We start from the raw sequence: 57,671 nt of genomic DNA on the forward strand, positions 1-57,671 counted from the left end.
TTGCCAATCTGTTCCATCAACGTGTTTACATTACTGCCGAACTTAGCCGAGATTGGTACGATCTCCGCGAAATCATAAAGCTTGCGGTACGTCTCGATCAACGGAAGCAGCGCTTCCGGCTCGATCAGGTCAATCTTGTTCATAATCAGGAATACCGGGGTTTTGATCCGTTCGAGCTGCTCGATGATGTAGCGATCTCCACCGCCAATTCCTTCGGACGCATCAATCAAAAATAGAGCCGCTTCCACTTCACCCAATGTATTCAACGCCGTGTTATTCATGAAATCGCCCAATTTGGACTGCCTTTTGTGAATACCCGGTGTATCCAGGAAAACAATCTGCTTCCCTTCCCCCGTGTACACCCCATGAATTTTGTTGCGCGTAGTTTGCGGTTTGTCGGACATGATCGCAATTTTTTGTCCGATAATTTGGTTCATCAATGTCGACTTGCCAACATTCGGCCGACCGACGATAGCTACGAACCCGGATTTGAAGCCTTTTCTGCTCTCCATCTTATTCCTCCTCTTGATGTTATGATTCCGTTCTTCCGTTACACCACTTATTTATCCAGATTCCAGGGACCGAACGCATCCGGCAGCAGCTCGCCGATCGTCGTTTCACGGATTTCGCCCTTCATATTGCCCAGCACAACCGGCATATCAGGTTTGCAGAGCTCTACAAGCACCTGACGGCAGACGCCGCACGGTGCGATTGGCCCGTCCGTTTCACCGACAACAGCCAACATAGCAAAACTGCCCGGGCGATGACCGTCCGCCACTGCGCGGAAAAGTGCTGTACGCTCTGCGCAGTTGGAAGGCCCGTACGCTGCATTTTCAACGTTGCATCCATGATGCACATGTCCGTCCTCGCTCAGCAGCGCCGCTCCTACCTTAAAGCCTGAGTAAGGCACGTAGGCCTGTGCACGGGCTTTGATCGCTTCCTGAATCAGTACTGATGCATCCATTATTTCTTTTCCCCTCTCCGTATGACCTATCTTTCGGGTGCTTTCTATTGTACATCTGCTTTGCGTTTACAGCCAGCCCCAGTCTTTTGCCAAACGAAGCAGAGGAGGTATGAAAACGATCAGACCAATGACAGCGGCAAAAAGCGCGGAGGCCAGTACGGCCCCCGCGGCAGCATCTTTGGCTTTTTTTGCCATTGGATGGATTCGTTCTCCCACAGTCAGATTTACAGCCGCTTCCACAGCTGTATTCATCAGTTCCGCAGACAGAACGAGTCCGATCGCCATACAAAGCAGTCCCCAGTCCAGTCGGGAAACCTGCAGCAGCGCACCCAGAAGCAGCACAGCTGCGCACAGCGCCAGATGCACTTTGAAATTCCGCTCCGTCGAAGCTGTCGCCAGGACACCGTCCCAAGCGTTTTGAAATACTTCTCTCCAGGTACGCCGCTTCTCCATCAGCGCGTCAATCCTATTCTCTGCAGAACTGCCTCTTGCTTGCCAATCATCTCCGCCTCGTCTTCCTCGGTCTGATGATCATATCCAAGCAGATGCAAAAATCCGTGAACAAACAGGAATCCGATCTCACGCTCTACCGAATGTCCGTAATCTTCGCTTTGCGCAATCGCACGCGGAACCGAGATAATAATGTCACCCAGCATCTCGTCGAATTGCAGCTCCGATTCGTCGCCTTCTTCGATCTCATAAGTAATTTCCGGCTCGTCTTCTGCAGATTCGCGCATAGCAAACGAAAGCACATCGGTAGGACGATCGATATTTCGAAATTGTTTATTCAAACGGTGAATTTCTTCATCGTCGACGAACGTCAATGCCACTTCTCCGTCCGTTACGCCTTCCGCTTCTCCAGCAGCATCAAGCAGTTGGCGCAGCTGCCCGATCAGCGCTTCGCTAACTTCATATTCACTCTGTTCGTTACTCCATTCCAGCTGCAGACTCATCCTTTAGTTCTCCTTTGTCTTGGGTTTGACCTCTTCGGGATATTCGATCCGCGAGTGGAAAATCCCCATTACCGCTTCTTTCAGCGTTTTGGAGACCACATCCAGTTCCTTAAGCGTGATATCGCACTCGTTAAACTGCTGGTCGTCCAGGCGGCTTTTAATAATTTTACCGATCATCGACTCGACTTGTTCGATTGTCGGCTTATGCAGCGAACGTACAGCAGCTTCCACACTGTCGGCGATACCGACAACAGCAGCTTCCTTAGACTGGGCTTTCGGTCCCGGATAGCGGAAATCCGCTTCGGTAAAGTCCGGGTCTACGCCTCTTTCCTCTGCCTGTTTTAACGCTTTTTGATAGAAGAAATACAAGAAAGTTGTGCCATGATGCTGCTCTGCAATGTCGCGAATGCGTTTAGGCAGCTTATATTCCTTTTGCATCTCGACACCATCGCGAGCATGAGCAACAATGATCGACTTACTCAGCTTGGGATCGATAGAATCATGCGGATTTTCGATATTGTTTTGGTTTTCGATAAAATAGCTCGGACGCTTGGTTTTGCCAATATCATGATAGTACGAACCTACCCGGCAGAGCAGCCCGTTTGCTCCGATTGCTTCAGCCGCCGCTTCCGACAAGTTCCCCACCATCACACTGTGATGATAAGTGCCAGGCGTCTCAATCAGCAGTTTGCGCAGCAAAGGGTGGTTCGGATTCGACAGCTCCACAAGCTTCAGCGCCGAAAGAATGCCGAACGTCACTTCGAAGAATGGCATCAGCCCAATCGCTAAGATAGCGGTCAGGAGGCCCGAAGCCAGTGCGAAAGCAACCGGGTACATTATCGTACTGCGATCCGGTTCGGCATTCCCCATCAATGATAAAGCCAATACGGCCAGTGCACCGAACAAACTGACCATAATTCCAGCTTTGAGAATCGTTGAACGCTGGCTGGCACGGTGTACAGTAAAGATTGCCGCATAAGATACGACCAAAGTATAGAAGCCGAAATGGAAATCGAAAATTCCGGTTCCCGGTTGTCCCGCATTTAGGACAATACTTGCCAATATGGAAAAAATGATTGCGCTGAAATAAGCAAATGAGTTATTCAGCAGCAGCGAAATCAGTGTACATCCGATAGCCACGGGTGCCAGATAACCAACGTATCTTGACATATCGCTCTGAACAAGCGCAGTTAGATGCATGGCAATCAGCATAATAAAGTAAATCATTACGATCATCAGCAGCTGCGGATTACTGTAATTGAATTCAGTTCCGCTTTGTCTAGTAAACAGGAACATACCGAGTGCCAATAAGCAGGACAGCAGCAGCAGACCGAACTGCGGCCAATAATTGATTTCCGTCTTCAGCATGTCATTCTCTTTGAGAAGATTATACATGTCTTCAGTAATGATCTCACCGCGCTCCACCAGTACTTCACCCTGCTCGATAAATACCGTTTCGGTATTTTCACGAGCTTGCACAGCCGCCTCCTTGGTCGCCTCCTCGTCATAGAAACGATTTGGAGTGATAGACAGCTTGATTAGCTCCTGTACAACTTCGCGTGAAGTACGATCAGCCAATGTACTGCGGCTGACAAACTCCGCCACTTGAGCACGAGCCGTCTGAGCATCGGTCACCTGATCGCTCATCAGACGCGATATGATGCTTGTAGCTTCCGACTTCATTCGTTGGATCTGAGCAGAAGTTAGCGAAGGAATCTTATAGAAAGTTTCCTCGGGAATATCATACCCCTGTTCGCTGACTCGATTGCCCACTTCTTTCAGAAAAGCCGCCGAGTATGCGCCGTTATTTCCTACATTGCGAATGGAGTTGGTCATGAACTGGCTAACCCGTTGAGGCAGTTCTTCCCTGTAGATTTCGATCTTGTTCGCGTCGGTAAGCTGATCATCCTGGTTCAGAGTATCGATCCGATCCAGAAGCTGATTGATCAGCGTATCGTTGCGCAGAGGAACAATACGATAAATTTGCTGAACTTTATCGGCTGCCTCCTCCTGCGCTTGCAGCGTCGCCTTACTGTTAGGGATTTGCGCCGGAGCAAGAATCTCTTTGTCGCTTGGCATATTAACCTGAATATCATATTTTTCGGGCAGCAATTTAGGAGCGAGCCCGATATAAAACATCAGTGCCAACAAAGCAAACAGCGACAACTTCACGATCCGGCTGTTCTTCCAACCGGACAGTTTGGGATCGGCTTTGCGTTTCCATTTTTCTTTTGAAGCCATATGGAAGAACCTCCGGTATTAATTCCTGAGCCTATTCCAAACAAACAACTGCGTATTCCATTTGGAAATCGACTCTTATTCGATACTCTCTGACGCTTTATCGTACGCCACAATAATTTTCTGTACAAGTGAATGCCGGACGACATCCTCTTCGGCAAACGTAACGAAACCGATATCAGATATTCCGTTCAATACAAGACGCGCTTCGACCAATCCGGATTTCTTGCCGCGAGGCAGATCAATCTGCGTTACATCGCCTGTAATGACCATCTTTGATCCAAATCCCAAGCGGGTTAAGAACATTTTCATCTGCTCAGCTGTCGTATTCTGGGCTTCATCCAAAATGATAAACGAATCGTCCAGCGTACGTCCGCGCATATAAGCCAGCGGAGCAATCTCGATCAGTCCCCGCTCCAGCGCTTTGGCTACCTGCTCAGTACCCATCACATCGTATAGGGCATCATACAGCGGACGCAGGTAAGGATCGACCTTCTCCTGAAGATCTCCGGGCAGGAAGCCCAGACTTTCGCCCGCTTCCACAGCCGGACGGGTCAAAACGATCCGCTTAACCAATCCTTCCTTAAGTGCCGTAACTGCCAGTACAACAGCGAGATAGGTTTTACCGGTACCCGCAGGACCTATTCCAAATACAATATCTTTTTTCTTAATCGTCGTTACATAATGCTTTTGCCCAATCGTCTTAGGACGAATCGGCTTGCCTCGGAACGTTAAAGCGATTTCCCCTTTAAACAGGTCCAGCAGCTGGTCTGCCCGGAATTCTTTGGCCAGATCCAACGCATACTGCACATCGCGTTCCGTCAAATTATAACCGTTGCGAACCAACTGCAGCAGTACATCAAACAGCTGTTCCAATTGATCCGTTTCATTTTGTGGTCCATGTACGGCAATCTCCGCCTCACGGCTGTCAATACGTGCTTCGAACTGCCGCTCAATCCGTTTAAGATACGTATCCTGCGGACCAAACAGGGCTAATCCTTCTCCCATGTTATGCAGGGGGATCTTGATGCTTCTCGTCTGTTCTGTCAAAAGCTCTCAGTCTCCTTAATCGAATATTCGTTCGTTTTCGACATCTACTGCAATACTTAACATCCTTGCGGACGCTTGAACCTTATTACTCAACTTTACCATTCTACGAGTCCCCATGCAAAAGATTTCGACAGGGTGTTCTTAGCGACATATACTAAAAACCGGCCTATTCCGCGTAAACGGAAAGGCCGGCAGCCGTGCAATCGGTGACCGAAAGCCTGCTTGAAATTTATCTGCGTCCTGACGGGAATGGTTTACGGGAACGCGGAGCTCCGAGAACCTCTGTCCACAGCACAGCTTTACGCAGTTCTTCTGATGTCGGATTGGACAAGTCGGATCCGGTAAAAGTCTGTGCTGGCCGGATATCGTAGGCTTGTGCAGCCTTGGAATTGGCGTTTCCTGATCCTTTGGCCTTTTTCGGTTCCATACGTTCCAGACCGCCCTGATCGCTCTGATGCTGATGAGACTTGTGATTATTCAAGCGCCGCTCGATCTCTTCGTTCATTCGCTGCGAAGCTTCCGCAAGCGTAGACGGAGAATTTCGTTTCTGCCGCGAAGCTCTCGCATCGGCAAGAGGACGGCTGGGCGCTCTTCCTGTCTCAGCAGAGGTAGGGACTTCAGAAAACGGCGATCTGCGAGCCGGCTCGGGACGCTGTTCAACAGCCCGACGCTGAACCGGTTCAGGCCGCGGTTCGGAGACCCGACGCTGAGCCGGATTGCCGTTTGAGGCACCACGTCCGCCGAACGGTTCGCCACCTCCGCCTGGCGGTTTCGCTCCCTTTTTGCTAAATACGGAGAGCAGGGCGCCCGCGATGATCACGACGATAAAAAGGTTGTTCATGATCCATTCCAAAAATGGGGGCATATGATCCGCTCCTGTTCTGCCGTTTACTTATTATGGTCCTGGTCTACGTGCGTCACATTTGTGCCGCCAAGCGAACCTCTCATGTCTGTATCGGCTTCGATATTTTTCATGTTCAGGTAATCCATGACGCCAAGATTGCCGTTGCGCAGTGCTTCTGCCATAGCGATCGGCACTTCGGATTCGGCTTCGACAACTCGAGCACGCATTTCGACAACTCGTGCGTTCATCTCTTGTTCTTCGGCTACCGCCATCGCGCGGCGTTCTTCGGCTTTCGCCTGAGCGATCCGCTTGTCGGCTTCCGCCTGCTCGGTCTGCAGGAAGGCACCGATGTTTTTGCCCACATCCACGTCCGCGATATCGATAGAGAGAATCTCAAATGCCGTACCGGCATCCAGACCTTTTTCAAGTACAGTACGAGAAATCAAATCCGGATTCTCAAGTACCTGTTTGTGCGTATCGCTGGAACCTACTGTCGTAACGATACCTTCGCCGACACGAGCAATAATCGTTTCTTCACCTGCACCGCCGACCAGTCGATCGATATTGGCACGTACCGTTACACGAGCGATAACAACAACTTCGATACCGTTGCGCGCAACTGCGGAAACGTTCGGTGTTTCGATAACGCGTGGATTTACGCTCATTTGTACGGCCTGCAGTACGTCACGACCTGCAAGATCGATCGCTGCAGCACGTTCGAATTCCAATGGAATATTTGCACGATGCGCCGCAATCAGCGCATTCACTACCCGGTCGACGTTACCACCTGCCAAATAGTGACTCTCGAGCTGGTTGATCGTCAGAGTGAGACCGGCTTTGTGCGCCTTGATCATCGGATTGACGATTCGAGCCGGCGTAACGCGCCGCAGGCGCATAGCCACAAGAGTGATAATGCCGATGCGCAGGCCGGAAGCCAGCGCGGAAATCCAGAGCGCCACCGGGAAAAAGCTGAAGAAAATGCTCAAAACGATAATGCCCACCACTATAATAAGTAGCGGAGTAATCCAAGTTGCGTCTGCTAACATATAAGTACCCCTCCAAATTTGCGGTTCGAACCGCCCAGGCAAAGCAGTGCCTTCCCCAACGGTTCAAACGCCATTATGTCGTTCCGTTTCTTGCCGTAATGCCCAAAGACACTTGAAAACGAAGCTTGCTGCCAGCAGCGGGTTAGATCGGTTCGATTGGTCCCAAACCGCTGTTCCATCTCTCCTGCACGACGACTCTTCCGCCTTCCGTTTTGACAATAACGACTACTTTGTCGCGCTCAATAAATCCGCCTTCGCTGACCACATCGATTCGCTCGCCGTCAACCAATACCGTTCCTGAGGGACGAAGCGGAGTCAATGCAACCGCATCGCGTCCGACTAACTCATGCCGAGTGACCGCCGAATTGTAGCCAGCTTCCGATGTCAAACTGTCTTTTAAGATGAAGCGATTCCAAACGCCCCGCTCCTTAAAGACCAAAACGACAATCCCGACCGCCACAGCGGCCAATATGAAAGCAATCCCCAGCGTTTGCAAGGCGTGCCCTGTTGCCCATGCCGCCATAACCACTCCTCCTATTAGCGAGCCCGCTCCAAGCAGACCCAGAATCCCAAAGCTCGGAACGAAAATTTCCAATGCCATCAGGATAATTCCCGCTGCGAACATCAGCCATACGTAAGGTCCGACCATTCCTGAAAACGTACTTCCAAAAAAGTATAGTACAAACGCCGACACTCCGAGCACTCCCGGGAAAATAAGTCCCGGCAAAAGCAGCTCGATCACCACTCCCGCAAGTCCAATAAACAGCAGCAGCGTAAGCATGACCGGAGTTGTGAGGAAGCCGGCAATATTGCCCAACATTCCCTGCGCAGGTAGCACTTGGGCCGAGCCTGATATTCCGGCGGCAGATGCCGTTGAGACAAAGGACGTACAGACAATCAGCGGAATACCCACCAACCAGACAATACTCCACAATGCCGTTGCCAGACCGATCCACCACTTGGACCGCGCTTGTGTATTCATCGGGTTTCCCTCCTTCTTTCGAATGGTTTCACCATGCAGACAAAACTTTTTGTCGTTCCCCTCTGTTTGCGATAAGGAAAAAGCATCTCACCCATAGTATACGCGCTTTCAGCCGCAGCGTTTCAAAAAAATCCCGTTCTTCTTGATTTTTTTTGAAAAAAACGACAAAAACACCCTTTCCGTATAACGGAAAGGGTGTTTGTTTCGATCGTTTATTGCAAGTTCTGCTGAACCACTTGGTTGACCAATTTCCCGTCTGCGCGTCCTTTGACTTTTGGCATCAAGGCCGCCATGACTTTGCCCATATCGGCTTTAGAAGAAGCACCGGTTTCCTGGATGGTCTGCTGTACAATGGCTTTTACTTCTTCTTCGCTAAGCTGAGCGGGAAGGTATTCAGCAACAATGTCGATTTCGGCTCTGAGAGTCTCGGCCAAATCTTCACGACCTGCTTTTTCAAACTCCTGGAGGGCATCTTTGCGCTGTTTGATCTCACGACTCAGAATTTCAAGCACTTCTGCGTCATCCAAAGTTCGCTTCAAATCGATCTCTTGATTCTTGATCGTTGCGCGAATCATTCGTATGGTCGAGAGTTTGAATTTATCTTTACTCCGCATGGCTTGCTTCATATCTTCGTTCAATCGTTCGCTAAGATTCATTGATAAACAAATCCTCCTACTAATGATGTGTTTTCAGCCGGAATCAGCAAAAGACGCCAAGACACATCAAAAGATGATGTGTTTTCAGCCCAAAATGAGCAGAATACGCCAAAACACACCGAAAAACGATGCATTTTCAGCCGCATATTCGGCATGAAAACCCTAGCACACATCTAAGCGATGTGTCAGGAACACATCTTAGAACTTTCTTTTGCGAGCAGCCTCAGACTTTTTCTTACGCTTTACGCTAGGCTTCTCGTAATGCTTGCGCTTTTTAACTTCCGCCAGCACGCCGTCTTTTGCGATCGAGCGCTTGAAGCGGCGAAGAGCAGCATCAATAGTCTCATTCTTGCGAACTTTAGTTTCAGACACCAGTTTCCCCTCCCTCCGACCAGACCGTCCAAGAGCATAACACGGTTAATCAACTTTCATTATAGGCGAAAATTAAAGTCCATGTCAATGGTTAGAAAAAATCTGTATGGATACAAAATTGTGTGGAACCGATCACAGAACCGGCTCAAGCGGCTTCAACCGACAATATTTTCGAAACACAAGCGGTCCTCCGTGCCTTTCTTAAGCATGTGAAGCAGAATTTCCCGTTAAAGCGCCAAGTTTGGCACCGCCAAGCAGATGGAAGTGCAGATGCGGAACAGTCTGGCCGCCGTCGGCACCGCAGTTGTTAATAAGACGGTAGCCGCTTGCAGCGATACCCAGCTCCTCTGCCAACTGCACAGCCACGTGATGGATTTCGCCGATTACCGCCAAATCTTCTTCGCCAATCTCATTCAATGAAGGAATCGGCTTCTTCGGTACAATCAGTACATGAACCGGAGCCGCCGGCTGAATGTCATGAAAAGCATAAATACGCTCGTTTTCGAACACTTTCTGGCTTGGAATGCTGCCGTCGATAATTTTACTGAAAATTGTCTCACTCATCTCGGTTCCTCCTTGGCTGTCCGGCGTTCGGCATGGCACTTTGATGACCGACCGATCCGCTGGATTTTCCATATTGGGATTATTGGGACGTTGGATCTTGTTTCGTATGTGTATGTTGTCCTTATTCGCCTTATTTATTGTACAAATAAAAAAACAAAAAAACAAAAAAAGAAGCACCCTGCGAATCCTAGTGGAACTCGCGCATTTGAACGGCAATCTCAGTCAGATTCAGAAAACCTGAGCTAAATCACGGATCTGGGTGCTTCTTATCGAATGTCGGCTAACTGTATGATAACAGCCGTTTGAAACTGTCTCTGTGATCCAAGTCACGCGGCAGGGTCTACATTTTTTCCAGTACCACTTTGGAACCCGCCCCGGCATGATCCGCAGGCTTGATCACAAGTCGGCGCGGCAGGCGGGCGCGAAGTTCCTGCACATGGCTGATAACGCCAACCGCCAGCCGATCATTATGAAGATGCTCTAATGAAGTGATAACAGTGTCCAAGAGCTCGGGATCAAGCGTACCGAATCCTTCATCCAGGAAAAAGAACTGCAGCGGATATTCGCCCCGAAGCTGAATCTGCGCCGAAAGCGCAAGCGCGAGCGACAATGAGGTCAGGAAGGTCTCGCCTCCCGACAGTGTAGACACCGGACGGCGCACACCGCCGTTGGCATCGTCGCACACGACAAACCCACCCCCGGAATCGACTTCGAGCGAATAACGCTGTTTGGTCAGGAAGCGCAGCCGATTAGAGGCCGTACGACTGATTTGAATCAACTGCTCTTCGGCGACATACTCGACAAAAGCATTGCCGCGGAAGCAGCTTTGCAGTTTGGATAATCTCTCCATTTCGGCAGCCGTTTCGGTTCGCTTCTGCTCCAGCTCATTCCAGCGTTCGTGTCTTGCAGAGATGTCTTCCAAATCACGGTGTGCCCTTGCCTTTCCGGCCAGTGCTTCCTCATCAAGTCTGCGGGCTTCTTCCAGCCTGGCCGTATACGCATTCCATTCTTCTTCCGACACGTCTGCACCATCCAGCAGCTTTTCCAATTCGCGCAGGCGAGCGGTAAACTCGCTCTTCTGCTCCCGGTGAGCTTGAACAAGCTCCTCAGATTCCTTGATCTCGCTCTCGTCCATACGGGCGGCCTCCGCTTCTTCCGCAGCCGTAAACAATGAAGCCAAGAGCAATTCGTCCCAACCTTTTTTTGCCGATTCGGCATGTTCAGCAGCTGAAACCGCTGCCTGCTCCGCGGCCGCAGATGCGTTCGCGGCCGACTGCCACGCTTCGCGGGCCGCTTCAAGCTCTCGCCGTGTTCTCTCTACTTCTCCGCGCAGCTGTTCAAGTTTTCCAGCTGTCTGCAGCAGCAGCTCCTTCACGGAAGCGCCGCCGGCGGCTGAGCGCAGGCGAAGTTCTTTTTCCTTGAGCAGTTCTGTTCGTCCTTCCAATTGGGCGGTAAACTGCACCAATCCGCGTTCCGCTTCGACTGCCACTTCTTCAAGCGACTTCAGTGTCTCTTCCATGCTTCGAATGACAGGAATGCTTTTGTCCAGCCGGCGCTTCAATTCCTCCGCCTGGCCGTCGCGACGACGGATATCTTCGCGACGCTGCTCCAGATCGTCCCGGCGAATTCCAACGAACGAAGATTTCCAGCGCTCTTCCGCTTCCGTCAATCGGCGCTCCAGCTCGCCAAGACGCTCTTCGGCGCGTACCCGCTGGCGCGAAGCGCCGTCAAGACGCGCACGCGGCGCCTCCGCCCCCCTGGCAGCGGCGGCGTGAGCGCGCTCCGCCTCGCGCGCTTCCGCTTCGAGCTGCGCGGACTCGCGCTCGAAGCGCTCGGCCAAAGCCTGCAGGCGGACATATTCGTCCGCGCAGGCCTGCGGCGAAGACAGACGGCTCGCGGACTCAAGCGAGCCGTCTGTCGGGACGGCCGATTCGGCGGCCGTCCCGGGAGAACCCGGCGCCTGCGACTGCGTCAGCTCCTCGCGCAGGCGCCGGGTCAGGGCTTCGCTGCCCTGGCGCAGCCGGGCGGCGGCGAGACGCAGTTCGCGCGCTGCGCTCTGCAGCGTGCGCAGCGGCTCTAGTTCCGCCGCGGATTCGACGGCGGAAGGATCATCCTCCGCCGGCAGCGGATGATGCACGGCTCCGCAGACGGGGCAGGGTTCCCCGTCTGTCAGAGCGTGCGCAAGCTCTGCGGCCATCCGGCGTTTGGCCGATTCCAGTCCGGATTGTTCCAGCCGGGCCTCCTCGGCTGCTGCGGATTCAAGCAGTGCGGAGATCTGGGCATCGAACCTGCCCAGGTTTTCCGCATGAGCGACACATAGATCCGCGACCCGCTGCAGCTCCGCTCGGCAGGCGCCTTCCCGTTCCCGGCCGGCGGCAAGCTCCGCTTCGGCTTCCCACTCCTGCCGCCGTGATTCCTCTAAGTCCCGTCGTATGTCGGGAAGCTGGTCCTCCAGAGCGGCAATTGCATCCGCAAGCCGGCCTGCTTCTTCTAGCTCCGTCCGGTCTGCGCTGCGCACCTCACAGCCGTTCAACTGCTCCTGCAGCTCCGCGCGCAGTTCATTTGCCTTATCGAGCTTGCGCCGAAGATCGCCGGCTTCCTGACGGGCTCGTTCAAGACGCGATGCCGCTTCATCGCGTCCGCGCTCCAGACGCTGACTTTCCTCACGCAGCGCCAGCAGCTCGCTTTCCAGCTGCAGTGCCTGCTCCAGCTCTGTCGTACGGCGCATCAGTTTCGGCTCTTCGGCAGAAAGCGACTCACGCGCAGCGTTCTCCGCCGAAGCAGCTTCGTCCGCACGTCTTCGCGCTTCATTCAGTGTTTCCTTCAGCCTTCCTGCTGCGGCGGCCAGCTCTTCCGAGCGAATCGATGCCGCCCGGAAACGCTCCAGCGCCGGCAGTAGTGCTGCCGATGCCCGCGCGCGTTCCGTACGCATCTGCAGGCTGCTGATGAACGCTTCCCGGCCCTGAAGTTTTTCCAACATCGCAATCGTTTCCCGGCGCTCTCCCGCCCGTTCGCGTACACGTGACAGCCGAGCATGCTCTTCGGCCACCGCATCCAACTTCCTGCGAAGCTGATCTGCCGCTTTGGAAGCTTCGGCGAGCCTTGCCTTCGCTTCCCCGACCGCTTCCGCCGAAGCGAGTCCAAGACCCTGCTGTTCAGCCTCGACCATGCGCAGCGATCCTTCGGTGTCCCGCGCACGTTTGTTCAATTTTTGCACCAAACGGTCGCCGTACTGTTCCAGATGGAACAACCGCTGCAGCATCTGCCGGCGGTCGCTGCCTTTCAATGACAGAAACTCCGCGAATTTACCCTGAGGAAGCACAACCGCCCGGGTAAAATCGTCCATTTTCAGACCGATCCGTTCTTCGACCGCTTTCGTCACTTCCGCCAATTTGTCGGCGACGACCTCGTCGCCTTCCGGCTTAACCTCGATAAAGCGGCTCAACGTATTGCTGACCGACACTTCGCCAGTACGCTTGAAGCGCCGCTCCACCCGGAAGCGCCGCGCACCTGCGGACGATTCCAGATCGAATGTAAAAGCGACATACAAAACGTCTTCCGAATGGTTCATGATGCCCTGTGTGCCTCCGTAGGCGCGTTCCACTTTGCCGTACATGGCGAGTGTGATCGCGTCAAGTACGGTCGATTTGCCGCTTCCTGTCGGACCAAAGATGCCGAAGAGCCCTGTTTCACACAGTTCGGTAAAGTCGATTTCCTGCACTTCCCGATAACTTTGCAGTCCCGATAATTTGAGTGTGATCGGCTTCATTCGGCGTCTCCTCCTTCCCCGGTTCCCTGTTCTTCGGCGGCAAGTTCCATAAACAGCGATACCAATCCTTCATCTGGCTCCGCGCCGCCTGTCTGCCGTCGATAAAATGTCTTGAACAATTCATGCATCGGCTGCCGCACTCTCTCTTCCGGCAGATCCGCCTGCTCAAGCTGTGGATAGACCGGACGGATATGTACAAGTCCGTCGCAGGATCGGCGCAGCGATTGGATATCGCCGAGCGACATCGCTTCCGTCAGCGTAATTTTCAGGTCGATGAATGCGCCGGCATCCCGGCCTTCTTCTAACCAATTGTGCACCTGATGCAGTCCTTCCTTCGCATTCCATTCCACAAGCTGTCGGCCGCAGGACAAATAAATTTCTTCAAGCTTCGGTTCTTCGCCTGGTGCAATGTCCATCAGCATGACCGACTTGGTCTGTCCCGCTTCAGAGAAACTGTAAGAAATCGGTGAGCCGCTGTAACGAATAACGCCTTCGCCCTTGACCTTCTGCGGTCGATGCAAATGTCCGAGCGCCGTATACTGTGCTCCGCAGGAGAGTGCCGACGGATCGACCGTATAGGCGCCGCCTACTTGAATCGGACGTTCCGAATCGCATTCCAAGCCGCCCAGCACATAAATATGGCTCATTGCCAAGTTAACCGTCTTCGGCGAAAAATCGGCTGCCAGCTTGCGCATAAGCAGTCCGACACGCTCGCTGTACGCGCGGCGCAGCAGACCTTCATCCGTTCCGTCCAGCGTCAGCAGTTCGTTCAACCGCGCTTCGGACGGGTAAGGCAGCGCCGCGATCACCGCCCGTTCTCCTGTTTTTTTCACATCCAGCGTCAGCGCTTTTTCCGTTGGCAGACCTACAAGCGAGATCCCGCTGTCCCTAACAAGCGGCAGAACCGACGCTACCCGTTCCGGATGATCGTGATTGCCCGATATGGCTGCGAACAAACATCCCTCCGCACGAATTCGGGCAGCACTTTCATAAAAAAGCTGTTCGGCCGCAGCGGGAGGATTGACCGTATCGTACACATCGCCAGCCATCAGAATCAGATCGACTTTTTCCCGCCGAACGATATCGACCAATTCATCCATAAACTTTTCTTGTTCTTCAAAGCGGCTCCGGCCCTCCAGCGTTTTGCCCAGATGCCAGTCCGCCGTATGCAGCACGCGCATGTTTCGCGCCCCTCTCTATATCGATCGCACAATCGCGAAATAAAATTCAAAATAACTACTTATCATAAATTCAGCCGGCCCGCTTGCGAGCCGGCTGAACGATAATCTGACAAATAAATCGGGTTTGAAACTTTTTTCATTATTAAACTATTCTTACTGGCCTTCGGATTTTGCCTTACAGCTGCACGCCTTCCCCGGCATCGAAAAAATACAGCCATTTTTCATGAACAGGCTCGCCGAGCATTTCCTCGACCGCCCGCGCGTAAAAATCGAGCTGGAATCGGTAATGGGCAGCCAATTCAGCCGTTCCGCGGCCCGGCTTCAACCGATCGGTCTTATAATCAAGCAAAATCAATCTTCCGTTCTCTCGGAACAGGCAGTCCACCACACCCTGCACAAGCACTCGCTCACCAGGCAAAGACTCCAATTGGATACGGCTTCCGTTTCCGGCAGCCGCCGCAGCCCCATCAGGCGGCCAGGCATTCGATGCTCCGCCTTGAACGGGCAGCACTAGCGAACCCAGCTCTTCATCCGCGCCTACGCTAGTACTGAACGGCAGTTCCCGGCGCAGCCATTCCGCAGACACTGCACGGCGGCCGATTTCGCTTCGAACAAAGCCGGCGATATCAGTGGGATTCACTGTGTCGGCCTCTACCTGCAGCAGAATATTTTTGCGAACAAGCTGTGCCAGCGTCTCCGCAGCTTCGACCTCACCTGTATCGTGATGCAGAGGAATATGCTGCATCAGCGTGTGGTACGCCGTTCCCCTCTCCGCTCCGGTCAGACGGCTTCGTTCCATAAAGCGCGGACGACGAAGCTGTAATGTCGAACCGCCTGCGACTTCGCGATGGGTCTCGACCGCACCTTCATCGTCATCCAGTCCGGCAAGACGCCTCGCGGCTTCCAGGGCATCGGCCGCCGGATATTCATCGCCGGCAAACCTGGACTTGATTTCTGTAACTGACGTTTTGGCGGCAGCTCTACCAGCTGCTGCATGCGGATAACGCCAAGCAAAACAGTTCGCTACTGATCCGCGCCGACCGTAATCTTCTACCCGTTCGCCGTCCAGAATCGCTTTCAGCCGCTGAATTCGCTCGGCATACAGTTCTTCTTCGGCTTCCCTTTCCGCCGCCGACTCGGCATCGCCGCTTCGCACGGAAAACGTCCAACCGTTTCCATGTTCCGTTATCAAGGCGGGCGCTCCCGTGTCGACCAGCGACCGCAGCTTTTCCGCTCCAGGTTCGAAAATCAAAGCGGGACCGATCCAATCCATATACGAACGGGCTTTGGCAAGTGTATAATCGGCAATGCCTTCAGGACCTCCGGCCGACTGCATCCACGCGGCGGCTCTCTTTGTCAGATCTTTGACCGAAGCCGTAAGAATCATCTTGTCGCGCGGACGTGTCAGCGCGACATACAGTACTCTCATCTCCTCCGCCAATAATTCCATATGGGCCCGTCTGCGAATGGCAAGCGCCGGCAGTGTCGGATAACCGACCCGGCTGTCTTCGTCGACGAAGCGCGGGCCGAATCCCAATTCCTTATGCATCATGAATGGAGCGTTCAAATCCTGCATATTGAAGTTTTTTGACATCCCTGCAATAAACACAATGGGGAACTCCAACCCTTTGCTTTTGTGAATCGTCATGAGACGTACCGAATCGTGTGAAGCTTCCGAAGGAGCTTCGGACAGATCGCCACCGTTGTTTTTTAGTCGTTCAACAAAACGCAAAAAGCGGAACAATCCCTGGGCAGCCGTCGATTTTTCAAATTGTACCGCCCGATTGTACAGCGCAAGCAGATTTGCCCGCCGCTGCGTTCCTCCGGGCAGGCCGGCTACCCAGTCCGCGTATCCGGTCTCGCGATACAGCGTCCAGATCAGTTCACTGAGCTCTCCGCTTCTTGCCAAATTGCGCCAGCGTTCGAGCGAGGATAAGAAGCTGTTTAATGCAGCGGCCAGAGAAGAATCGATCATCGGTTTCTGTTTCTCTCCGCCAGGACGAACCGCCGAGTAGGCTGCAGCCGGATCGCCGGTAAAGTTTTCCGTTCCCGGCTCACTTTGCCCCTTTTTAATCCCAGACTCTACTCCCATCCCGCTTTCTTCTCCGGTCTGTGCCGCGCAGCACACCGCATCGTAATACGACATCCGCGGGCCGCACAGCCGAATCTGCGCCAGCTGATCTTCGGTAAGTCCGATGAGCGGGGAACGCAGCACCGAAGCAAGCGGTATATCCTGCTGCGGATTGTCAATGATATTCAGCAGAGAGATCATAATCTCGACCTCGGTCGCTTCGAAATATCCACGAGCGGCATCGCCCATTGCCGGAATACCGGCCAATCTCAGCTCCTCAATCATCATTGGTGCCCAAGTGCTCGCCGAGCGAAGCAAAACAACGATATCTCCATAGACGGCAGGACGAAGTCCGCCTGCAGCTTTGTCGTAAATTTGCAGCGGTTCATGTCCGTGAGCTTGCCCGGTCAGTTCATGAATACGCGAAGCGATCGCACGGGCCTCCAAACGAGCGGTCTCGATCTCGGCAGCTTCTGCTGCCAGACCGTTCTCAGTAAGTTCATCCATGTCGGAGATTCCCGCAACACCCCCGCGTTCAATTAGCATCATTTCAGGTGCATATTCAGCATGCTTAGCTTCCGGATATGACAGTGCTCCGTAGGCAAGCTCGGCCCGCTCATCGTATTCGATCTCAGCGACCCGTTCGTTCATAATGCGGCGAAAAATGCCGTTGACGGCTTCCACGACTTCGATGCGGCTGCGGAAATTCCGTGCCAGATCGACGCGAAGTCCACCCTGTGAGAAATCGCTGCCGTATGAACGGTATTTCTGCAGGAACAGCCCCGGCTCCGCCAAACGGAAGCGATAAATGCTCTGCTTGACGTCGCCGACCATAAAGCGGTTGCCCGCTCCTTCGCGAGCGATCAGGGATACGATCTCCTCCTGTACGGAGTTGGTATCCTGATATTCGTCGAGCAGCACTTCGTCGAAGCGTTCTCTATACTCCAGCGCCGCTTCAGAAGGTACAAGACGCCCAGGTGCCGAAGAAGGATCACGTAAAATTTGCAAGCAGTAATGCTCAAGGTCGGAAAAGTCGACCATTCCCCTCGTTCTCTTCGCTTTCGCATAACGTTTTCCGAATTCAATGGTCAGCCCTGATAGCTCTTCCATCAATTCGGCGGACTCGTGCAGTTCACCGAGGAAAGTTTCCGGAGGGCGGCCAAAATAAAACTCCCGAATATCCGTCAGCTCTTTTTTGGCCGCATCGCGCAGATCCTTCACCTGCTGCTGAAGCTGCGGATCGCATTGATCTTTGCGGACCGACTTCAGTTTACCAAACGAGACCGACTCGAATTGTTGGTAAAGAGACTGCCACGGTTCGTGCTGCGCCGCATATCGCAGGCGGCGCAGCATATCAAGTTCGCCCTGCAGCGTTTCCACATAAGGCGTCGGACCATCCGGTAGCGAAGCCGTTTCAAGAGCGCGCAGCAGCAAGTTTTCTGTTCCAGCCAGCGCCATGCGCGCGTCGGCAAGCAGACTGCGTGCCCAGCTCGTCTCTCCCATCGATTCCGCATCGGCAACCCGGAATTCGGCCGCCGAATCCTGCAGCCACCGTTCGGGCCACGGATGGCTTCGCGCAAAGTCGTACAGACGCTGCACCAATGCAAAAGCCGGATCGTCGGAGCGTTCTCCTCCGAACCAGTCGATCAAGCGTCGAAACAGACGTCCGTCTTCTTCCAGCGCATACTTTTCCTCAAACAGTTCTTCCAGAATTTCTTGACGCATGATCTCACTCTCATGCTCATTGGCAATCCGGAAAGCCGGATCAAGCGGAATACGCGTATAATGACGGCGGATCACTTCCAGACAAAACGAATGCAGGGTCGTAATGGATGCCTGCCCAAGCAGCGACAGCTGACGCCGCAGATGTTCGTCCTGCGGACGCTGCGCAAGTTCCTTGTTCAAAGCATCGCGAATCCGCTGCCGCATCTCCGAAGCTGCCGCTTTGGTAAAGGTGGCAATCAGCATCCGGTCGACACCGGTTCCGCCGGCGGGATCGGTTATTTTGCGGATAATCCGCTCAACGAGTACAGCCGTCTTGCCCGAACCGGCTGCGGCGGCGACCAGCATATTGCCTCCGGAAGCGGCGATTGCTTTCCATTGATCGTCGCTCCAATGGCTGCCCGCCGGTTTGTCGGCATAAGTCATTCCCATTTATCTGCTCTCCTCCTTATCGTCATCTGCGTCCGCCTCTCTGAACATGTCCCAAATTTGGTCTTTTCCCGGCTTGTTCAGATGGTTGTAGCCGGAATTGTCCAGACTTTCGTCGAACTGACAGACCGAGTGGAACGGACAAAAGTCGCAAGCTTTCTCCTGCTGGATCCGATATGGACGCGCTTCGGATTCGCCATCCGTAATCCGTCGTCCAATCTTTTCGATATTACGCCGTACGCCTTTGAGCAGCGATTCCCACTGCTGCGGATCAGCTACGGCCGAACTGCTGTAGAAGCCTCCGTCTTTTTTCACGGCAACCGGAATCACAGGTGATTGGCCGCTCGACAGCGAACGGTCCATTTTGAATACGACGTCCGGATCGGCGAGTACAAGCCCTTTCATTTTGAAGCGCTTGAGCATCTCCTGCGCCGCAGCATCCCTCGTCATGCCGTTGGCGGAAGTCAGCAGCGGATTCTGAACATGGAAGTACAGCGTACCCGCAGGCAGAGCCGGAGCTCCAATCCACTCTTCCGCATGTGTCAGCAGTACGTCCAGATACGTCAGCATCTGCAGCGACAGTCCATAGTACACTTCGTGCAGCTTCAAGTCTTTCCCGCTCGACTTGTAATCAATGACCCGCAGCAGCAGACCGTCTTCCCCTTCGGCTACGTCGACCCGGTCGATTCGGCCCACAATCTCCATCGTACAGCCGTTTCCAAGATCAAAACTCAGTGCCGGAATATCTTTGCCGGGACCGAAGTCGACTTCGATGCCGAGCGGTTCAAAATCGCCTCGCCGGGCTTGCTCGCCCAGTATAATCGATGCGCGTCCCACAATATCCATCAGCTTGCGCGAAATATAGCCGTAACGGCTTGTACTGAACAGGATTTCGCCCTGCAGTCTCGGCGCAATCTTGTCTACTGACTCTCTTGCCTGCGCCAGACATTCCTCGGTAGACAGAGAAGCCCAGCTGCGGTTCTCCAACCTTAGCCTTGTCGCAATATCGCTAAGCGCCGCGTGGAACAGCTGTCCGATATCCGGTGCATTCAGCTTATACAGCTGGCGCTCCTTCAGCTTCAATCCGTGCGAAGCAAAATGCGAGAACGCGCAGGCTGTGAATTTCTCCATGCGCGACACGCTTGAACGCAGGTTTCGCCCGTACAACTGTATGCTCGTTTCTTCCGTCAAGCGATCCGATTTGTTCGTGTACACAAGCGAAGCCAGCCGGCTGCGCAGCAGAGCGTCCCATTCCGGCTTTTCCTGATAGGCGCCGAGCACGTCCCACCACAGCGAATCCACTTCTCCTCCCGTTTTCCACAATCGAAGCTGCGCCAACAAATGCGGGAGCGTGGCTTCCGGCAGCGTAACGAAACGGCTGTATTCGGCAGACACCATGCCGGGACCCGGCAGCCCTTTTTCCCGGCGTTCGCCGATAAACGGAAACGCCGCGCGCAGATCGAGCACAATCTCCGACGGAAGCAGCGGCTTGTCCTCGTCGTCGCTGAGTGCATAACTCAGCCACAACTTGTGCGAAGCACTGGTCAACACATGGTAGATCAGCAGACGCTCATCCAGCATTCGCCGCTCCGAACCCGGCGACAATTCAAGCCCGCTCTCGGCCAGACGAATCCGCTCCGGTTCGCTCAGCAGTCCGCTCTGCCCGGGAGGCAGAGGAATAATGCCGTCATTAAGCCCCAATACAAAGGCATACTTGATATTCAGCGGCCGCGTACGTTCCAGATCGCCCAGCAGCACACGGTCCAGCGCCGGAGGAACAAGTCCCAGCGTCAGACCGGCAATTCCCGTTTCGAGCATCCCGGCAAATTCCTCGGCAGTCACTTCTTCCGAATCGATCAACTCGGCAATTTGATCCAGCAGATCGAGCAGCGCGCCCCAGATCTGCCGATGCACATCCGCAGCCTGAGGATCACCGGCTTCTGCCGCCTCGTGTGCCATACGGTCGAGCCGCTGCGGCACTTCCGCTGCTTCCAGCATCCGATACACGGCTTCGCACATTCCTCTGGCTGTTCCGGCTCGTTTTAAAGCCCGCTCAAATTCGGCCAGCGGAGCGATAATCCGGGCACGGCAAGCTTCCAGTCGCGCCATCCTAGATACTGATTCTTGTCGATGCTGGCTCTCTTCGTCATCGAGCGACAGCTTTGGTGCTTCGCGCCATGGACGCCCATCCGTCCAACGCGTTCCGCGGATTCCGGACGCCAGCACGAAGTTTTCCAGTCGATCCATATCGTCACGGGTAATATCGCCATCTTCGGGAAGCAGCAGGTCGGTCTTCACACAGCGGAATACATCTTCATAACGCCAATGATACTGCACGACATCCAGAGCGGCTCGCACAAATTCCGCCAACGGATGATGCAGTACGCCTTTGCGCCGGTCGGTAAATACGGGAATACCGTAATCTTCGAACACGGGTGCCAATACGGATTCGTAATCGTCCAGATTGCGCACGAATATCGCCATATCGCGATAGCGGGCTCCCTTTTCCCGGGCCAGACGCAGCATTTCCCTCGCAGCGGCATCCGCTTCCGCACGGCGATTGTCTGCTGCATGCAGCGTAATGCCGGGTTCTCCGTCGACATTCAACCGTTCTGTTTCGCCAATTTCCTGTCCCGCACGCTTCTTCCCGCGAAGCTCCCTTTCGAGAATCCCCAGCAGAGGACTTGCCGCAAATCTCGGAAGCGGTCCTTGTTCTGGCAGATGTATTTCGACCTTTCGGTCCAACGCCTCAGCCAGCTTGATCAGCTTTCGATAGGTTGTAGCCGTCTGATGGAAAAGATCCAGATCCCCGGGCTGCTCGCCCCCATCGTAAGGACGATCAAGGGTCAGCGAACAGGCGACCGATTGTGCCGTACCCAACAACCCTCCAATGACTTCAAATTCGCGCGGCGTAAATCCGTAAAATCCGTCGATCCAAATCTCCGCTCCGCGTACAAGAGAAGATTCTCCAAGCTGCTGCGTCAATCGAATCAGCGTATCTTCCGAATCGACATACAATTCTGACAAACGGCTTTCAAAATCCCGGTATACCGGCAGTGCATCTTCCAATTTCTCGCGAAGAAGCGGTGAATGTCCGGCCGAGACCAAATCTCTCATATGCTCCTCAAGCGTACCCGAATCAATCTTGTAGCGCTTCAGTTCCGTATACAAATCATTCAGCTTGGCAATAAAACCGGGCTGTTCGCTCGATGCGCCAAACAAACGAAGATTGGATCTTTGTTCTCTGAGCAGACGATAAAGCAGCATACGCTTGCCTTCGTCACCGATCGCCGTCAGCGCCGAACCGCCTGTTTCCTGCATCACCCGATAAGCGAGCCGGTGAAAACTCAGCACCTGCGCTCTCAGGCTACCGCTTCCTCCATTTCCGGCAAACAGCTCGTACTCCGTTTGAAAAGTCGACTGCTCTGGTACGATCAGCAGCAGCGGCGGACCGAGCGGATCTTCTTTCATTTTAGTACGAATCTCGTCCATGATCCGGCTTGTTTTGCCGCTGCCGGAACGTCCGAGGCGAATTTGTAACGTCATCGGCCCATGGCCTCCTTGTTTTAAAATTTTAGCAGTATTTCATTATATACAGTATACCTGAACTCATCGAACAGAAAAAGAACATTTGTTCCCAATATGATAAAACCCAGCTTCGTTTAGCTTTTTCCAAGCTCTGTATAGAATATCTAGAGCCGCATAAAGCCCACAAAGATTGGAGGGACTACTCCTAAAACAACTTCTTCAAGCCATAATCAATCATTATCGCCTTTAATTACGTACCTGGCCCAAGATCTCGGTCCTACGAAAAACTTTTTCATAGTAAAAATGATTACGAACCAGAGATCAAAGTAGAAATAAATTTGTGTAAAATTTCGCTAAGGAGTATATGTGCTTTCTAAAAGTCGTTTAACTCAGTTCCTAACAATTTTATTGCTATTTTTCATTGACTTATTCTCTTTTTCTTATTCTTTTAATTTAAGCTTATTTTTTTATCCACTTACTATTAAGTACATTGGCAAACTCACATTTGCATTCTTTTATATTTAATACTAAAAGTTTATTTAATTTGAATTTATCAAAATTCCAGGAAACAGGAAAAGTCCTGCCTACAAACGAATAGGCTAGGACTTTTAAAACCGATTAATTGCAAAGTGAAATATATTTCCTTGAAGGAATAGAAAAGTTCATGGTCGAATCCTGCCAGAATGAAGTTACCACGTCACCCTTACAAAGTTAATTCACCACAAGAGCTAAGCCTATTGTAGCATAAAGAATTAAAACTCTTGTGCAGCCAATAAGTAGGGATTCCGACTATATAAGGCAAACGATGATTGTTTAAAAGGAGCTATTGGTATTGAGTTTGAACGTAATTGTAGAGCAAATCTTTTTTTCACCAAGCCATTAAGATGCAAAACAAGATCTCTTACTCACTTTGACTAATAATAAGTTCCGAAAATCCAGGTTGAAAGTTTATGTACCAATCGTCTCTACACTAACTGTGGTAATTTGAAGTAAGAATTCGTTAATTATAAGTACCTAGCATGCAACATTTATTTGATCGCTAACTAGTTCACTCAATTTAAAATTCATTAAAAATAAAATCAAATATTATTCAGCTAATAAGAGAGTTTCATCCTTCATAAGCTTTTTGTTTTCTTCAGCTATACGTTTTTCTTTTTCTTCAGCTGCGTATTTCTTTAAAATCAGTTCCGAAAACAATTTGTCATATTCCTCTACTCTTTTTATTTCAACGAATCCAGTACTAAGTAGAGCTTGTTCTTCACGATTAATTATTTTTTTGAATAAGGTTTCTACTTTTTTATATGCTTCAACATACTCCTTTGATTCAACACCTTCGTTATAATTCTCGCGTAATATTTCGTGAATTACTTGTGTTTTTTTGGCATTAGAAATATCACCAATCCCCATAGCATTCTCAAAATTTGATATTGAACCAAAAATCCTTATATTTTCATTAGACTTAAGAGCAAATATATTTTTGCAATTTGTTAATTGTGCTTTTAATGTGGTCGAAGAGTGCTTACTATGATTGTCTATATCGTGTAATAAATCATACTGAGAATTAAATTGATTAAGAACTTTCATCAAAGTGACAATTGTTGCTTTCCCTCTAGCACGTATTATATGAATATTATGATTATTTTCCTTAGCAAGATGCTTAAAGGCAATATATTCAGTATCACCCTCAACAATAATTACTTTGTTTGCAAAGAAAAATTCATTCACGTATGAATCAATATAATTTAATATTTTCATATTTATAATATCGTTTTCATCAAATTGATCATTTACAGATTGAAATAACTGAACCGCTTCTTTTTCACCAATACGAAAAACTTGTATAGATGTGTGTTTTTCGGACAAATCTATGAGTACTGGGGAATGAGTTGAAATCATTAGTGGCATTGTTCGACCTATTTTATATAGTGAGCGACTTAATGCTCTTACAGCTTCGGGATGAAGAAATGCTTCTGGTTCATCTATTAATAGCAATTTGTTCTCATCGTCACCCATCAGCTTTTTTTCAATCATATTCTGAATTAAATATATTAAACTCATTCTTTGCAATCCTGTACCCTGATTTGATAAAGGCATTCCTATTTGCTTACTGCTACTTATAGAAACACTTGAACTGGTTGATTTGAGTATATCTGACGCTGAAAAACCTACACTTTCCCCGCCGGTAACATCTAAGGATAAGTGTTCGTTCGAAAAAAGCATTTTTAGATTTTGCGAAACGTCTTTACTTACATTCTTAAGTATTGTGTCTGTGTTTTTCTTTATTTTCCTTAAAAAAGTCGGATAGGATTCCCTTAATTGAAGATATTCCTGAGCTAACAAGTGAAGTTCTTGTTCCTTTTCAGAATCGCCTTCAAATTTTTCGAGTTTTTGTAAGTCACCTTTTAATATCTCGGAATATATATTTTGAATCAGTGCATTGATATCATCAGGCAACATAGATGGAGTTATGTAAAAAGGCTGATTGCTTAGAACTTTATCCAATTTCTCTTTCAATTCATGTCTTCCCTTAATTTCATTACCATTTTCATCATAAAAAGCAGGCGCACATTCAGATTTATATTTTTTTATAAAAATATTTTTTTCATCGTCAGAACCAAACTCCGCCTTCAGAACTATTTCTCTATCTTTATCAGAAAAACAATCATTGGGAATAGTCTTTGCTTTAGTTTCTTTCTGAAAAAAACAATTAATCGACTCTAATATAGTAGACTTTCCTGTATTATTTCTTCCTGTCAAAATAATAATTGAATCATTGGAAAAATCTATTGTGAAAGTTTCTTTGAAAACCTTATAATTTGTTACACTAAAACTTAAAAGTCGCATCTCTTATATTCCCCCTTTAATTTAGTCAATAATACCATATATCATCCCTTTTATAATAGCGAACTAAAAAATGTAATATTTATCGGAATATTTTTCTTGAAAACTACTACTCACTATGCCACTTTTCAGTTAAAGTTCAAGAATAGTTTTAAAAGTAGGTTCTCTCTAGATTTCCAATACATTATTTTTTATTTTAAATATTTGCTATGTCGATAGGTTATAAACATACAAAAAAGCTTCCTTTCCGGTTAAAAGCGAAAAGGAAGCTTTAAGATTTAACGGCTGCGCACTTCAAAGATGGCAAATTTCAAGTAATGGCCTTCGTCTACGCCGAGAATCTGCGGATGATCTTTGCCTGCAGCTCTCCATTCGATCAGGCGAAGCGTTTTACCCGCATCGCGTGCCGCTTCTTGAATCGTTTCCAGGAACAGGTCTGGACGCATATGGTACGAGCAGCTCGCCGTAACCAGATATCCACCTTCGCTAACCAGCTTCATGCCGTGCAGGTTGATGTCCTTGTATCCGCGAACCGCACCTTTGACAGCCGAACGCGACTTGGCGAAAGCCGGCGGATCAAGAATAACAACGTCCCAGCTTCGGCCGCCGCCGGCCGGCATCGGCACGGACGTATCGACTTTGGACAAACCTTCCGCACGACGTTTGCGCTCTTCGAGTCCTTTGACGTTTTCTCTCAAATAATCGAAGGCATCGGCTACGACGAATTCAACGCGATCTTCAAATCCGTTCAAACGGACATTTTCCTGTGCGCTTTCAATCGCATGTGCCGAAATATCCAGGCAGGTTACTTTTTTCGCTCCGTATGCGCAGGCGTGCAGCGTAAAGCTTCCCGTATGCGAGAAGCACTCCAGTACCGTAGCGCCATCCCAATGCGGGAACTCGACGACTTTGCCGTTCTTGTTAACAGGGCGGCGTTCGCCGTCAATATCCTGCAGGGCGATACCGCTGCGCTCGCCCCATCCTGTCATCAGCGGAGCGATCGAAGCGCGGTTTTCCCGCTGATCGAAGAAGTAACCGGTCTTCTGCCCCTGTTCGATATCCACTTTGACGAGCAGACCATTTTCCTCGACCGTAACGTGACGCGGACACTCGCCGTACAATACTCCTGTTGTCTCTTCCAAACCTTCCAATGCACGAACCGATACATCGCTGCGTTCGTAAATTCCGGCCGGCTTCATGACTTCAACAAGCGCGTCTACAATCTCGCTGCGGCGCCGGTCCATACCGAACGTCAAGATCTGAACGACCAGCACGTCCGCAAAACGATCGACGATCAGGCCCGGCAGAAAATCAGCTTCGCCATAAACAAGCCGGTACGCAGATCCGCTTACGAAGCGATTGCGATGGCGCAAACAATCGCTGAAGCGGGAAACGAAGAACTCTTTGTCCATGGCTTCGATTTTCCCGTGCGACAGCAGCCGAACCGTGATTTGCGAATTCACATTGTAATATCCCGTGCCAAGCGGCTTGCCGCGGTGATCGGTTACTTCGACCAGATCTCCCGGAGCCGGATCGCCTTCTGTACCTGCAATCTCACTTTTATAAATCCACGGATGTCCTTCTTCCAGCCTCTTTTTACGGTTTTTGTCCAGTATAACCTTTGCCACTTTGTTTCCTCCTCAAAATTGCAGCCTACACCCGAAGCTTACAGCTTCAAACCAAGCATCTTCAGTGCCGTTCTTAAGATCGGATGATTGTTTTCATAACCCGATCTTTTGTGCAGGACCAACGCTTCTTCCGGTGAAAACCATTCTACTCCCCGGATCTCCTCCTGCTGCGCTCGCAGTTCGCCGCCAAGCGCTTCGACCAAATAGTAACGGACTTCTTTGTCGACCAGTCCGTATTTCTCATTTTCATATTGATAGCGGATAATATCCACGAGCTGTACAATCCGGCCTTCAATGCCAGTCTCCTCGCGAATCTCACGCAGTGCCGCTTCCCGAGGCGTCTCGCCCGGCTCGCGCTTGCCTTTGGCCAGCGAGACTTTGCCATAACGGTCTTGGATCAGCTGGATTTTCAGCCGTCCTCCGTCTCTGCGGTAGACGACTCCGCCCGCCGATATTTCCATTCTGCTCACCGTTTTCTCCCCTTGTCCGTGCTTTACAATCCTGCAAGCAAAGGGACTCCGCACTTGCTGCGAAGTCCCTCTTGCCCTATCTTACCTTGTTCGGCTCCAGGCCGATCTGCTGCTTGTGCTGTCGGTCAGGATACCGATGGTGCAAGCGCCTCGTCAAGTACGCGAAGCAGCTGGCCGCGACATCCGTCGGCGTTTCCTTCGGTGATCTTAACTCGGCAGAGCTTGCCCTGCAGTTCCTGCGAGCCTTCGAACACAACGGTCAAATAGTTGTCGCTGTGTCCGCCGACAAAGCCCTGCGGATAAGTCCCTTTTTCGTTCTTTTCAGGAATAACGTCTACAACTTGACCAACAAACTTCTGCGCATATTCCAGCTGCATCTGTTTGGACAGCTCGATCAATTCGTGTACACGCGCATTTTTGATCTCTTCATCCACTTGATCTTCCATTCGCGCGGCCGGCGTGCCGGTCCGCTGGGAATAAGGGAATACATGCATTTCGGAGAAACCGATCTGCTGCATAAATGCGTAGCCGTTTCGGTACATTTCGTCGGTCTCGCCCGGGAATCCAACGATAACATCGGTTGTAATCGCCACGTCCGGCATTGCCTGACGGATACGCGCGATTTTTTCCGCGAACTCTTCGACGGTGTACTTGCGGCGCATTCTTTTCAGTACCGTATTATCACCCGCCTGCAGCGGAATATGGAAGTGACGGCACATTTTCGTCGAGCGGTTCAGCACTTCGAGCATCTTGTCGTCGATCTGACTGGCTTCGATCGAACTGATACGGATGCGTTCGAGCCCTTCAACCTTATCCAGCTCTTCCATCAGATCGGACAAGCGGAAGTTCTCCAGATCATCGCCGTAACCGCCGGTATGAATGCCGGTCAGCACGATCTCCTTGTAACCGGATGCGACCAATTGACGAGCCTGACTGAGCACGCTCTGAGGCTCGCGGCTCCGCGACAGTCCGCGCGACCACGGAATGATGCAGAATGTGCAGAAGTTGTTGCAGCCCTCCTGAATTTTCAGAAACGCACGAGTATGTCCATTGAAGCTCGGCACGTCCAGTTCTTCGAACGTCCGTGTCTTCATGATATTGCGCACGGCATTGATCGGCTCTCGCTTGGCTCGAATTTCGTCTACAAGCGGCAGAATCTTCTCGCGATCCTGCGTACCGATCACCAGGTCAACGCCTGGAATTTCAAGGATTTCAGCCGCGGACGTCTGCGCGTAACAGCCCGTCACCGCGACGATAGCATCCGGATTGCGACGAACGGCGCGGCGGATAATCTGACGGCTTTTCTTATCGCCGGTATTCGTTACCGTGCAGGTGTTGATGAGATAAACGTCGGCAGTCTGCTCGAATTCCACCTGTTCATAACCTTCATTTTTGAACAGCTGCCAGATGGCTTCCGTATCGTAGAAATTGACTTTGCAGCCCAGCGTATAAAAAGCGACTGATGGCATTGTTAAATTCCTCCCATTTCTCCGGACTCGTACAGGATGCAGGACAGAGCGGCCATGCCGGCCGTCTCCGCTCTCAGGATGCGTTTGCCGAGACCGGCAATCTTCGCGCCGGCGGCGGCGGCTTCATCCGCTTCCCGCTCGGCAAATCCGCCTTCGGGACCGACGACGAGCAGTACGTTCGCTTCGCCGTCCGGCCGTTGCTCTGCAAACGGGCGAACAATGTCCCGAAGCTGCAGTCCGTCTTCTTTTTCATAGCAAAACAGAACCAGGTCGTAACTGCCGAACGTCTTCAGCAGCTGCTTGTATGTCAGCGGTTGGCTCACCTGAGGAATACGGCTGCGATGACTCTGCTCCGCCGCTTCCTTGGCAATTTTGCTCCAGCGCTGCAGACGTTTCTCTTCTTTCTTGGCATCGTATTGGACAACTGTACGCTCCGACAAGAACGGAACGAAAGCATTGGCGCCAATCTCCGTGCACTTCTGAATAACCGTTTCCAGCTTGTCGCCCTTGGGCAGACTTTGAGCGATATCCACACGGAAGCGGGCTTCGCTCTTCTCCGCGATCTCTTCGACTGCCACCGCAATAACCTCGCCCGTCTCGACCGACTCCAGTTCAGCCAGCACAAGACGATCCGCTCCGTCGCAGACAATAATCTTGTCGCCGGGACGACCGCGCATAACACGCCCGATATGACGCGCATCCTCTCCGAGAATGCGGACTTTGTTTTCTTCGAACTGTTCTTTTTCCACAAAATATCTCTGCATCTCTCATCCACTTCTCTTCCGTTTTTGACCAAATTCCATCATACACGGTTTGCTTCCCGCTGACCAGTGGAGACGGCGAAAAACCGGTTTTCCTGCAGCATGTTTTCCAGAAGCAAAAAACGGAAAACACGGCACGGGAGCAACCGGTTCTGAAAATCCGACCTATTCGCAATCAGCCAGACAACTAACTAGGCAATCATCCGAAAATCATCTGGGCAATGCGCAGGAACGCATTTGTAATATCGCCGATCCAATCGTAGATCCGACCGATCGTATTTTGTCTGAGCGGCGGAATAAACACGATAATCAGGAAAATGAAAATGGAATACGGTTCAATCGCCTGCATTTTTCTGCGCAGCGGAAGAGGAGCAAGATCTTCCAAGATCCGATAGCCGTCCAGCGGCGGAAGCGGAATCAGATTGAAGAGGAACAGCAAAACGTTAAGCTGCACCAGCGTCGACAAGAAAATGTCCAATGCCTCGACGCCCCGCGAATAATTGGCTTCGATAAACACGCCATTGCGGAGGCAAACATAATAAATCATGGCTCCGATAAAAGCGATTAACAAGTTGCTGAGCGGTCCGACCGCCGAGACAATAATACCCATCAACCGCGGACGGCTGAAATTTTCTCTAGTGACCGGTACAGGACGCGCCCATCCGAAACCGGCAAGCAGAATCAGCAGCATGCCCAGTACATCGATATGCCGAGCCGGATTCAGCGTTACGCGGCCCAGCAGCTTCGCTGTAGGATCACCGAATTTGTAGGCTGAGTACGCATGCGCGAACTCATGCACAGTGAAGGCGATAATCAGCACTAATAGAACGAACGGCAGCTGTTCAAACGAGAAAGCGAGAAGATTCTCCATTTACAGCACCTTCTCCGCAACGAATGCCAGCCAGTCCTCCTCGCGGTGCACGTGGCGAATCGTCAGGCCCGCAGCCGTGAGACCGTCATGCACAGCCTGTTCCTTGTCCTTGTAGATTCCCGACGCCAGATACAAACCGCCCGGACGCAGCGCTTCGTAAACGTCGTTTGTGAACAGGAGAATAACTTCGGCCAAAATGTTGGCGACGACAATTTGTACCGGAAGCTCGACGCCGATCTCCGCTGAAGCTCCTTCACTGTCCGGACGCAGTACCGACAGCAGATCGCTTTCTTTTACGGTAATGTCATCGGACAGGCCGTTCAATGCTACATTTTCACGTGCACTTATCACGGCTACAGGATCAAGATCCAACGCCAGTGCTCTTTTTGCACCCAGCTTAACCGCCCCAATGGACAAAATGCCCGAACCTGTGCCAACATCGATGACGTCTTCGCCGCCTTTGACAATGTTCTCAAGCGCCCGCAGACACAAAGCCGTCGTCGGATGGGTACCTGTGCCGAATGCCATTCCCGGATCAAGTTCAATAATGTGTTCGCCTTCGGATGCTTCATACTCCTCCCACACCGGCTTGATCGTCAGCGTATCGGATACTTTAAGCGGCTTGTAGTAGGCTTTCCAAGCGGTTGCCCACTCTTCTTCGTCTACGACTCTTGTTTCGTAAGTCGGGCTGCCCGTGTCGATATTGAACGTAGCCAGCTCCACCGTACGGCTCTTCACTTCCTCAAGCACCGTTTCGATGTCCGTCTCTTGGGAGAAGTAACCTTTGATCTCCGCCCGGCCTTCCGGAATATCGTTCAACGGCTGATCGAACCACTCGCCGTATGGGCGTTCTCTCTTTTTATTTAAATTGCCCGATTCTTCGATCGAGACGCCGCCCGCTCCCGCTTCGTGCAGAAAGTTCGAGATCGCCTCCACCGCTTCCTCGGTCGTATGTATGGTCAATTCGTGCCACAACATGATTAATCGCTCCTCAATATTCAACTTTTGCGCTCGTTCCATTGTACTATAGACGAAGGTACAGCACAAAACCCTTAACTTTTCTGGAAAAGAGAAAGATTACCGCAAACTCAAATGATAAAAACGATGCAGCAAAAAGCCCGCTCTCTTTTAATGGAGAACGGGCTTCTTATATAGCTTTGCGATTCACCGAGAGCCGCCGTTTTCGAGCCGGACTCTCTATCCACCATTAGGCGTTAGCATTCGCATTTTCTGAAGCTGTTGTATGCACCTTTTTCTGGTTAGGCACTCCTTGACGCTCGACGATAACGTGTTTGATAAAGAAGGCCATTACAAAAGCGGCTGCAGTCATCCAGGTGGCGACCACGAACGAATGATTGATGCCTTGTACCATCGCTTCATGTCTGACAGCGAGCATTTGAGCGGCATTCTGCGGATCAGCTCCCATACTGACGACCAGCTGCGGTAAGACTTCGGCTACTTTATTGGACATAATCGATACGAGCAGTGCCGTGCCGAGCGCACCGGCGATTGTACGAAGCGTGTTCGACATCGCCGTACCGTGTCCGTTCAATCGTGCCGGAAGCTGATTCAGACCAGCTGTCTGGATTGGCATCATCATCAACGACATGCCGAACATACGAACCGTATAAACAGCGATCAAATGTCCATAAGTCGTAGTGACACTCAATTGACTGAATTGGTAGGTCGTAATAGTCATAATCGCAAGACCAGCTACCGCCAGCCAGCGTGCACCGATCTTATCGAAAATATAACCGGTAATCGGGGACATGATTCCCATTAAGATAGCACCCGGCAGCAGCATCAGACCGGATTGGACCGGAGTAAAGCCCCGTACATTCTGCAGATACAATGGAAGCAGAATCATACCGGAGAACAGCGCCATCGTAGCAATGACGTTAATGACGGTTGTCAGCGAGAATACGTCATACTTGAATACTCGCATTTCCAAGATCGGCGTATCGCTTCTGAGCTGGCGGACGACAAACCACAGCAGCGCCGCAGCGCCGATCCCCAACGCCCACAGCACTTCGGCAGACTTCCAGCCTTGCGAACCCGCTTGGCTGAAACCGTACAAAATGCCGCCAAAACCGATGGTCGATAAGATAACGGCCAGGATATCAAGCTTAGGCCGCGACGTTTCGGTTACGTTACGCATGAACAAAATGCCAAGAATGATCGAAACAACACCAAACGGCAGGATCAGATAGAACAGGTAATGCCAATCATAATGCTGGACCATCCAGCCGGACAGCGTAGGTCCGATCGCCGGAGCGAAAATCATGGCCACGCCGACAAGTCCCATAGCGGAACCACGTTTCTCGATCGGGAAAATGGTCAAAATTGTAAAAGTCATCAGCGGCATTAAGATACCGGCACCCGATGCCTGTACCATACGACCAGCCAGCAGCAGACCGAACGTATCACTGAATGCGCAAAGAATTGTACCGGCCGTGAACAAACTCATAGCCGTGATAAACAGATTTCTGGATGTAAAGCGGGCCATCAGATAAGCCGTTACCGGAACCATGACGCCGTTGACGAGCATAAAGCCGGTACTCAGCCATTGAATAACAGTTGTGTCGACATTAAGGTCATTCGCCATCGTCGGCAGCGCCACATTGAGCAGCGTTTGATTCAGCAGCGCCACAAAAGCGCCTAGCAGCAGGGCAAGAAGGATCGGTCCCTTCTTAAGGGTTTGAACATCTTGTACAGCAGTTCTATTCATGGTGGTTTTCATCTCTCACTTCTTCTAATTTTTTGATGATTTTGCGATGCGCTTCAAGCATAATTCGCAGTTCTTCAGGATCTAAATCCTTAATACCCGACAAATACTTCCGATAAGCAGAATTCGCTTCCTGCAGTACCTCTTCGCCCTTATGGGACAGTTTCAGTACAATCGCGCGCCTGTTATGATCCGGCCGTTCCCGAATGACCAATTCCGCTTTGACCAATCGGTCGATTACGCCGCTGACCGTACTGCTTCCCAGCCGCATATGCTCCGCAAGTTCTCCAAGCCCGATCTCAGGACGGTCTCGCAGCGTCTTCAGTGTCATCAGCTGAATGCCCGTCACACCGAATCGACACGATATTTCCGACATCATTTGAAAAAAGAGCTGTTTCACTTCCCGGAACGAATCAACGATCTCATGCAGTTCAATTTCTAGGTTCGTATCCAACGGTATCGCTGTCCTTTCTTACTACTTAAACGTTCTTCTGCGAAAAGTTTGTACAGAAACATTTCGTATACGAATAATTATACTGCATATTTTTATAGTGTCAAGATGTACATATAAAATGTGCAGGATTTTCAGTTCTTCGCTCAGGTTGTTTTCCTTTCGGGACTCGGTTTGAGTCCGCGAGTAGAAGGAAAGCCAAAAGTCGCTCAGCTCTGAAAATCCTGCACCCCAAGGGGGAGAGGCAGACGGCCTCTATAATCAGGCCGTCTGGAGGGGCGCCGAAGCTCCCTGCCTGCGGCAGCTTCGGCTGGGTATGGTAGGCAGCAGCTTCGCCGACTGCGAAAAGCGGAGGGCAGCGGCTTTGCCGGCTGCGAAAAGCGGAGGGCAGCGGCTTTGCCGGCTGCGAAAAGCGGAGGGCAGCGGCTTTGCCGGCTGCGAAAGGCAGAGGGCAGCGGCTTTGCCGGCTGCAAGTGAAAGGATTAAGCTTCGAAGCTGGACAGCTTTATAATTTGCTACACATCGCAAAAAGAGCCGTTCCTAGGAACGGCTCTTTTCTCAAATATATTAAGCTCTAATGATATTAATTTCTGATCTTGCAGTGACTCACTTAAAAATCAGTCTCCGCGGAAAGCTCGCTTCATCCGGTCGAAGAAAGACTGTTCATGCTCATGCGTATGTTCGCCGCTAAGGCCGGCGAATTGACGCAGCAGTTCTTTCTGTTCGTCGGTGATCTTGCTCGGCGTTACGACTACGACTTTGACATGCTGGTCGCCTTGTCCAGTACCTCGCAGACGTGGTACGCCTTTGCCTCTCAGTCGGAAATAAGTACCGGTCTGAGTGCCAGCCGGGATCTTCAGCTTCACTTTCTCGGTCAGCGTCGGAATCTCGATTTCGTCGCCAAGAGCTGCCTGAGCAAACGTCAACGGCACTTCGCAGAAGATATCGTCGCCTTCGCGGTCGAAGAATTCATCCTGCTTCACGCGGATCACGATATACAGATCGCCCGAAGGACCGCCTCGCAGACCACCGTCTCCTTCACCAGTCATGCGCAGTTGAGCACCATCGTCTACACCCGCAGGAATACGAATGTGTACTTTACGCTGTTTCTTCACATGGCCGCTGCCGCTGCATGTCGAGCACTTGTCTTTGATGATCTTGCCGCTGCCTGCACAGTTCGAACAAGCTCTGCGGTTAACCATACGACCGAACGGAGTGTTCTGCACGACTTCTTCCTGACCGCTGCCGTGGCAGACCGAGCAGACTTCTGGTTGAGTGCCTGGCTTAGCGCCGCTGCCATGACAGGTATCGCAGCTCTCGGTACGCGGAATGGTAATATCCATCTCTTTACCGAATACTGCTTCCTTGAATTCCAAAGTCATCGTGTACTGCAGATCATTGCCCCGCTGTGGCGCGTTCGGATTGCGTGTTCTGCCTCCACCGCCTCCGCCGAAGAACATATCGAAGATATCGCTGAAGCCTCCGGCACCGCCGAAGTCGCCTGCGCCTCCGAAACCTTGAGTCGGGTCCTGATGACCGTATTGATCGTAACGGGCCCGCTTCTGTCCGTCGCTCAGCACGTCGTAAGCTTCTTTGACTTCCTTGAACTTCGTTTCGGCATCATCCGCCTTGTTGACGTCGGGATGATATTTGCGCGCCAGCTTGCGGTAAGCCGACTTGATATCCTGATCGCTCGCGCCTTTCTCGATGCCGAGCACCTCGTAATAATCGCGCTTGTCCGCCATTGCTGTACTCCAACTCCTTTACGCTAAATAATCGTTTGCCCGGACGAAAGGCGGTATGCCGTCCCTTCACCCAAGAAAAGGGGAAGTCCGGTCCGGGATGACCCGGCCTGACCTCCCCCAGCCGGCCCGTCCGCCGGAAGGCGGAATCGGGCACATTTTCTATTCATGTTAAACGCTGTGGGCAGCGATTAGTTTTTCTTGTCTTCGTCCACAACTTCATAATCGGCATCCACGACGTTGTCACGATTAGCCGAAGATGCTCCGGCCTCCGGTTCTCCGCCTTCAGCACCTGCTGCGTTAGCCTGCTCGTACAGTTTCACGGACAGCTGCTGGATGATCTCTGTCAGTTCTTCCGTAGCCGATTTGATCTCGTCTACATTGTCGCTTTCCAGCGACTTCTGAACTTTTTCCTTCGCCGCATTTGCTTTTTCGATCTCGGAAGCGTCGACTTTGTCGCCCAGATCCTTGATTGTCTTATCGACTTGGTATACAAGCTGATCCGCATTGTTTTTCGTCTCAACCAGTTCTTTGCGCTTCTTGTCTTCTTCCGCGTGCAGCTCGGCATCTTTCATCATCTGTTCGACTTCAGCGTCGCTCAAGCCGCTCGAAGATGTGATGGTGATCTTCTGGCTCTTTCCTGTGCCTTTGTCGGTTGCCGATACGTTAACGATACCGTTCGCATCGATATCGAAAGTAACTTCGATTTGCGGTACGCCGCGTGGTGCAAGCGGGATATCTCCCAGTGTGAAGCGTCCCAGCGTTTTGTTGCCGGCAGCCATTTCGCGCTCGCCCTGCAGAACGTGAATCTCAACGCTAGGCTGATTGTCGGCATAAGTCGAGAAGACCTGCGATTTGCTGGTTGGAATTGTTGTATTGCGTTCGATCATTTTTGTGAAGACTCCGCCCGCTGTTTCGATACCGAGGGACAGAGGGGTAACGTCCAGCAGGACTACGTCTTTGACTTCGCCCGTCAGGACACCCGCTTGAACGGCTGCTCCCAGTGCGACAACTTCGTCCGGGTTAACGCCTTTATGAGGATCTTTGCCAGTCAGCTTTTTGATTGCTTCTTGCACAGCCGGAATACGAGTCGAACCGCCGACCAAAACGACTTTGTCGATCTCGTTTGCCGACAGACCGGAGTCTTTCATCGCCTGGCGAGTCGGAGCAAGCGTACGCTCTACGAGTGCTGCGGAAATTTCTTCGAATTTGGCACGGGTCAGGTTGACTTCCAAGTGCTGAGGCACTCCGTCGACCATCGTGATGAACGGCAGCGAAATGGTTGTCGTCATAACACCCGACAATTCTTTTTTCGCTTTTTCGGCTGCGTCTTTCAGACGCTGTACAGCAGCTTTATCCTTGCTCAGGTCTACGCCCTGCTCTTTTTTGAATTCGGCTACCAGGTAGTCGATGATGACTTGGTCGAAGTCGTCACCGCCGAGGTGGTTGTCGCCGCTTGTTGCTTTAACTTCAAAGAAGCCGTCGCCCAGTTCAAGGATCGAGACGTCGAATGTACCGCCGCCAAGGTCATAAACGAGGATCGTTTGATCTTCCGATTTCTCCAGGCCGTAAGCCAGTGCCGCAGCCGTAGGCTCGTTGACGATACGCAGCACTTCGAGGCCCGCGATTTTGCCCGCATCCTTCGTCGCTTGACGCTGAGCGTCATTGAAGTATGCCGGAACGGTGATAACCGCCTGCGTTACCGGTTGACCCAGGTAAGCTTCGGCATCGGATTTCAGCTTTTGTAGAATCATTGCCGAAATTTCTTGCGCTGTGTAGTCTTTGCCTTCGATCGTTTCTTTGTGATTCGTGCCCATGTGACGTTTGATCGAAGCGATCGTACGGTCCGGGTTCGTGATGGCTTGGCGTTTAGCCGTTTCGCCGACGATACGCTCGCCGTCTTTCTTGAAACCTACGACCGAAGGGGTCGTGCGCGCGCCTTCCGGGTTAGGAATAACGACGGCTTCGCCGCCCTCCATAACAGCCACGCAAGAGTTGGTCGTGCCAAGGTCGATACCGATTACTCTACTCACAGTGAATATCCTCCTTAAAAGATACGGTTAATTTTAAAATAAAGTTAACTTGCGTTTGTCATACGTGCGTTCGTCCCTGCTTTATGGACTCTACGCTCTATCATAACGGTTTAGGGCGAGTTTTCAAACCCGCCGATTTAACCGCTGACTTTCACCATCGCCGGACGAAGCACTTTGTCTTTCAGCATGTAGCCCTTTTGAAGCTCTTCGACTACGATACCTTCTTCATGCTCGTCGCTCTCTACCTGCATAACCGCCTGGTGGAATTCCGGATTGAACGGCTGTCCAACCGTCTCCATTGCTGTCAGGCCTTCAGCCTGAAGAACGTTCTCAAATTGGCGATAAATCATCTCTACGCCCTTAACAAACGATTCAGAACCCTCGACTTCCGGACGAGTATCCAGCGCACGTCCGAAGTTGTCGACGATCGGCAGCAGCTCGGAAATCAATTTGGATGAAGCGTATTTCCCTAATTCTTCCTTTTCCCGAATGGTCCGCTTGCGGAAGTTATCGAAATCAGCCTGTGAACGGGCAAGACGCTGCATGTAGTCCTCAGACTGCGCTGTCAGTGCGGCAACTCGTTCTTGAAGCTGTTCCGCACTTTCCTGAGAAACCTGCTCTGCGCCAACCTCAGCATTGATGTCCTGCTTCATTTCTTCGGCTGCTTGTGCATCCTGTTGTTCTTCCATAACTTCTGTTTCGTTTTCTGTCTGCATCGACTGCTCTTTACTCAAGATGCATTCACCTCCTTATATGGATCAAACGGGTACTTGAAGACCATCGGTCTCCTTAGTCTTTACCCGCTGAAAAAACACGGAACCTTGCGGCTTGAAGAAAAAGGATTGCTGTAGGAGTTGATCGACTGTTGTTCTTGATCAAAACACGTTAAACGGCATCAAGCTCCGTAACGTCCCGCAAGTGCCCGACTCATTGCACGCGACAGCAGGTCGAGCGTTCCGATAACTTTAGCATATTCCATCCTTGTCGGACCAAGAATTCCGATTGTACCGAATGCTTCGCCTTCAAGCGAATAGGTAGCTGTAATCAGACTGCAGTTTGCAAACGCCTGATGTACATTCTCGCTGCCGATCCGTACTTGAATCCCTCTCTGCTCGGAGTTCAGCAAACGCATTAAAGTCGGTGTTTCCTCCAGCAGATCGAGCACGGTCTTCAATTTACCGATGTCCTTGAATTCCGGCTGAATCAACATGTTGGTCGTTCCGCTCAGGAACACTTTCGGGTCTTTGCCTCTCGCTAGGGAGTCGTCGAGCAGCTTCATCAGTTCCTCATAATGCTCGGCGTGACGCTGAATTTCTTGTCCGATTTCCGAATAGAGCCGCGCCTTCAATCGATGCATCGGCACACCTGCCAGTCTGGCGTTAAGCAGGTTGGCCATCTGCTCCATGTCGGATGCGGATACGCCCTGCGGAATCGAAACCGTCTTGTTCTCCACTTCGCCGGTGCTGGTAACGATAATCGCAACCGCCGTCGTCTCGTTCAACGGAAGCAGTTGAAAATGTCGCAGCGAAGTATTGAACTTCTCCGGTCCGAGCAGGATCGACGTATAGTTGGTCATCGAAGCCAGGATCGTTCCGGCGTGCTGAATAACTTCTTCCACAGCGCTCAGCTTTTCGGCAGCGAGCTGCTTGAACAGCTTGAGGTCTTCCGCCTTCAATGGCTTGAGAGGCGCAAGATGATCGACATAATACCGGTATCCTTTATTGGAAGGAATGCGTCCCGCCGACGTATGCGGCTGTTCCAGAAATCCCAGCTCTTCCAAATCCGCCATTTCGTTGCGAATGGTTGCCGGGCTGAACGCCACATCGCCTCTCTTGGAGATGCTGCGGGATCCGACCGGTTCGGCACAACGGATGTAGTCGTCCACAATAGCGTTCAAAATCATGCTCTGACGTTCGCTTAACACGAGATCCCCTCCTGTCCGGATCGATATGAGCCAATCGGAATCTGTCCCGTTAGCACTCTATTCAAATGAGTGCTAAACTCTACTACAAAAATACCAAACCGGACTCGACATTGTCAAGTTCGGTTTGGCGCTGTTCAGCCGATGATTTTCAAGACCGCGATTTCATCGCAGCGGTCGCGTTTGGGACAATGTATGCAGTCGGTCCAGACTTTTTCCGGAAATACGTCCATAGGAACAACAGTAAAGCCGTTCTTCACGAAAAAAGAAACTTCGTAAGTCAAAGCTATAATCTTCGGTATTCCCTGCTCGATCGCAAGTTCAATCAAACGATCAACCAGCTTGGATCCGACCCCTTTCCCCTGATTGCCTTCCATAATGCCGAGCGAGCGAATCTCTACCAGATCCGGGCCCAGCAAACATAAGGAGCCGCAGCCGATCACCCTGCCATCTTCCTCCGCTACGACAAAATTGTCGATTTGGCGCCGTAGTACTTCTCTGGAACGCGGAAGCATAATTGCCCTGCGGGCATATTCTTCAATCATGAGATACAAAGGTTCAACATCTTCCAAAGTCGCTTGTCTGCATACAACGGTAACGGCGGGCACCGGCCGTTCACCTCCCTGTTCGTTATATGACGCATATGCATCATTCACCGGATTAGTTTTCGATTGGATAAATATACATCAATACGCATACTTTTTCAATACTTTTACACAGCGAAAATATAAAATTTTACAATCCGAAATAAAGCTTCTACTTCCCTGACTTTTACCCACTGGGTAGAATAATTAACAGCAGGATAGCAGGGTAAACATTTAATTCCAGCCGATTGAGCTCCGGGGAAATTACCGTAAACAGCACAAAAAGACCAGCTCTCGCCGGTCTTCATCAGTCCTTTTTTAATTAAACTTTATTCATTCCACTGTATTTAACGGCTTTGTCAAATTCAAAGTATTTAACAGATCCGTTCAAATTCAAATCTATTCGTTTCAAATCAGTCCGTATCCGAAAAAACGATGCTGCTCAGATCCTTACGCTTCGACCGTCAAATATCCGATAAATTCGCCAAATACGTCGTTCCCGAACAAAATCCCTTTTTCGCTTAACTTATAGCCTTCCATATCGCTGCGGCGTTCGATCAGCCCCAAATTCATCATTTTTGTAAGCGGAGTCTCGAATATTTCTTCTACGGTTACGCCGAACTGTTCGCGAAAACGCCCGCTCTCCATACCGTCCAGCATACGCAGGCCGACCATCATGAAGTCTTCCATCGCTTCTTCACGCGGAACTTCGAACGCTTCAAGTCTTGGCAGCCCTTTCGCCGCCGCTTCATTATATGGATTGACGCCTTTGATGTTAATATGACGCTGTCGTCCAACATATCCGTGTGCGCCTGCGCCGAAGCCGTAATAATCTTCGTTTTTCCAATAGGTGATATTGTGACGGCTTTCTTTGCCCGGTTTGGCGAAGTTGCTGATCTCATATTGTTTATAACCTGCGCCCCGCATCCGGTCCATCAGCAGCTTGTACATCGCCAGTTCGTCGTCTTCGTTTGGAAGCGGCAGTTTGTTTTTGTTAAACAGTGTATGGAACAGCGTATTTTCTTCTACTTTAAGACTGTAAATAGAATAATGCGGCAGATCGAGCTCCAGCGCCCGCGTAATACTTTCATCCAACATCTCGACGGTCTGATTCGGTAGACCGAACATCAGGTCGATCGACAGATTGTTCAAACCGGTCTTTCGTGCATTTTCGAGCGAGCGATATACGTCGTCCGTATTGTGAATGCGTCCAATCTCGCCCAGCAAGCTGTTCTGGAAAGCCTGTACACCGAAGCTGACCCGATTGACGCCGCCGTCTTTCATGACTTTCATTTTGTCGAGATCGGTCGTTCCAGGATTGGCTTCCATCGAAAATTCGATATCTGGGGACCAATTCGGGAAATGTTTGCGTACAGATGCCAGGAAAAACTCCATCTCATCCGGCTTCAGAACGGTAGGCGTCCCTCCGCCGACGAAAATGGTCTTGATGACGCCAGGTGGAGTAATGGCAACCGTCTGCTCCATTTCCCGATCCAGCGCACGCAGATAGTCCATTACCGGCTGATCTTTGAGTACATATGAGTTGAAATCACAGTAAAAGCATTTATTCGTGCAAAACGGAATATGAATATAGACGGCTTCCGGCGCGGCCGGGGTCCGATTGAGTTCTGTAGTCATGGGTGAAGCCTCCTAATATAAGAGGCGCCGGGGACGCTTTGAGAGGCGCTGCGAGAGAAGGAGACTTCGATCGCCGCTAAAATCGGATTTTTATTATATGAAAGACTCAAAGGTTAAAATCCAATTTTAGATGCGAACGCTCCGCTTCTCCGTTTCCCTCCTCCTTCCGCTAACCTAGGCGCGTAAAAGTGGGTGAAAAAGATGGCCTTGCTGCGCGGCGGTGAAAAGCGATTTAAAAGAAAACATCGGTTTGTCTAATTATGAAAAGGTCGTAAAACCGAGCTTTAGGCTGCTTTTCTACGGCGCGCGAGAAGGGCAATAGGTTATAGAAACAGATTCATCGCAAAAGACCCTAAATCTTCAAAAAGGAAAGCCGGAATCCGGCTTTCCTTTTCGATAAATTCAACAAGAGCAAAAGCAAATATGATCGTTCTTCCCATATTCGTTACAATTTAGAGCAGAGCCTCAAACATGTTCTTCTGAACATATCCGTGTCTTCACAAACAAGGTGTTATCTCTAACGGGCACAACGTTCTATTCCAATGGAAACAAGCTTTTATCCCTAAAGAGAACAAGGTTTCAACTTCAAGGGGACAGGCCTATTATAAAGGCCGCATCCCCTTCTTTGCTTTTACGCTTTTACGCTTCCCTACTCCCCCCAAAAGCCGGAAGAATAGGCTTGGAGGACCAGCCCGGCGTATGCGGACGTGCACTCCGGGAAGGGAAAAGGGGACGAAGCGAAGAGCGGAGCGGCCGCATTCGGAAATCGGGAAATCCACCTTATCAAACTTTCAATCAAATTTCCCGATTCCAACGGCGGCTGAGCTCGAACCCTTTTCGCCCCCGACCGAGGCACACTCCCCGCATACGAACCGCCGGCGTCTCCGAAAAGAAGCCTATTCGTCCAGCTTCAATACCGCCATAAATGCTTCCTGCGGCACTTCGACGTTACCGACCTGCTTCATCCGCTTTTTGCCTTCTTTCTGCTTCTCAAGCAGCTTACGCTTACGCGAGATGTCGCCGCCGTAGCACTTGGCCAAGACGTTTTTACGCATCGCCTTAACGGTCTCCCGTGCAACAACTTTCGTTCCGATCGACGCCTGAATCGGCACTTCGAACATCTGCCGAGGAATCAATTCGCGAAGCTTCGCACAAATGATGCGACCACGCTGGTAACCACGGTCTCTGTGTACGATAAACGACAAGGCATCCACCTGTTCACCGTTAAGCAGAATATCCATTTTAACCAGATTGGATTTGCGGTATCCGGATACTTCATAGTCGAACGAAGCGTAGCCTTTTGTACCGGATTTCAACTGATCGAAGAAATCGTAAACGATCTCGGACAGCGGAATCTGATATGTCAGCGTAACGCGGGTTGTATCCAGATATTCCATATTGACGAATTCGCCGCGTTTGTTCTGGCACAGCTCCATGACCGTTCCGACGAAATCGTTCGGGACGATAACAGCTGCCTTAACATAAGGCTCTTCGACATAATCGATCCGGCCTACTTCCGGATAGTGCGACGGGTTGTCGATCGAAATGACCGATCCATCCGTCATACCGATCTTATAGACTACGCTCGGTGCAGTCGTGATCAGTGCGATATCGAATTCGCGTTCGATTCGCTCCTGAATAACGTCCATATGCAGCAGGCCGAGGAATCCGCAGCGGAAGCCGAAGCCCAGCGCGCTGGACGTTTCCGGCTCGAATGTCAGGGAAGCATCGTTTAACTGCAGTTTTTCGAGTGCTTCGCGCAGATCGTTATAATCCGAAGATTCGATCGGATAAAGCCCGCAGAATACCATCGGATTGATTTTCCGGTAACCCGGCATCGGTTCGGCTGTCGGATTTTTGGCATCGGTAATCGTGTCGCCGACTTGTGTATCACCAACGGACTTCATACCTGCGACTACAAAGCCTACGTCGCCTACGTTCAACTCGTCCACCATAGTCATACGCGGCATAAAAGCACCGACTTCGATAACATCGAACATTTTTCCCGTAGCCATCATCTTGATCTTCGAGCCCGATCTGATCTTGCCGTCCAGTACACGGATATAGACGATAACGCCTTTATAAGGATCGTAATGGGAGTCGAAAATCAGAGCTTTGAGCGGTTCTTCCGGATCGCCGGTAGGCGCTGGTACTTTTTGAACGACCTGTTCCAAGATTTCCTTGATGCCGATACCTGCTTTGGCAGAAGCCAGAACGGCGTCGCTCGCATCCAGTCCAATCACGTCCTCGACTTCCTGCTTGACGCGGTCCGGCTCGGCGCTCGGCAGATCGATCTTGTTGATGACTGGCAAAATTTCCAGATTGTTGTCGAGCGCCAGATACACATTCGCTAATGTCTGTGCTTCAATACCCTGCGCGGCGTCAACAACCAGCAGTGCGCCTTCGCATGCAGCCAGCGAACGCGAAACTTCATAAGTGAAGTCGACGTGTCCCGGAGTATCGATCAAGTTCAGCAGATATTCCTCACCGTCATCGGCTTTGTACGTCAACCGAACGGCCTGCAATTTGATTGTGATTCCCCGCTCGCGTTCGAGCTCCATCTGATCGAGTACCTGTTCCTGCATCTCGCGGGAAGTCAGAGCACCCGTATATTCGAGAATCCGATCGGCAAGCGTCGACTTACCGTGGTCGATATGCGCTATAATGGAAAAGTTCCTTATTTTCTTCTGTCTTGCTGCAATGTCTGTCATTCCTTACCTCCGCCTCGATTTAACACTCGATTTTGCAAGCTTAATCAATTCACTCATTATATCAGTTGGGGATAATCCCAGCAATCCCATCCAGCCTTGAAACGACCTTCCTGGCTGTATATTTGTTTCTCTGTTTACCAATTCACTTACCGAATTTCGCCAACTAGTCTTGAATATGTTAGGTATAGCGATCATCAGCTGCAATTCTTCAAAAATTGAAACCGAAAATATTAAGGAATGGTTGCTTTTTTAGCCCTGTCATGATAAGATACTTTAAGTTGTGAAACTTTCGATGTTTCGTATATGCTTTACAGGAGGTGAATGCAATGCCTAATATCAAATCCGCCATTAAACGCGTAAAGACGAACGAAAAACGTCGTGCGCTTAACGCTTCGCAAAAATCCGCACTTCGCAGTGCAGTGAAAACTGCTACGACAGCGCTGGAAAGCAACGATGTGGAAAATGCACAAGTTGCAGTAAAGAACGCTTCGCAGAAGCTGGATAAAGCCGTAACTAAAGGCCTGATCCACAAAAACGCGGCAGCGCGCAAAAAATCCCGTCTCGCTAAAAAAGCGAACGCCCTGAAAGCTGAACAAGCTTAAGGAATCGTCATTTGCGATATGACAGTAACATATAATACTGCTTATGAAACCCCGGAATCCCACAGGATATCGGGGTTTTTAAGTTACCCATTTTAAAATTTATCCGCATTTACATACGGGGCTGTCGATGATATTCGTCTTCCTAATAGATCGGCCGCCTTGACACAATTGCCCCGCGGCCGACTCTATCCGACTGTTCGCTGCTCTTACGCGCCAAGCTTCAGCAGGAACATCTCCAACCCGAACACCTTGTCGACCGCGCCTGTCTTGATCTCGTGATCGAGCTTGGCAATCGAAGCTAGAATTCGACGCAAACGCGCCGTCTCAAAACGGCGTGCCTGTTCCGACGCAATCTTGACTGCGTAAGGGTGCAGTCCAAGCTGCCCGGCGATCTGCTGCTGCGAGTAATTTTGACCGGACATCTCCTTAACCTGCAGCATAATCCGGAACTGCCGCGCGATTAACGAAACAATCTTGATCGGCTCCTCGCGCTGCTTCAACAAATCATAGAAGATGTTAAGCGCCTGTTGAAGCTTTAAATTGGCAATATGTTCGATGAGCACGAACACACTCTGCTCCGTTCCGATTGCTACTAATTTTTCAACATCGTCAGCACTGACCGATCCTCCTGCCCCCGCAAATAGCGACAACTTCTCGATTTCTGCCGACAACGTCCCCAGCGACGTTCCCGCCCGTTTCAACAGCATATCCGCCGCATCCTGAGAAAGGGTCACCGAACTTTTCCCAAACTGCTTGGTTACCCAACCCGACAGTTCTCCTTCACCCATCGGAGTAAAAGGAATAACTGAAGCCGAAGCTTTGAACGACTTAACCAACTTTTTGCGTTCATCCAGTTTCTCGGCATAAGCGAGAAAGACCAGTACACTGTAATCCGCCGGATTACCCAAGTACTCCAGCAGCTTCTCTACCCGGTGCTCGACTTTTGTCGATTCTTTGCCTGCCATAAACAGCGTGCTGTCCCTCACTACAATGAGCTTTCGCTCCGCCAGGAACGGTGCCGTTTCCGCTTCTTCGACGACCAGTTCGATCGGGGTTTCCGCTAAATCGTAATGTGCAACCGCAAATGACTTTTGATCTTCGGGAATCAATTCGTTTTCCAGCATGGCAACGAATTCCTTCATCCTGTATTTTTCAGTCCCGTAGCAGAGATACAGCGGCGAAATATCTCCCGCCTTTACCTGCTTGACTGCCGTTTTCAAATCCATGATCCCTCATACCTCTTTCCGTTCTACCGGCCGCAGCTTTCCCGAATCCGGCCTATTGAATCGAGCAGCCTGTTCCGCTGTCTCATCTGCGTATCATCGCTGTTACCATTGTACCGAAAAATATCGAAAAAGGCACACAAAAAGACTGCCCGGTATTCCGTTCCTTCGTCCTTGCGGCGAATTCCGGAACGGTTCCGGCCAGTCTATCGGAGAATCTCTCCATTATGCATCCTTTTATTTTCCGTTTGGCTTCAGTGCGGCTTCTTCAATCTTCCACGTTTCCCGTGAAGTCGTTCCATCCGCTTTGATCAGGTCGTACGTAAAGGTTTTTCCGTCCGCAGACCATACGCCTCCGGCAACATCCCCTTCTACCTTGCGGCTGCCCAGTTCCGACGAACGATCACTTTTGAGCAGCTTCAATACATTGCGGGAATAAGTGACTGTCAAGGTTCCGTCCGGCGAATTCCATTCCGGAGCGGCAATAGCGAGACTGGAAATATTGTTCTCTGCCGCTTCATTTTCGTCCACCCTGTTTTCACTCTCTTTATCGGCTGCAGGGACATCTTCCTTGCTTTCCGGCACATTCTCTTCAACCGAAGAAATGCTCGCATTCTCTTTGGACTGCTGCTCTTCGCCAGTCGTTTCCTTGGCAGAGCTTCCATCCTGTGCAGGCGTCTCAGCTTTAGGCTTAGAGTCGCTTGGAACCTGCTTTTTTTCTGTCACACCCGACTCCGCTTTATCTACGGTTCCCGAATTATTCGCACTGGGCTCATTGGCCGCTTCTTTATCTTTTGCCGAGCCTGCAGGCGATTCGCTGCTTGGGCTGTTTGAGTTATTCAAGTTATTTGAGTTATTCGAATTCTCTTCCGCACCGCCCGTCGTTCCTTCGTTGGAAGCTCTGTTCGAAGGCTGTTCTGAAGGAACTGGAGTACCTTCGGAAGGCTGCGAATCGGGAGAAGGAACTGCCGAAGCTGCGGATTCGGTTGGATTTGATTCACCTTCATTGTCCGCTTGAGCACTTTCTTCATCCGCCGGCGGCAAATCGCCATCCGGAGTTTCTAGATCCGGAACAGGCGCTTCGACAGTAGGAGCAGGCTGAGTTTCGGGACGAATCGGCTCTGCTTCCATGCTCGGATCAGTGATTTCCGAAGCGACGCTGTCTTTGGCAGACTCGCTGCCTGACGGAACAAGCGTATCGTCCGTTGCTCCCGAAACTGCGGTGGTCGACGACATTTCCGCAGTAGGCATTTGCTTCGGTTCATAAGTAGCAACAAAAATACTCAATACCGCAACCGCTGCGGTCGTGCCGGCTACCGCTCGACCCAAAGTTGACCGCCAAAATTCGGACGCTCGACGACGCTTAAGCGTTTCTTCACCGAACATGCGTCTGCTTTCCATTTCCGACAGCTTTTCCGGTTTTGCTTCCGGCAATTCGGGTTGCATCATAGGATCGAGTTCATCCAGACGCGGCAGGATCGAATCGACCAGGCTGATTGGCGGCATGACGTCAGGCATCGACTCCAATTTATTCGACAATCTCTTAAGGAATTCGAAATCTTCTCTCGCTTCCGGAGAGTCGCCGAGATGACGGAATAATGCTTCCGTTTCTTCTTCGCTGAGGTCATGGTCCAGGTAACGGTTCATATATTCCAGCGCTTCTTCGCGTTTCATCTACAGCGCACCTCCTTTCTGATAATCTTGCAGCAGCTGCTGAAGCTGGCTCCTGGCTCTAAACAAATACGATTTGACGGTGTTCAAGGGCAGATCGAGGCATCCGGAAATTTCGTTGTATGACATATCCTGCACATATCGAAGAATAACGACCGTCCGGTGATGCTCTGGCAGCAGATTGATCGCCCGATCAATGTCTTCACGGGTATATGCACGCATAACTTCGCCTTCGACACTGTCGTGACCCTCAAAAACCATTTCATGCTCTTCGATTGACACCGTTGGTTTGACACGTCTGAATTTGTCTATACAAATATTAGTTACGATACGCTGCACCCAGGTCTTGAACTGCGCTTTCTCTTCATAAGAACCGATTTTTGTATAAATACGAATCAGTGCTTCCTGAGCTGCGTCCATCGCATCCTGTTCATTATTCAACGTATAGTAAGCCGTCTTGTAAACGGCCGGTTCGATCTCTCGCAATAGGGTGATAAGAGCATCGCGATCGCCCGATTGAGCGGCTCTGATGAGTTCCTGCTCGACCACTAAGGGTCCCCCTCTCTTGCACCTTTTCAGACGAAAGTTCTTTCTGAAAGGTTGCGTTCTTTTTCTATTTTTTAAAAAAAAGTTGTTCCCAATTGTTTTGAAATTCCCCTATGGGTATGGAAACCGAAGAGCACCGCTTTTCTCGGCTTTCTACATATCTCCAATCAGTCTACCAGAAACGCATTTACCCGTCATCACACGGTTTTGCTCTTTAATAAAAGCTTTATGAAAGCTAACTGCAATCGAAGTGTTCGGAAAGTTTCTGTCACACCACAAACCCTTCCACCCTATTCTGTAAACCGTATACAGATCCGAACAAAAATCCGCCGCTTCCGAAGAGCCGGAAACGACGGAACATTCAGGTATATGCGTATACAAAAAGAATGCAGGCTGATCCGTTAATAAGGCAGACGAAGAAACCCATCGAGATTTTTTCATTCCGCAGCGATATCATTCTTTCCTTTGCCAAGCTTTGTTCTGGTCTGCAGCGCTTGGCCCAATGGAACTTCAACCTGAATTTCTCCATCAAGATCGGTACGGTGGATAACCGATCCAATGTCGTTCAGCCGTTCGATCACCGTATCGCTGGGATGTCCGTAAGTATTGTTTGCGCCGACTGAAATCAGGGAAAGTGCGGGTGACCAGCGGCGAATCCAGCTTTCGGACGAGGAACCTTTGCTTCCATGGTGCCCGACCTTGAGCACTTCGACCCTGCCTCTTTCGCCGCGCTCATCCAGACGGGAAAGAATGTCCTGTTCCGCACTCTCTCCTATATCTCCGGTAAACAGGAAGGAATGCCCGTTCATCTCCATTCGGAACACAACCGAATATTCATTCTGCTCCTTCAATTGAGGCAGAAGACCGGCAAACGTTCCTGACGGATTCAAAAATTCCAATATTGTCCGTTCGTCGGGATTCCAAAGGTCTCCGTCGCGAGGCGCATATACTTCTGCCCCGAATTTCAACGCCGAAGCTAACAGCCGATCCAAATCTTCTCCGCCGCTGCGTGTACCGTTCATAATCAAGCGGTCCGTCGGAATTTCATCCAGCACCGCAAGCAGACCGCCGTAATGATCACGATCTCCGTGCGTCAAGATCACGGCATCCAAACGCTGTACGCCTCGTTTTTTCAGCAAAGGCACTACCACATCCCGGCCGACTTCATAAGGATCAAGACGTCGGCGCCATTCTTCTCCCGGACGTTCGAATCTCACCGTCCCTCCCCCGTCAACAAGCAGATTGCGACCCTCCGGCGTCGTAATCAGAATAGAATCCCCTTGCCCGACATCCAGCATCTGTACAAGGCCTGCGGAGCTGGGGCGGGGTTGATAGGCGGCGGTAAGCAGGCCGCCCAGAACAATGAAGGCCGCGGCGGCATACAGCGGCCTTAACCGATTACGGCGGCTGTCCGGCAGACCGCCGTAACGCACAGCGTGCGTCCTCGGCGGAGCAGCGCCCGAAGGCGCTCCGCCGAGAGAAGCCGCGGCATGCGATGCTGCCGCGGCGAAGGCCGCGAAGCGGCCGGGGCGGGCCCCTGCTCTGGGCCCGCCGGCGTGCGCGCGCATCCGGGGCACGCGCGTATGCGATCCGAGCGGCACCGTGTCGCCGCCGAGACCAAGCGCGGCGGCGGAGCCGGGCGACGCCACCTGCCCTTGAACGTCCGCCTCGGCGAAGGCGGACGGATCAGGCCGGCGCGCGCGGAGCAGCGCGGCGAGCAGAAATATGCCGCTGAACAAGGCGGCCTCATACAGCATGATCCAGCCGGGCGACGGCGACGCCCAGATTGTGCGTGCCCAGCGGATGGAGCCTCCGCCATCCGCGCACCAGAATACGGCGGCGTTGATCAGCCGCACCGGGTAAGCCGTCCACTCGGCGCCCTGCATCCAAAAGGTGCTTAGAAGCAGCGATACGGCACCGCAAGGGATCGACACCAGACTGATCAGCGGTACAAGCAGCAAATTGGCGGCCAGCCCGAGCAGCGGATACTGATTGAAGTAATAAATGCCGAGCGGAAAAGAGACAAGATCCGCAACGAGCGAAATCGCCGCTGCAGCCGCAATCGTCTTGGGCAAAAAGAACAAAATCCGCTGCATGGGGCGGACTAGGAGAATAATACCTGCTGTAACGACGAACGACAGTTGGAAGCTGATTGCAGTCAAATAAGACGGTTCCCACAGCAGCATGAGCAGCGCGGCCAAGCATAAAATATGCAGCCCATCCTTTAGCCACCCGCGCCTTGCCGCATACAGCCCGATCATGCTCATCAGCCCGGCACGAACAGCGGACGGCGACGCTCCGGTCAGCAGTACATACGGCGGAATAGCGCATAGCGCCGCAATTAACGACGATTCCTTGGTAACGCCAGTCCGGCGAAGCAGTAGAAGCACGGCTCCCACATACAGCCCTACGTGCATACCGGAAATGGCCAGTACATGCGTCATTCCAAGTCTCACGAAGTTTTGGTAGGTGTCAGGGTCCAGACCATCCCTCAGCCCTAACAGCAGTCCCTGCATGTAACCGGCTCCTACGCCGGGATACAGCTCCGATAATTTGTCCGCAAGAAATTCGCGCAAGTCATCCCGATGCCGCAGCAGCAGAAATTTGTCTTCTGCGTGATCGGCCGTCTCCACACTGGACGCGCCTCCGGCTTTTGCTATCCAATAAATTCGCTTCTCCCGCAAATAGCTGCGGTAATCAAAAGCACCGAAATTGCGAGCTTCCGCCGGAAGCTCCAGATCGGCCGAAACGATCAGTCGGTCGCCTCTTTTCCATGAAGTGGCGACATCCTGTTCTTCCTCGGCTGCCAGTTTAACACGCACAATGATCTTTTCCGATCGCCGCAGCGTAATGGACTCATTATTATCATGATTTCCCGGTATATCAGTCCGACTTGTTCCGTCGGCTCCGACTGCTGCACTCCGTAAATTTTCTTCGTCTGCTTCAGTCTTTTGTGAGCTTTGAGTCCCCATCCGATCGAACACCCGCTCAAGATCCATTTCGAACATCGCCAGATCGCCATCGATTTTCGCGGGACCCGCCATCTTGCCTTCCAGACGAACACCAGGGTAGCCGCCTTCTTCCTGCACGCCGAGCACTTCCGGCAGTATGGACAAGCTGCGGATATCACGGAACGTGCCGTAACCGGCTGCCAGCCACAGCGCCAAACCAAAGATCAACAGCCTTTTTAACGGCAGCTGTGCGAACGCCGCTGCAGCAAACCATATAAACGTTAAACCGGCCAGTACAGCGGTTAACTGCAGGCCGCCGTACAAATGAGCCGCAGCCGTTCCTGCCAGCCAGCAGACCGTAAATACAACCAAAGGTCGTCGATTCATGTCTTCTCTCCTACAGGGCCAGATCCGGCAGCATCTTCTCCAACATTTTGGGGCCGATGCCTTTCACTTTAACGATCTCGGTTACGTCGCGAAAAGAACCGTTCTGCGTGCGGTAATCGACGATAGCCTGTGCCTTTTTCTCGCCGATTCCCGGAAGATCCATCAACTGCTGAATATTGGCGGAATTGATATGGATTTTGCCGTCATCGACCGTTCTCGTATTTTGGGCTGTCGTATTTTGGGCTGCTGCTTCCACGCCTTCGACCGGTTGATAAATGTCGCCTTTCGCATTCGCAGCCGTTACCGCAGCAGCTGTATTCGGACCCGGAGCAGTCGGGCTTGCCGCTTGAGCCTCGCTGCCAGGCGGCTCTTTGATGGTCCCGCTTTTTACTGCGTCGTTTTTTTGATTAACCTGTTCTTTTTTGAGAGCAGCCTCATCTATCTTTTGAGTGACCCCATCCTTTTGTCCAGCTTCTGCGCCGGATTTACCGTCTGCATAGTCTGCCGCTCCATCCTTCTGCGAAGCCTCTGCAGCTTCAACCTCTTCATCCGTTCCTTCCTGAATGGCCAGTGCATGCTCAATCCGCTCATTCAGCGATTCCCAAGGAAGCCCTTCTGCTTCTTCACCTCCTGCGATTACAAGCACACCCGCTCCCAGTACGGCCGACATGCAGGCCGCCCATAACCATTCCTTTTTCATGTTCTCTGCCTCCCGAATGAAATTCAATTTCCTAAATTCCGCGTTCGGTTCCGGCGGCGCTTCGTCGGGGCGCTCCTTGTGCGGGCGGGGAACAGCGTTGTCAATCTCTTTTCTCCGCGTGAGCTCTGCCTTGTCTGCATTCATCGGCCGTCGCAACTCCTGAGCGCTGCGCGAAAAGCCAAAAAGCCTCTCGTCCCTAGCGTATAAATCGCTAGGGACGAGAGGCAGTGCTTCCCGTGTATTCCCCTAGTTGACGGCTTTGCGTGCTTCGCATGCCGTCGACTGGTTCATCCGATAACGGAGATGATCCGCTGCCTATTCGGCAGAACACTGCAATAATATGGAACCCATTCAACTGCATTTATTATAGAAAAAGAGCGGCTTCAAGTCAACGACCAAGCTTTTTCTGCGCAGCTGTGCCTTAGGGCTCTCATCCAAAATTTTCATTTAAACCTTCAAAATTTTCACCTGAACCTTCTGCCCGCTGAAACTTCTCATCCTCAGCTGTATTCATCAGATTCAACGTTTTAGAGACGCAGCTTTAGAGCTGTATCTTATCTGTCAAAAATCGATTTTAAGATATCGGCATTGAAACCGGAGTAGGCGGCTGATAATGTTCCATGCGACGGAATACAATCCCTTTTTGCTCCATCATCCCATGCACTTTGCCGCTGTCTTTTGGGTAGGCCCGGCAGTAGACTACTTCCGTAATGCCGCTGTTAGCCAGCATGTTGGCACAGGTCCAGCACGGCTCGTCAGTAACATATACCGTCGAGCCTTCGCGATCGGCACGGTCGGTAAACAGCAGCAGATTTTGCTCTGCATGGATTGTGCGTACGCATCTTTGCTTTTTAACAACCTTCTCTTCGCCGCCGCTGTGAACCAACTCGTATTCTTCGGCGATCATGCAGCCTGCTTCCGAGCAGTCCGGCACACCCATCGGCGCGCCGTTATACGCTGTACCGAGCAGCTTCTTGCCCTGCACGAGCACAGCGCCGACCTGACGTCTCGGACACTGTGAACGCGTCGACACCATAAAGGCGATATCCATAAAATACGTATCCCAATCCTTGCGCGGACTGCTTCCCATTGAGATCCCCCCGTTTTTCATCTGTCAGCCGGCCTGCCCGAATGAAGCGGAGACCACCGCCCTCTTATTCTATCGCAAATATATGCAGCGTTTACGGCGTATACACTAATAATCGACTTCATACTTGACGTTCAACATTTTCACACACCAAACGGGAGACGGACAAAGTTCGCCGCATCTCCCGCTGTGTACATCTTTTGAACAAGGATTCTGTCCAAATCCGATGTGATTAACGCACTAGTTTGCGACGATGTTCACCAGTTTGCCCGGGACAGCGATCACTTTACGGATTGTTTTTCCTCCCAGTGCGTTCTGCACATTTTCCAGACTCATCGCGTGATCTTCGAGTGCCTTAGCGTCCCAGTCCTTTTGAACGTTGGTCCGCTGAACAATCTTACCGTTGACCTGTACGACGATTTCGACTTCTGATTCCGTCGTCCATGCTTCGTCGAACTGCGGCCATGCCGCGTAAGTCAGGCTGTCACTGCGGCCCATTTTCTCCCACAGCTCTTCCGCGATGTGCGGCGCAAGCGGCGACAGCAGTTGAATGAAGTCTTCCATCGCCTGACGCGGCAGCACTTCCTGCTTGTAGGCATCGTTCGTAAAGATCATCAGTTGGCTGATCGCCGTGTTGAAGCGAAGAGCTTCCATGTCTTCCGTCACTTTCTTGATTGTCTTGTGCCATGTGCGCTTAAATTCATCCGTACCGGCCGCCGTATCCGAGATTTTTGCGCTCAGTGCGCCGTTATCTTCAACAAACATTCGGTAAACGCGGGACAGGAAGCGGTGCGAACCTTCTACGCCGTTCGTGTTCCAAGGCTTGGTCGCTTCAAGCGGCCCCATAAACATTTCGTAAATACGCAGCGTGTCTGCCCCGAATTCGTTCACAATCTCGTCCGGATTAATAACGTTGCCGCGCGATTTACTCATTTTCTCGTTATTCGGACCGAGGATCATCCCTTGGTTCACGAGCTTTTGGAAAGGTTCTTTTGTATTTACGACGCCAATATCATACAGGACTTTATGCCAGAAGCGAGCATACAGCAGGTGAAGCACTGCATGCTCCGCGCCGCCGATATAGAGGTCAACCGGCATCCAGTACTCCAATTTTTCTTTACTGCATAGCTCTTGATCGTTTTTCGGATCGATATAGCGCAGGTAGTACCAGCAGCTGCCTGCCCACTGCGGCATCGTATTAGTCTCGCGGCGAGCTTTCATACCTGTCTCCGGATCGATCACATTGACCCAATCCGTCGCGTTTGCCAGCGGCGACTCTCCCGTACCTGATGGCTTGATCTCGTCCATCTCCGGCAGCAGCAGAGGCAGGCTGTCTTCCGGAACGGCCTTCATGCTGCCGTCCTCCAGATGCAGAATCGGAATCGGCTCGCCCCAATAACGCTGACGGCTGAACAGCCAGTCGCGCAAACGATAGGTCGTTTTGCCTTCGCCTTTACCACTTTCTTCAAGCCATTCAATCATGCGTGCAATGGCGTCTTCTTTGTTCAATCCATCCAGGAAGCCGGAGTTAACGTGTTCGCCTTCGCCCGTATACGCTTCTTTTTCGATATCGCCGCCTTTAACGACTTCGATGATCTGGATGCCGAACTTCTTGGCAAATTCCCAGTCGCGCGTATCATGACCCGGAACAGCCATAATTGCACCGGTACCGTAAGCTGCCAACACATAATCCGCGATCCAGATCGGCAGCTTCGCTCCGTTGACGGGATTGACTGCGTAAGCGCCCGTGAACACACCGCTCTTGTCTTTGTTGAGGTCGGTACGTTCCAAGTCGCTCTTATGCGATGCTTTTTCCTGATAGGCCTTGACCGCTTCTTTCTCATGCTCGGTCGTAATGATATCCACCAGCGGATGTTCCGGCGCCAGCACACAGTACGTTGCGCCGTACAGCGTATCCGGACGGGTCGTGAACACGGCAATCGACTCGTTTGTGCCTTCGACCTGGAAAGTCACTTCCGCACCCTTCGATTTGCCGATCCAGTTGCGCTGCATATCTTTCAGACTTTCCGGCCAATCCAGCTCTTCCAGATCTTCCAGCAGACGATCGGCGTAAGCGGTAATTCTCAGCATCCATTGGCGCATCGGTTTGCGAATAACCGGATGCCCGCCGCGCTCGCTCTTGCCGTCGATCACTTCTTCATTCGCCAGTACCGTACCAAGCGCCGGACACCAGTTAACCGGAATTTCGGCCACATAAGCCAGATCCCGCTTGTACAGCTGCAGGAAAATCCACTGTGTCCATTTGAAATATTCCGGATCGGTCGTACTGATCTCACGGTCCCAATCGTATGAGAAGCCGAGTGACTTGATTTGACGACGGAAGTTGTTAATATTCTCGATCGTGAACTCACGCGGATGGCCGCCCTTGTCGATCGCATACTGTTCCGCCGGCAGACCGAACGCGTCCCAACCCATCGGATGCAGCACGTTGTAACCCTTCATCCGCTTATAACGGGAAACGATATCGGTCGCCGTCATACCTTCCGGGTGGCCGACATGAAGTCCTGCGCCGGATGGATACGGGAACATATCCATTGCATAAAACTTCGGCTTGCTGTGGTCGATGTCATCCGTTTTGAACGTTTTCTCTTCATCCCACTTCTTCTGCCATTTCGGCTCGATTACCTGGGCGCGGTAGCCTTGAATTTCGGCTCCCTGCTCGTTTCTTTCACTCATCGTCATCTGTCCCTTCGCTGCTGGATCTCCCTCTGTACCAGGCCGTGTACGCAAACTCACTGAAGTGCATCTTTACCTGCCTTTTCGTCCTCTACAGCGTCACTCCCCCTCGACGTGCCCCGGCACGCCTTCGGAAAAGTTCCTTGTATAGATCGAAAATTCAGTCAAATCTGCTCCCTTCGGAGTCTGCATACACGGCCTAAAAGCGGAGCTGAAATCAAAAAGCCCCTCGCCCCCGGCGTCATTAACGCCAGGGACGAGAGGCATTGCTTCCCGTGGTACCACCCTGATTAGCGGACAAAATGATTCTGCCGCTCACTCAAACATCCGATATCGGGGATGAGCCGATGCGGCTGAACGCGTGCCTGCCGTGATCCGGGGCCGCCGTCTGTCCGCATATCTCCGAGGCGAGTTCGTACAGGGTCCGCTACCGGCTTCCACCAACCGCCGGCTCTCTTGAAAACGTCCGCCTGCCTACTAATCCTCATCATCGACGAGCAAATCTTTAGTTGCGCTTGCAATGCCCCTATTATATAGAAAACAAAAGCGAAAAGTCAATGACTCGGCGCCTTGCGGCCTTGAGCTGTGGTATACTGATAGGCGCTCCCTGCCGCGGAGGATGTCCGAATATTTTTTGCCTGCTGCGGCGGAAGCCGGACAGGGCGTAAGCCCTTTTTATTCACAAGGAGGAATTCCCTATGTTTACCCCTGAACAGGTCAAACCTTTTATCACACATGCCGATCCGCTCGTCAGCAACGCGGCGATCCGGTTCTTGGCTGAGACGTATAAGTACCCGCAGGATATCTCCGCTCTGGTGCTGGAGAAGCTTGTGGCTGCACCGAAAAAAGAAGATATTTATCTGCACCGTGCTGCTTCTTTTCCTCAGACTAAAATTACCGTTCAAGCGATGCTTCACCTGCTCAAAGCCAATATGGTGAGCGGCAATGCCCGAATCTTCCTGTCCCGCATGCTGCTGGGCAGCAGTCCGGAACTGCTGAAACCGGTGCTGGAGCAAATTCGGGCACTTGACGAGGATTGGTACGACGAGGCGGCTGAACGCGTACGCATTTCGGAACTGGATGACCAATCGGTACGCCAACTTTTTAATGAAGAAACGCAAAAAAACAGCGGGCTGGATTACGGAGACATCGATTACGATAAGCTGGATCTGCTATTGAGCGAACTGATCGAACGTGAAATGCTGCAGCCGCGTGAGACGATAGACGAGCTGCAGGAGCAGTATACGAAAGATCCGGAATCCGTAAGCACGGTATATCTGATCCAGGCGGCCGGCAAGCTGAAGATTTCGTACGCGCTTCCTCTATTCTACGACGCGCTTAAGTCTGACAACGATCTTGTTGCCGAACAGGCTGCAGACGCGCTCGTGCGTGTAGGCAGTGAGGAAGTTGTCGAAAAGCTGGTGCAGATGTACGCCGAGGAAAAAGAGGGCTTCCTGCTGCTGAGTATCGTCGATATCTTATCGCGCATCCTGCTGCCTTCCGCCGAAGAAGCGCTGATCGCTCTGCTCGAAAAAGAAGATCATTTCACCCGCATTGCGAAGCTCGCCGACGGTCTCTGCCGTCTTGGCTCGG

Annotated in this window: 41 protein-coding genes and 1 other annotated feature (2 of these 42 cut by a window edge); of the genes, 2 read left to right on the forward strand and 39 right to left on the reverse strand. The window is 51.4% G+C overall.

Going from position 1 to position 57,671, the window contains the following annotated elements:
• From era to lepA, 32 genes are all read right to left on the reverse strand, one after another.
• Positions 1-512: the 5' portion of a GTPase Era gene (gene era / locus F456_RS0103975; RefSeq protein ID WP_018975711.1), read on the reverse strand. Its footprint begins 394 nt before the window's first position; only the first 512 of its 906 coding nucleotides appear in the window; its start codon is at positions 510-512; its stop codon lies beyond the left edge, outside the window.
• 47 nt (positions 513-559) lie between these two features.
• Positions 560-994 (reverse strand): cytidine deaminase, encoded by a 435-nt coding sequence (locus F456_RS0103980; protein ID WP_483313986.1) that lies wholly within the window; start codon positions 992-994, stop codon positions 560-562.
• A 36-nt stretch (positions 995-1,030) separates the two neighbouring features.
• Positions 1,031-1,417: a diacylglycerol kinase family protein gene (locus F456_RS0103985; protein WP_018975713.1), complete on the reverse strand. Its 387-nt coding sequence runs from the start codon at positions 1,415-1,417 to the stop codon at positions 1,031-1,033.
• Entirely contained in the window at positions 1,417-1,917 is a 501-nt protein-coding gene (ybeY, locus tag F456_RS0103990) for an rRNA maturation RNase YbeY (protein WP_018975714.1), read from the reverse strand. The genes F456_RS0103985 and ybeY overlap by 1 nt, the downstream gene beginning before the upstream one ends.
• 3 nt (positions 1,918-1,920) lie before the next feature.
• On the reverse strand, positions 1,921-4,158 hold the full coding sequence (locus F456_RS0103995; RefSeq protein ID WP_018975715.1) for an HD family phosphohydrolase: 2,238 nt from the start codon (positions 4,156-4,158) through the stop codon (positions 1,921-1,923).
• 75 nt (positions 4,159-4,233) lie between these two features.
• Positions 4,234-5,205: a PhoH family protein gene (locus F456_RS0104000; RefSeq protein ID WP_018975716.1), complete on the reverse strand. Its 972-nt coding sequence runs from the start codon at positions 5,203-5,205 to the stop codon at positions 4,234-4,236.
• A 229-nt stretch (positions 5,206-5,434) separates the two neighbouring features.
• Complete coding sequence (locus tag F456_RS0104005; protein ID WP_018975717.1) at positions 5,435-6,070, reverse strand: hypothetical protein; 636 nt, start codon at positions 6,068-6,070, stop codon at positions 5,435-5,437.
• Between the two features lie 23 nt (positions 6,071-6,093).
• Positions 6,094-7,095 carry a flotillin-like protein FloA gene (gene floA / locus F456_RS0104010; protein WP_018975718.1) on the reverse strand — a complete coding sequence of 334 codons (1,002 nt, stop codon included), beginning with the start codon at positions 7,093-7,095 and terminating at the stop codon, positions 6,094-6,096.
• A 142-nt stretch (positions 7,096-7,237) separates the two neighbouring features.
• Positions 7,238-8,077 carry an NfeD family protein gene (locus F456_RS21710; RefSeq protein WP_018975719.1) on the reverse strand — a complete coding sequence of 280 codons (840 nt, stop codon included), beginning with the start codon at positions 8,075-8,077 and terminating at the stop codon, positions 7,238-7,240.
• A gap of 212 nt (positions 8,078-8,289) precedes the next feature.
• Positions 8,290-8,733 carry a GatB/YqeY domain-containing protein gene (locus F456_RS0104020; protein ID WP_018975720.1) on the reverse strand — a complete coding sequence of 148 codons (444 nt, stop codon included), beginning with the start codon at positions 8,731-8,733 and terminating at the stop codon, positions 8,290-8,292.
• Positions 8,734-8,931: 198 nt separating this feature from the next.
• Entirely contained in the window at positions 8,932-9,105 is a 174-nt protein-coding gene (gene rpsU, locus F456_RS0104025) for a 30S ribosomal protein S21 (protein ID WP_005547957.1), read from the reverse strand.
• A 201-nt stretch (positions 9,106-9,306) separates the two neighbouring features.
• The gene (locus F456_RS0104030) at positions 9,307-9,669 is read right to left on the reverse strand and encodes a histidine triad nucleotide-binding protein (RefSeq protein WP_018975721.1); all 363 of its coding nucleotides are present in this window, start codon (positions 9,667-9,669) and stop codon (positions 9,307-9,309) included.
• A 340-nt stretch (positions 9,670-10,009) separates the two neighbouring features.
• Positions 10,010-13,438 carry an AAA family ATPase gene (locus tag F456_RS0104035; protein ID WP_018975722.1) on the reverse strand — a complete coding sequence of 1,143 codons (3,429 nt, stop codon included), beginning with the start codon at positions 13,436-13,438 and terminating at the stop codon, positions 10,010-10,012.
• On the reverse strand, positions 13,435-14,619 hold the full coding sequence (locus F456_RS0104040) for a metallophosphoesterase family protein (RefSeq protein WP_018975723.1): 1,185 nt from the start codon (positions 14,617-14,619) through the stop codon (positions 13,435-13,437). Before F456_RS0104040 ends, F456_RS0104035 begins: the two co-directional genes overlap by 4 nt.
• 175 nt (positions 14,620-14,794) lie before the next feature.
• Complete coding sequence (gene addA / locus F456_RS0104045) at positions 14,795-18,844, reverse strand: helicase-exonuclease AddAB subunit AddA (protein ID WP_018975724.1); 4,050 nt, start codon at positions 18,842-18,844, stop codon at positions 14,795-14,797.
• On the reverse strand, positions 18,845-22,387 hold the full coding sequence (gene addB / locus F456_RS0104050; RefSeq protein ID WP_018975725.1) for a helicase-exonuclease AddAB subunit AddB: 3,543 nt from the start codon (positions 22,385-22,387) through the stop codon (positions 18,845-18,847).
• Positions 22,388-23,455: 1,068 nt separating this feature from the next.
• Positions 23,456-25,213, reverse strand: a complete 1,758-nt coding sequence (locus F456_RS0104055) for an ATP-dependent nuclease (RefSeq protein ID WP_018975726.1) — start codon at positions 25,211-25,213, stop codon at positions 23,456-23,458.
• Positions 25,214-25,488: 275 nt separating this feature from the next.
• Positions 25,489-26,838, reverse strand: coding sequence for a class I SAM-dependent rRNA methyltransferase (locus tag F456_RS0104060; protein ID WP_018975727.1), 1,350 nt, complete (start codon positions 26,836-26,838; stop codon positions 25,489-25,491).
• Between the two features lie 38 nt (positions 26,839-26,876).
• Entirely contained in the window at positions 26,877-27,299 is a 423-nt protein-coding gene (locus F456_RS0104065; protein WP_018975728.1) for an NUDIX hydrolase, read from the reverse strand.
• 134 nt (positions 27,300-27,433) lie between these two features.
• On the reverse strand, positions 27,434-28,777 hold the full coding sequence (gene mtaB / locus F456_RS0104070; protein WP_018975729.1) for a tRNA (N(6)-L-threonylcarbamoyladenosine(37)-C(2))-methylthiotransferase MtaB: 1,344 nt from the start codon (positions 28,775-28,777) through the stop codon (positions 27,434-27,436).
• A gap of 2 nt (positions 28,778-28,779) precedes the next feature.
• Positions 28,780-29,541, reverse strand: a complete 762-nt coding sequence (locus F456_RS0104075; RefSeq protein WP_018975730.1) for an RsmE family RNA methyltransferase — start codon at positions 29,539-29,541, stop codon at positions 28,780-28,782.
• A gap of 196 nt (positions 29,542-29,737) precedes the next feature.
• On the reverse strand, positions 29,738-30,409 hold the full coding sequence (locus F456_RS0104080; protein WP_018975731.1) for a site-2 protease family protein: 672 nt from the start codon (positions 30,407-30,409) through the stop codon (positions 29,738-29,740).
• Complete coding sequence (gene prmA, locus F456_RS0104085; protein WP_018975732.1) at positions 30,410-31,387, reverse strand: 50S ribosomal protein L11 methyltransferase; 978 nt, start codon at positions 31,385-31,387, stop codon at positions 30,410-30,412. It abuts the gene before it with no gap.
• Between the two features lie 229 nt (positions 31,388-31,616).
• A complete protein-coding gene (locus tag F456_RS0104090; RefSeq protein ID WP_018975733.1) occupies positions 31,617-33,149 on the reverse strand; it encodes a DHA2 family efflux MFS transporter permease subunit in 1,533 nt (510 codons plus the stop codon).
• Positions 33,130-33,588 carry a MarR family winged helix-turn-helix transcriptional regulator gene (locus F456_RS0104095; protein WP_018975734.1) on the reverse strand — a complete coding sequence of 153 codons (459 nt, stop codon included), beginning with the start codon at positions 33,586-33,588 and terminating at the stop codon, positions 33,130-33,132. The genes F456_RS0104090 and F456_RS0104095 overlap by 20 nt, the downstream gene beginning before the upstream one ends.
• A gap of 614 nt (positions 33,589-34,202) precedes the next feature.
• Positions 34,203-35,330 (reverse strand): molecular chaperone DnaJ, encoded by a 1,128-nt coding sequence (gene dnaJ / locus F456_RS0104105; protein WP_018975736.1) that lies wholly within the window; start codon positions 35,328-35,330, stop codon positions 34,203-34,205.
• Positions 35,331-35,518: 188 nt separating this feature from the next.
• Positions 35,519-37,360 carry a molecular chaperone DnaK gene (dnaK, locus tag F456_RS0104110; RefSeq protein ID WP_018975737.1) on the reverse strand — a complete coding sequence of 614 codons (1,842 nt, stop codon included), beginning with the start codon at positions 37,358-37,360 and terminating at the stop codon, positions 35,519-35,521.
• Positions 37,361-37,497: 137 nt separating this feature from the next.
• On the reverse strand, positions 37,498-38,094 hold the full coding sequence (gene grpE, locus F456_RS0104115) for a nucleotide exchange factor GrpE (RefSeq protein ID WP_018975738.1): 597 nt from the start codon (positions 38,092-38,094) through the stop codon (positions 37,498-37,500).
• A 161-nt stretch (positions 38,095-38,255) separates the two neighbouring features.
• Positions 38,256-39,284 (reverse strand): heat-inducible transcriptional repressor HrcA, encoded by a 1,029-nt coding sequence (gene hrcA / locus F456_RS0104120; RefSeq protein ID WP_018975739.1) that lies wholly within the window; start codon positions 39,282-39,284, stop codon positions 38,256-38,258.
• A gap of 134 nt (positions 39,285-39,418) precedes the next feature.
• Entirely contained in the window at positions 39,419-39,889 is a 471-nt protein-coding gene (locus F456_RS0104125; RefSeq protein WP_018975740.1) for an N-acetyltransferase, read from the reverse strand.
• A 426-nt stretch (positions 39,890-40,315) separates the two neighbouring features.
• A complete protein-coding gene (gene hemW, locus F456_RS0104130) occupies positions 40,316-41,503 on the reverse strand; it encodes a radical SAM family heme chaperone HemW (RefSeq protein ID WP_018975741.1) in 1,188 nt (395 codons plus the stop codon).
• A gap of 896 nt (positions 41,504-42,399) precedes the next feature.
• Positions 42,400-44,214: a translation elongation factor 4 gene (gene lepA / locus F456_RS0104140; protein WP_018975743.1), complete on the reverse strand. Its 1,815-nt coding sequence runs from the start codon at positions 44,212-44,214 to the stop codon at positions 42,400-42,402.
• A 326-nt stretch (positions 44,215-44,540) separates the two neighbouring features.
• Between lepA and rpsT the strand changes: the two genes are divergently transcribed.
• Complete coding sequence (gene rpsT, locus F456_RS0104145; protein ID WP_018975744.1) at positions 44,541-44,816, forward strand: 30S ribosomal protein S20; 276 nt, start codon at positions 44,541-44,543, stop codon at positions 44,814-44,816.
• A 206-nt stretch (positions 44,817-45,022) separates the two neighbouring features.
• Here the strand turns inward: rpsT and holA are convergent, their stop codons facing one another.
• The 7 genes from holA to leuS form a co-directional block, all read right to left on the reverse strand.
• Positions 45,023-46,042: a DNA polymerase III subunit delta gene (gene holA / locus F456_RS0104150; protein ID WP_018975745.1), complete on the reverse strand. Its 1,020-nt coding sequence runs from the start codon at positions 46,040-46,042 to the stop codon at positions 45,023-45,025.
• A gap of 234 nt (positions 46,043-46,276) precedes the next feature.
• Positions 46,277-47,713: an anti-sigma factor family protein gene (locus F456_RS0104155; protein WP_018975746.1), complete on the reverse strand. Its 1,437-nt coding sequence runs from the start codon at positions 47,711-47,713 to the stop codon at positions 46,277-46,279.
• Positions 47,714-48,259 carry an RNA polymerase sigma factor gene (locus F456_RS0104160; protein ID WP_018975747.1) on the reverse strand — a complete coding sequence of 182 codons (546 nt, stop codon included), beginning with the start codon at positions 48,257-48,259 and terminating at the stop codon, positions 47,714-47,716. It abuts the gene before it with no gap.
• Positions 48,260-48,693: 434 nt separating this feature from the next.
• Complete coding sequence (locus F456_RS0104165; RefSeq protein WP_018975748.1) at positions 48,694-51,594, reverse strand: ComEC/Rec2 family competence protein; 2,901 nt, start codon at positions 51,592-51,594, stop codon at positions 48,694-48,696.
• Between the two features lie 10 nt (positions 51,595-51,604).
• The gene (locus F456_RS23430; RefSeq protein WP_083923493.1) at positions 51,605-52,294 is read right to left on the reverse strand and encodes a ComEA family DNA-binding protein; all 690 of its coding nucleotides are present in this window, start codon (positions 52,292-52,294) and stop codon (positions 51,605-51,607) included.
• A 574-nt stretch (positions 52,295-52,868) separates the two neighbouring features.
• Positions 52,869-53,384, reverse strand: coding sequence for a deoxycytidylate deaminase (locus F456_RS0104175; protein WP_018975750.1), 516 nt, complete (start codon positions 53,382-53,384; stop codon positions 52,869-52,871).
• Between the two features lie 237 nt (positions 53,385-53,621).
• Positions 53,622-56,078 (reverse strand): leucine--tRNA ligase, encoded by a 2,457-nt coding sequence (gene leuS / locus F456_RS0104180; protein ID WP_018975751.1) that lies wholly within the window; start codon positions 56,076-56,078, stop codon positions 53,622-53,624.
• Between the two features lie 249 nt (positions 56,079-56,327).
• Positions 56,328-56,578, reverse strand: a binding site (T-box leader).
• Between the two features lie 198 nt (positions 56,579-56,776).
• On the opposite strand from leuS, the gene F456_RS0104185 reads away from it, so the two are divergent.
• Positions 56,777-57,671 carry the 5' portion of a HEAT repeat domain-containing protein gene (locus tag F456_RS0104185; protein WP_018975752.1) on the forward strand. It continues 182 nt past the right edge of the window, so the window shows 895 of its 1,077 coding nt (coding positions 1-895); the start codon lies at positions 56,777-56,779; its stop codon lies off the right edge, out of view.

The organism is Saccharibacillus kuerlensis DSM 22868, from assembly GCF_000378145.1.
Classification (GTDB): Bacteria; Bacillota; Bacilli; order Paenibacillales; family Paenibacillaceae; genus Saccharibacillus; species Saccharibacillus kuerlensis.

Coding starts and splice junctions, on each gene's coding strand:
- F456_RS0103985 (WP_018975713.1), bottom strand. CDS start 1,417: ATGGAGAAGCGGCGTACCTGGAGAGAAGTATTTCAAAACGCTTGGGAC.
- ybeY (WP_018975714.1), bottom strand. CDS start 1,917: ATGAGTCTGCAGCTGGAATGGAGTAACGAACAGAGTGAATATGAAGTT.
- F456_RS0103995 (WP_018975715.1), bottom strand. CDS start 4,158: ATGGCTTCAAAAGAAAAATGGAAACGCAAAGCCGATCCCAAACTGTCC.
- F456_RS0104005 (WP_018975717.1), bottom strand. CDS start 6,070: ATGCCCCCATTTTTGGAATGGATCATGAACAACCTTTTTATCGTCGTG.
- floA (WP_018975718.1), bottom strand. CDS start 7,095: ATGTTAGCAGACGCAACTTGGATTACTCCGCTACTTATTATAGTGGTG.
- F456_RS21710 (WP_018975719.1), bottom strand. CDS start 8,077: ATGAATACACAAGCGCGGTCCAAGTGGTGGATCGGTCTGGCAACGGCA.
- F456_RS0104020 (WP_018975720.1), bottom strand. CDS start 8,733: ATGAATCTTAGCGAACGATTGAACGAAGATATGAAGCAAGCCATGCGG.
- F456_RS0104030 (WP_018975721.1), bottom strand. CDS start 9,669: ATGAGTGAGACAATTTTCAGTAAAATTATCGACGGCAGCATTCCAAGC.
- F456_RS0104035 (WP_018975722.1), bottom strand. CDS start 13,438: ATGAAGCCGATCACACTCAAATTATCGGGACTGCAAAGTTATCGGGAA.
- F456_RS0104040 (WP_018975723.1), bottom strand. CDS start 14,619: ATGCGCGTGCTGCATACGGCGGACTGGCATCTGGGCAAAACGCTGGAG.
- addA (WP_018975724.1), bottom strand. CDS start 18,844: ATGGGAATGACTTATGCCGACAAACCGGCGGGCAGCCATTGGAGCGAC.
- addB (WP_018975725.1), bottom strand. CDS start 22,387: ATGACGTTACAAATTCGCCTCGGACGTTCCGGCAGCGGCAAAACAAGC.
- F456_RS0104055 (WP_018975726.1), bottom strand. CDS start 25,213: ATGCGACTTTTAAGTTTTAGTGTAACAAATTATAAGGTTTTCAAAGAA.
- F456_RS0104065 (WP_018975728.1), bottom strand. CDS start 27,299: ATGGAAATATCGGCGGGCGGAGTCGTCTACCGCAGAGACGGAGGACGG.
- mtaB (WP_018975729.1), bottom strand. CDS start 28,777: ATGCCATCAGTCGCTTTTTATACGCTGGGCTGCAAAGTCAATTTCTAC.
- F456_RS0104075 (WP_018975730.1), bottom strand. CDS start 29,541: ATGCAGAGATATTTTGTGGAAAAAGAACAGTTCGAAGAAAACAAAGTC.
- F456_RS0104080 (WP_018975731.1), bottom strand. CDS start 30,409: ATGGAGAATCTTCTCGCTTTCTCGTTTGAACAGCTGCCGTTCGTTCTA.
- prmA (WP_018975732.1), bottom strand. CDS start 31,387: ATGTTGTGGCACGAATTGACCATACATACGACCGAGGAAGCGGTGGAG.
- F456_RS0104090 (WP_018975733.1), bottom strand. CDS start 33,149: ATGAAAACCACCATGAATAGAACTGCTGTACAAGATGTTCAAACCCTT.
- dnaJ (WP_018975736.1), bottom strand. CDS start 35,330: ATGGCGGACAAGCGCGATTATTACGAGGTGCTCGGCATCGAGAAAGGC.
- hemW (WP_018975741.1), bottom strand. CDS start 41,503: ATGACTACAGAACTCAATCGGACCCCGGCCGCGCCGGAAGCCGTCTAT.
- lepA (WP_018975743.1), bottom strand. CDS start 44,214: ATGACAGACATTGCAGCAAGACAGAAGAAAATAAGGAACTTTTCCATT.
- rpsT (WP_018975744.1), top strand. CDS start 44,541: ATGCCTAATATCAAATCCGCCATTAAACGCGTAAAGACGAACGAAAAA.
- holA (WP_018975745.1), bottom strand. CDS start 46,042: ATGGATTTGAAAACGGCAGTCAAGCAGGTAAAGGCGGGAGATATTTCG.
- F456_RS0104155 (WP_018975746.1), bottom strand. CDS start 47,713: ATGAAACGCGAAGAAGCGCTGGAATATATGAACCGTTACCTGGACCAT.
- F456_RS0104165 (WP_018975748.1), bottom strand. CDS start 51,594: ATGAATCGACGACCTTTGGTTGTATTTACGGTCTGCTGGCTGGCAGGA.
- F456_RS23430 (WP_083923493.1), bottom strand. CDS start 52,294: ATGAAAAAGGAATGGTTATGGGCGGCCTGCATGTCGGCCGTACTGGGA.
- F456_RS0104175 (WP_018975750.1), bottom strand. CDS start 53,384: ATGGGAAGCAGTCCGCGCAAGGATTGGGATACGTATTTTATGGATATC.
- leuS (WP_018975751.1), bottom strand. CDS start 56,078: ATGAGTGAAAGAAACGAGCAGGGAGCCGAAATTCAAGGCTACCGCGCC.